36 protein-coding genes and 1 pseudogene (1 of these 37 cut by a window edge) are annotated in these 40,802 nt (G+C 60.5%); 19 read left to right on the top strand and 18 right to left on the bottom strand.

Going from position 1 to position 40,802, the window contains the following annotated elements:
• Both ED655_RS14965 and epmA read right to left on the bottom strand, forming a co-directional pair.
• Positions 1–255, bottom strand: a pseudogene (locus ED655_RS14965) (hypothetical protein); the annotation flags it as partial.
• A 116-nt stretch (positions 256–371) separates the two neighbouring features.
• Positions 372–1,355 carry an EF-P lysine aminoacylase EpmA gene (gene epmA, locus ED655_RS14960; RefSeq protein ID WP_122050875.1) on the bottom strand — a complete coding sequence of 328 codons (984 nt, stop codon included), beginning with the start codon at positions 1,353–1,355 and terminating at the stop codon, positions 372–374.
• Between the two features lie 52 nt (positions 1,356–1,407).
• On the opposite strand from epmA, the gene ED655_RS14955 reads away from it, so the two are divergent.
• The gene (locus tag ED655_RS14955) at positions 1,408–2,496 is read left to right on the top strand and encodes a lysine-2,3-aminomutase-like protein (RefSeq protein ID WP_122050874.1); all 1,089 of its coding nucleotides are present in this window, start codon (positions 1,408–1,410) and stop codon (positions 2,494–2,496) included.
• Here the strand turns inward: ED655_RS14955 and ED655_RS14950 are convergent.
• Positions 2,482–3,414, bottom strand: a complete 933-nt coding sequence (locus tag ED655_RS14950) for a DNA/RNA non-specific endonuclease (RefSeq protein ID WP_122050872.1) — start codon at positions 3,412–3,414, stop codon at positions 2,482–2,484. The two genes, ED655_RS14955 and ED655_RS14950, sit on opposite strands and share 15 nt — an antisense overlap.
• A 185-nt stretch (positions 3,415–3,599) precedes the next feature.
• On the opposite strand from ED655_RS14950, the gene efp reads away from it, so the two are divergent.
• From efp to ED655_RS14895, 11 genes are all read left to right on the top strand, one after another.
• Entirely contained in the window at positions 3,600–4,166 is a 567-nt protein-coding gene (efp, locus tag ED655_RS14945; RefSeq protein ID WP_023979275.1) for an elongation factor P, read from the top strand.
• A gap of 119 nt (positions 4,167–4,285) precedes the next feature.
• Complete coding sequence (locus ED655_RS14940; RefSeq protein ID WP_122050871.1) at positions 4,286–5,116, top strand: inositol monophosphatase family protein; 831 nt, start codon at positions 4,286–4,288, stop codon at positions 5,114–5,116.
• Positions 5,117–5,264: 148 nt separating this feature from the next.
• Positions 5,265–6,128 carry an OmpA family protein gene (locus ED655_RS14935; RefSeq protein WP_122050869.1) on the top strand — a complete coding sequence of 288 codons (864 nt, stop codon included), beginning with the start codon at positions 5,265–5,267 and terminating at the stop codon, positions 6,126–6,128.
• Positions 6,125–7,297, top strand: coding sequence for a DNA recombination RmuC family protein (locus ED655_RS14930; protein WP_122050867.1), 1,173 nt, complete (start codon positions 6,125–6,127; stop codon positions 7,295–7,297). Before ED655_RS14935 ends, ED655_RS14930 begins: the two co-directional genes overlap by 4 nt.
• A gap of 15 nt (positions 7,298–7,312) precedes the next feature.
• Positions 7,313–8,320, top strand: a complete 1,008-nt coding sequence (locus ED655_RS14925; protein WP_122050866.1) for a peptidoglycan -binding protein — start codon at positions 7,313–7,315, stop codon at positions 8,318–8,320.
• 106 nt (positions 8,321–8,426) lie between these two features.
• On the top strand, positions 8,427–10,229 hold the full coding sequence (lepA, locus tag ED655_RS14920; RefSeq protein ID WP_023979824.1) for a translation elongation factor 4: 1,803 nt from the start codon (positions 8,427–8,429) through the stop codon (positions 10,227–10,229).
• Positions 10,230–10,289: 60 nt separating this feature from the next.
• Positions 10,290–11,804, top strand: coding sequence for a glycosyltransferase family 2 protein (locus ED655_RS14915; protein ID WP_122050864.1), 1,515 nt, complete (start codon positions 10,290–10,292; stop codon positions 11,802–11,804).
• Positions 11,805–12,082: 278 nt separating this feature from the next.
• On the top strand, positions 12,083–14,140 hold the full coding sequence (locus ED655_RS14910; RefSeq protein WP_240993703.1) for an AsmA family protein: 2,058 nt from the start codon (positions 12,083–12,085) through the stop codon (positions 14,138–14,140).
• A gap of 75 nt (positions 14,141–14,215) precedes the next feature.
• Complete coding sequence (locus tag ED655_RS14905) at positions 14,216–15,457, top strand: alkaline phosphatase family protein (RefSeq protein ID WP_122050903.1); 1,242 nt, start codon at positions 14,216–14,218, stop codon at positions 15,455–15,457.
• A 201-nt stretch (positions 15,458–15,658) separates the two neighbouring features.
• On the top strand, positions 15,659–17,017 hold the full coding sequence (locus ED655_RS14900; RefSeq protein ID WP_122050862.1) for an NCS2 family permease: 1,359 nt from the start codon (positions 15,659–15,661) through the stop codon (positions 17,015–17,017).
• A 231-nt stretch (positions 17,018–17,248) separates the two neighbouring features.
• Entirely contained in the window at positions 17,249–18,427 is a 1,179-nt protein-coding gene (locus ED655_RS14895; protein WP_205836058.1) for a M20 aminoacylase family protein, read from the top strand.
• Positions 18,428–18,453: 26 nt separating this feature from the next.
• Here ED655_RS14895 and ED655_RS14890 read toward each other — a convergent pair whose 3' ends face one another.
• From ED655_RS14890 to hpnD, 5 genes are all read right to left on the bottom strand, one after another.
• Positions 18,454–19,617: an iron-containing alcohol dehydrogenase gene (locus ED655_RS14890; protein WP_122050859.1), complete on the bottom strand. Its 1,164-nt coding sequence runs from the start codon at positions 19,615–19,617 to the stop codon at positions 18,454–18,456.
• 791 nt (positions 19,618–20,408) lie between these two features.
• Positions 20,409–21,038 carry a nucleoside phosphorylase-I family protein gene (locus tag ED655_RS14885; protein WP_122050858.1) on the bottom strand — a complete coding sequence of 210 codons (630 nt, stop codon included), beginning with the start codon at positions 21,036–21,038 and terminating at the stop codon, positions 20,409–20,411.
• 1 nt (position 21,039) lies between these two features.
• Positions 21,040–22,962 (bottom strand): squalene--hopene cyclase, encoded by a 1,923-nt coding sequence (gene shc / locus ED655_RS14880; protein WP_240993704.1) that lies wholly within the window; start codon positions 22,960–22,962, stop codon positions 21,040–21,042.
• A 163-nt stretch (positions 22,963–23,125) separates the two neighbouring features.
• Positions 23,126–24,406 (bottom strand): hydroxysqualene dehydroxylase HpnE, encoded by a 1,281-nt coding sequence (hpnE, locus tag ED655_RS14875; RefSeq protein WP_122050855.1) that lies wholly within the window; start codon positions 24,404–24,406, stop codon positions 23,126–23,128.
• A 3-nt stretch (positions 24,407–24,409) separates the two neighbouring features.
• On the bottom strand, positions 24,410–25,279 hold the full coding sequence (gene hpnD, locus ED655_RS14870; RefSeq protein WP_240993702.1) for a presqualene diphosphate synthase HpnD: 870 nt from the start codon (positions 25,277–25,279) through the stop codon (positions 24,410–24,412).
• Positions 25,280–25,403: 124 nt separating this feature from the next.
• On the opposite strand from hpnD, the gene ED655_RS14865 reads away from it, so the two are divergent.
• Complete coding sequence (locus ED655_RS14865) at positions 25,404–25,889, top strand: cupin domain-containing protein (RefSeq protein WP_408735687.1); 486 nt, start codon at positions 25,404–25,406, stop codon at positions 25,887–25,889.
• Positions 25,890–25,981: 92 nt separating this feature from the next.
• Entirely contained in the window at positions 25,982–27,163 is a 1,182-nt protein-coding gene (locus ED655_RS14860; protein WP_122050900.1) for a pyridoxal phosphate-dependent aminotransferase, read from the top strand.
• A 252-nt stretch (positions 27,164–27,415) separates the two neighbouring features.
• Here the strand turns inward: ED655_RS14860 and hpnC are convergent, their stop codons facing one another.
• The 3 genes from hpnC to hpnA are packed head-to-tail and all read right to left on the bottom strand — an operon-like array spanning position 27,416 to position 30,458.
• Complete coding sequence (gene hpnC / locus ED655_RS14855) at positions 27,416–28,291, bottom strand: squalene synthase HpnC (protein ID WP_122050853.1); 876 nt, start codon at positions 28,289–28,291, stop codon at positions 27,416–27,418.
• Positions 28,291–29,460, bottom strand: coding sequence for a glycosyltransferase (locus tag ED655_RS14850; RefSeq protein ID WP_122050851.1), 1,170 nt, complete (start codon positions 29,458–29,460; stop codon positions 28,291–28,293). The genes hpnC and ED655_RS14850 overlap by 1 nt, the downstream gene beginning before the upstream one ends.
• Positions 29,457–30,458: a hopanoid-associated sugar epimerase gene (hpnA, locus tag ED655_RS14845; protein ID WP_023979839.1), complete on the bottom strand. Its 1,002-nt coding sequence runs from the start codon at positions 30,456–30,458 to the stop codon at positions 29,457–29,459. The genes ED655_RS14850 and hpnA overlap by 4 nt, the downstream gene beginning before the upstream one ends.
• A gap of 270 nt (positions 30,459–30,728) precedes the next feature.
• Here hpnA and ED655_RS14840 point away from each other — a divergent pair, with 270 nt between their 5' ends.
• Positions 30,729–31,787 (top strand): lysylphosphatidylglycerol synthase domain-containing protein, encoded by a 1,059-nt coding sequence (locus ED655_RS14840; protein WP_240993701.1) that lies wholly within the window; start codon positions 30,729–30,731, stop codon positions 31,785–31,787.
• Positions 31,784–32,671 carry a prephenate dehydrogenase/arogenate dehydrogenase family protein gene (locus ED655_RS14835; protein WP_122050849.1) on the top strand — a complete coding sequence of 296 codons (888 nt, stop codon included), beginning with the start codon at positions 31,784–31,786 and terminating at the stop codon, positions 32,669–32,671. Before ED655_RS14840 ends, ED655_RS14835 begins: the two co-directional genes overlap by 4 nt.
• A gap of 309 nt (positions 32,672–32,980) precedes the next feature.
• On the opposite strand, the gene pyk is transcribed toward ED655_RS14835, so the two are convergent.
• From pyk to ED655_RS14815, 4 genes are read right to left on the bottom strand one after another with little or no spacing between them, the layout of a single operon-like run.
• Positions 32,981–34,453 carry a pyruvate kinase gene (pyk, locus tag ED655_RS14830; protein ID WP_122050897.1) on the bottom strand — a complete coding sequence of 491 codons (1,473 nt, stop codon included), beginning with the start codon at positions 34,451–34,453 and terminating at the stop codon, positions 32,981–32,983.
• Positions 34,454–34,495: 42 nt separating this feature from the next.
• The gene (locus ED655_RS14825; RefSeq protein WP_122050848.1) at positions 34,496–35,500 is read right to left on the bottom strand and encodes an SH3 domain-containing protein; all 1,005 of its coding nucleotides are present in this window, start codon (positions 35,498–35,500) and stop codon (positions 34,496–34,498) included.
• Positions 35,501–35,549: 49 nt separating this feature from the next.
• Entirely contained in the window at positions 35,550–35,927 is a 378-nt protein-coding gene (locus tag ED655_RS14820; protein WP_122050846.1) for a DsrE family protein, read from the bottom strand.
• Complete coding sequence (locus ED655_RS14815; protein ID WP_408735686.1) at positions 35,924–36,727, bottom strand: HesA/MoeB/ThiF family protein; 804 nt, start codon at positions 36,725–36,727, stop codon at positions 35,924–35,926. Before ED655_RS14815 ends, ED655_RS14820 begins: the two co-directional genes overlap by 4 nt.
• Before the next feature lie 242 nt (positions 36,728–36,969).
• On the opposite strand from ED655_RS14815, the gene ED655_RS14810 reads away from it, so the two are divergent.
• Positions 36,970–37,527 carry a DUF2939 domain-containing protein gene (locus ED655_RS14810; protein WP_162993556.1) on the top strand — a complete coding sequence of 186 codons (558 nt, stop codon included), beginning with the start codon at positions 36,970–36,972 and terminating at the stop codon, positions 37,525–37,527.
• Positions 37,528–37,659: 132 nt separating this feature from the next.
• On the opposite strand, the gene ED655_RS14805 is transcribed toward ED655_RS14810, so the two are convergent.
• Entirely contained in the window at positions 37,660–38,709 is a 1,050-nt protein-coding gene (locus tag ED655_RS14805) for a glycosyltransferase family 2 protein (protein WP_122050895.1), read from the bottom strand.
• A gap of 397 nt (positions 38,710–39,106) precedes the next feature.
• A complete protein-coding gene (locus tag ED655_RS14800; RefSeq protein WP_023979848.1) occupies positions 39,107–39,331 on the bottom strand; it encodes a DUF3126 family protein in 225 nt (74 codons plus the stop codon).
• 171 nt (positions 39,332–39,502) lie between these two features.
• Here ED655_RS14800 and ED655_RS14795 point away from each other — a divergent pair, with 171 nt between their 5' ends.
• Both ED655_RS14795 and ED655_RS14790 read left to right on the top strand, forming a co-directional pair.
• On the top strand, positions 39,503–39,988 hold the full coding sequence (locus ED655_RS14795) for a hypothetical protein (RefSeq protein ID WP_122050844.1): 486 nt from the start codon (positions 39,503–39,505) through the stop codon (positions 39,986–39,988).
• A gap of 104 nt (positions 39,989–40,092) precedes the next feature.
• The gene (locus ED655_RS14790; protein WP_062165442.1) at positions 40,093–40,683 is read left to right on the top strand and encodes a hypothetical protein; all 591 of its coding nucleotides are present in this window, start codon (positions 40,093–40,095) and stop codon (positions 40,681–40,683) included.
• On the opposite strand, the gene ED655_RS14785 is transcribed toward ED655_RS14790, so the two are convergent.
• Positions 40,664–40,802 carry the 3' portion of a pyridoxine 5'-phosphate synthase gene (locus tag ED655_RS14785; protein ID WP_122050843.1) on the bottom strand. Its footprint extends 593 nt past the window's final position, so the window shows 139 of its 732 coding nt (coding positions 594–732); its start codon lies beyond the right edge, outside the window; the stop codon is at positions 40,664–40,666. The two genes, ED655_RS14790 and ED655_RS14785, sit on opposite strands and share 20 nt — an antisense overlap.

Genomic DNA, 40,802 nt, shown 5'->3' with positions numbered 1-40,802 from the left:
GCCCCACGGGCCGCCACCCCAGCCCCAGCCCCAGCCACCGGTGCCCGGTGAGTAGTTGGTCTCGTTATCGATATAGGCCAGGAAGTCATGGCCGCTGGCCTGATAGGTGCGCGTGGGCACGCCGAAAGTCCGCAACACATCCACATCGCTCTTGCCGATCATGGAATCCAGCACCTTGCGTTGCTGGACGGTCGGAACATCGCATGCCGACAGGGTCAGCAGCGCAGCAAACGACAGAAAAACTGTTTTCTTCATCATCCTGATACCCTTTCCGAAGCTGAAGCCGCCTGCCGGATCAGTTCGAAGCTGGCGCCACTCTAGGCCATGAGAACGATTTTGCCCCTCAAAAAGGTGCATTGCTATCATAAGGTTTAAGAAAACCACACAATGTCACACAAGCGCGGTGCACCGGTTGCCAGCATCACAAGCCGGTCAAACCCCAGCGCAATGCCACTACACGGCGGAAGATCCGCCAGATCAGCCAGAAAAGCCTCGTCGAGCGGCCAGTCCTGATCCGGTGCCAGAGCGATCCGCCGCTCCCTGTCCGCCACAAAGCGCGCACGCTGTTCCACCGGATCGGTCAACTCCTCGAAGGCATTGGCCAACTCGATTCCTGCGGCATAGAGCTCAAAACGCAGCGCCACACGCGGATCTTCCGGGTCACGTCGCGAAAGCGCTGCCTGCGCCGCAGGCCAATGCGTCAGGAAAGTCGGTCGATCACGCCCGATATGCGGCTCGATACGCTCCAGCAGCAGCCGGAAGAAAAGATCCTCCCATGTCTCGCCGGCGCGCAAGACCGTACCAGCCTCCTGCGCCAGACGGGCGGCATCATTGCCAATACCCAGCAGATCGACCCCGACATAGCGCCTGAACGCCTCGGCCATCGTCAGTCGCTCGAAAGGCGCGTCAATTCTGAGCGCGGTATCGCCGCAGGTCAGGGTGGGCGGCAATAAATGCTGCAACAGCGCCTCAGTTTCATCCATCAGGGCGCTGAGCCCCGCCCCGGGCCTGTACCATTCCAGCATGGTGAATTCAGGCGCATGCAAGGCACTTTGCTCGCCATTGCGCCAGACACGCGCGAGCTGGAAAACCGCGAGCCCGGTAGCCGCCACAATGCGCTTCATCGCAAATTCGGGACTGGTGTGCAGGTAGCGCGGCTCCTTAGTGCCATCGGGTCGCTCGAGCTCGGTGCGGAAGCAGCGCAGATGCACCTCCTCACCCGGCACAAGCACCGCGCATGGTGTCTCCACCTCCAGATAATGACGGGCGTCGAAAAAGGCACGCACACCACGTTGCAGCAGGGCACGACGCTGCAAAAGCGGCAGCCTGTCTGAAATTGCGTTTCGTCCCGCCATGATATGCGCTCTCCGGTTGCGAAAACAGTTGTGCCTGAAGTACAGCCCCCTGATGCCAGAAAAGGTCAATCCCCCCGCTGAACCGCGTCATACCGGGCCACGCCCTGTTGTGCGCACGCCATCGCAACTGATTGCGCTTGGACTTGTTCCGCCGGATCAGGCGGTGGCGCTTGAGGCTCTCTCCAGCCAGTTCGCCACAGCCATCCCGCCGGCCTTTCTGGCTCTGATCAACCATCCGGATGATCCGATCGGGCGGCAGGTTGTCCCGACCCCTGCCGAACTTCAGACCGCCCCGTGGGAATTGCATGACCCGATTGGCGATGACGCCCTTTCTCCCGTGCCGGGTATCGTTCATCGCTATGCCGATCGCGCGCTGCTCAAGCCTTTGCTGGTCTGCCCGCTCTATTGCCGGTTCTGTTTCAGGCGCGAGCATGTGGGGCCGGACGGCGGACTCCTCTCAGACGAGGCCCTGAACACGGCACTGAACTGGATTGCCGATCACCCCGCCATCAGCGAGATCATCCTGACGGGTGGGGACCCGCTCATGCTGAGCCCGCGTCGACTGCGCCATATCATCGAGGCGCTGTCGGCCATGCCCCATATCCAGACCATCCGTATCCATAGCCGCGTGCCTGTGGCCGACCCCGCACGGATTACATCGGCCATGCTGGATGCTCTCGAAACCGACCGCGCCCTGTGGATCGTGCTCCATGCCAACCATGCAAGCGAGATGACCCGTGAGGCTCGCGCCGCCATACGGCAGATACAGAGTCGCGCGATACCGGTGCTCAGCCAGTCGGTCCTGCTGCGCGGTGTCAATGACACCGAGGAAGCGCTGGAGGCCCTGCTTCGTGCGTTCGTTACCGCCCGCATCAAGCCCTATTACCTGCATCAGCTCGACCCTGCCCCCGGCACCTCTCATTTCCATGTGCCAATCGATGAGGGACGTGCGCTGCTGGCCCGCCTGCGCGGCCGCGTGACAGGTCTTGCCTGGCCAACCTACGTGCTCGATATCCCGGGCGGTGCGGGCAAGGTGCCGCTGGGGCCAGATTATTACCACCCTGAGACGCAGCCCGGCGCCGTGCAGGACCCGGCGGGCAACACGCACACGCTCCCCGCCATCCCGTCAGAGCGGGGATGAGCCAGAGAACATCTCGCCTATCAGCCCCTTGAGCACCCGCATTGTCAGACGACGAAGTGCGGGAGAGACACGATAGGGCTGCGTCTCGGGATCGGCCATGCGGGTGATCGTTTCTCGCATCGAGGCTGGCAGGGTCGGAAACGGGTCGACCCCTGTCACCCTGACCAGCGTCGCGACAGGAACCTGCGTGCAGGATGGCGAGAGAGTGTTCTTGCACACATAAACCGTCACCACCTGACGGGACGGCAGATAGACCGCCTTCCATGTCGAGGTCGGCACGGGCAGTTCACCGGGTCCGATATGGGCAGGGGTCTGCGTACGATAGGCTGGCCCCGTCACGACATAGGCCTCACCCTCTGAAAGCACGAGCTCGCGCACTTTCTTCTCGACCCCGGCCCAGAGGCCGCGATTGAGGTCAGGTGTCTGCGGCACCATGTTCGCGAGCGAGAATGTCTCCTGCTGTGACGCCCGGCTCGGGGCATCACCGCTCGGCATCATGTGCCCACGGTCGAACCCGGACCGCTGGTAATCGACCAGATGGGCCCTGTCCGCCTCTGGCTGGCGCGTCTCCTCATGGAACTTGCCCTCGCGCAATTGATGCTGGGCATGGCGTATCTCGTCACGCGTAAGGTGCTCTGCCACCCAGACAGGCTCATGCGTGACCCCGGACACGAGAACAGCGAAATCCGTGTTGCACAGGAACGTATTGCGCGTTGTGGGGGCGGGTGCCGTCAGGGTCGGCGCGATTCCACCGGAGAAATCTGCCGCACACGCAACCGTGCCTGGCGTCTGTCCAGCCGAAACCGGAGCCTCGGCATAGGCGCGTGACAGGCCCGCAAAGCCCGAGGCGCCGGAACTACCCCAGAAAACAAGACCCAGCCCGGAGAAGGCAAACACGCTAGAAGATCGAAACCGCATGGCTGCGCTCTAGCTGCCACTTGGCAAATACACAACCAGATCGCACACAGCGCCTCCAGCGCGGCATCCCGGAGGGCAGACCATGCATCTTGCTTGCTCTTGAGCGCCCGCTTCGTTAGAACCCCGCCTTTCACGGCGGCACAGACCCGTCGTATCCACATCACGATTCCCGGGATCTTTCTTCCATGAAGCAGCAGGCAAACCTGATTCGCGCCGGACAGGTTATTGAGCATGACGGTCGTCGCTGGACGGTTCTCAAGCAGCAGATCATCACGCCGGGCAAGGGTGGCGCTTTCATCCAGGTCGAAATGCGCGACCTGAACACAGGCAACAAGACCAATGAGCGCTGGCGCACCGCCGACACCGTCGAGCGCCTGATGACGGAAGACAAGGACTACACCTATTCCTACACGGATGGTGACAACATCGTCCTGATGGACCCGGAAACCTTCGAGCAGGTAATGCTGCACAAGGACATCTTCGGCGACCAGCTGCCCTTCCTGCAGGACAACATGGAACTGAACGTAAAGCTGGTCGAAGGCGACCCGGTTGGCGTTTCCCTGCCGCCGCACGTCACGCTCGAAATCACCGAGGCCGATCCTGTGGTCAAGGGCCAGACGGCCAGCTCGTCCTACAAGCCCGCCATGCTGTCCAATGGCGTCAAGACCATGGTGCCGCCCTTCATCGAAGCCGGCGAGCGCGTGGTTGTCCGCACGGACGACGCCTCCTACGTCGAACGCGCCAAGGCCTGATCACCCTCTGAAACGGGGGCGCAGCCACGCTGCACCCCCGCAAGGCCAAGCCCGCCTTCCGGGCTTGGCCTCAATACGACTACCCTGCTCTTTCACAGTTTCTCATCAGGATTATTGCCATGCGTCTCTCGCCGCATATGACCGTCATGCAGAATGCTGCGCAAAAAGCAGCCAAGCGTCTCCTTCGCGATTTCGCCGAAGTCGAGCAGCTTCAGGTCAGCATCAAGGGCCCCGGTGACTTCGTCTCGCAGGCCGATCTGCGTGCCGAGCAGACAATCCGTGAGGAACTTGCCCGTGCTCGCCCCGGCTATGCCTTCCTGATGGAAGAGAGCGGCAATTCGGGTGGCGAGAACTGGACATGGCGCTGGATCGTCGATCCGCTCGATGGCACATCGAACTTCCTGCATGGCATTCCGCAATGGGCCATTTCCATCGCCCTTCAGCGTCGCCACCCCGATGGCTCGACCGAAATCGCTGCTGCCATGGTCTATAACCCTGCCGCCAATGAGATGTTCTGGGCAGAGAAGGGCATTGGTGCGTTCCTGAACGAGCGTCGTATTCGCGTTTCGGCACGTCGTGACCTGTCCGAATCGCTCATCGCCACCGGCATCCCCTTCGCCAAGACACCGGCCGATCGCCGTCTGCCTTTCGGTCGCACACTGGCGGCACTTATGCCCCATGTCGCAGGTTTCCGTCGCTTCGGTGCCGCAGCGCTCGACCTCGCCTGGGTTGCTGCCGGTCGTTACGAAGCCTTCTGGGAAATCGGCCTCAAGCCCTGGGATTGCGCGGCCGGTCTGCTGATCGTGCGCGAGGCTGGCGGTTACGTGACCGACCCGGAAGGTCTGGAAATCACCGATCTCGACAATGACGTGACGCTGATCGCCGGTAACGGCCACCTGCATGGGCCAATCCGCAAGATCGTGCTCGACGCCCTGACCCGCAAGGCTTGAGTCCTCAACCTGCCCGCGCTCCGGCGCGGGCAGGATACGAAAACCGGTTATTCCGCAAATAAAACCGGATAGCGTGGGAACCATCGGGATAACGAGATCTCATTCCCCATTGCTAGCGCGGGGGGAGCGCGATTAGGATCATCCGGTCATGAAACGGCCGATCCTCCTCTCCCTCCTGTTTTCGGCCGGTCTTCCGGCTGCCCTGCTGACCGCGATGCCTGTACAGGCGCAGGTCACCTCCAATGATGATGCCATCCCCGCGGCCAGGCCTGCGGCGAAATCAGCACCTCAGAAGAACCCCCAGAAAGCCTCCAAAGGCAAGGCCGAGAAGGCAGGCCATAAGGGCGGGCATAAAGCGGATACAAGCTCCGCCACCAAGGGCAAATCTGCCTCGTCCCATCCAGCCACCTCCTCTGCCACCAGCTCGGCACCCAACAGCAATCTGCCCGGCAAGAGTGCACCGGCCACAACACCCCGCGCCCCTGCAGCACAGCGCGTCGGCGCACCACCGGACGTTCCCGCCCAGCCCCCGCGCCCCGTTGTCATCCCGCCGCCAGGCGTGACCGTACCGACCCACCCCCCTGTCCCGCCGGAGGAGGTCAAGCCCGACCCGGCATCGAAGGGCAAGGTCGAGAAGCAGGCAAATGGCCTGCGTGTACTGTTCGATACCAATAGCAGCGGCATGAGTCAGGCCATGATCGATGCCGTGCGCGATGAAGCCAGGGTGCTGGCAGGCAAGCCCACCCTGCGTGTCACGCTCTGGGCCTCGGCCAGCGGCACAAATGAGGATCTCTCTACCCCGCGCCGTATTGCGCTTGCCCGCGCACTTGTCGTGCGCTCCATCCTGATACGCGAAGGCGTGGCCACCACACGCATCTATCCGCGTGCCACCGGTCTGGCGCAGCCCGGCACGGCACCGGCAGACCGTCTCGACATCGTCGCCGAGGGTGCCGTACCGGCCCCGATTTCTGAAGCCCAGTTCGGAACCGCATCAAGGACCCCCACGCCATGACCCGCCCGACCCTTTACCTCCTGCGCATGGGGATCTTTCTGGTCCTCGTCGCTGCCGTGGCCGCCCTGCTCAGCAAGACGCTCTATGCCGCCTTCTTTGCCAATCCGGCGCTGGATGGACTGATTCTCGGTGTGCTGGTCATTGGCATCCTGTGGAATCTGCGCACGGTGCTGCGTCTGATGCCCGAGGTGAAATGGGTCGATCAGCTGCGTGTGAACCGCACCGGCCTCGCCCAGCCCCAGCCCCCTCGCCTGCTTGGCGCGCTGGCGCGTAATCTCGCGGCCCGCACGGCAACAGGTCGGCTGAGCCTGTCGCACCAGTCGGCTCAGGCCACGCTCGACAGTCTTTCGGGCCGCCTTGACGAATCCCGCGATATCTCGCGCTACATGACCAGCCTGCTCATCTATCTGGGCCTGCTTGGCACGTTCTACGGCCTGCTGCTCACGGTCAGCTCCATTGCCGGGGTGATTGGCAGCATGAGTGTGGGCGATGGCAATCTCGACGCCATGTTTGGCCAGCTCAAAACCGGCCTTGCCGAACCTCTCAAGGGCATGTCCACCGCCTTCTCGGGCTCGATGTTCGGTCTCGCCGGAGCGCTCATCCTGGGCTTCCTCGATCTCAATGCCGGTCAGGCCCAGAACCGGTTCTTCAATGAAGTCGAGGAATGGCTGGTCGGTATCACCAAGCAGGGCGGCACCCTGATCGAAGGGGGCGATGCCTCCGTGCCCGCCTATGTGCAGGCTTTGCTGGAACAGACAGCCGAGAATCTCGAAACCCTGCAGAATGTCGTCTCGCGCAGCGAGGAAAGCCGCATGCAGCAACTTCAGGTCATGGACGGGCTGCAGGAGCGCCTCAAGGCCATGACGGACCTGCTCCAGTCGAACCAGAAGATGATGAACCGTGTGGCGGAAGGGCAAGCCCTCCTCGGTCCGTTCCTCAAGCATGTCGGCGAGGCCGCAACACCTGGCACGACAGCCTTTAACGATGCGAAGGACAGCCGCGAGCAATTCAGCCGAATCGAGGGCCATATCGTACGCCTGATCGACGAGCTTCACAGCGGCCGTGCCCAGATGGCTGGCGAGATCCGCAACGATCTTCGCGTTCTGGCGCGCACCATCGCCGCCACCAGCCCCGGCGGATCAACGGTCGTTCCCCCTTCGGCGCAATAAGGCGAGGCGGCTCTCATGGCACGACGCTCAAGACGCAGCTCCCACGGCGGAGAACTCAATGCCTGGCCCGGCTATGTGGACGCCCTCTCCACGCTGCTCATGGTGGTCACCTTCGTTTTGCTGGTTTTTGTGCTGGGCCAGCAATTCCTGTCCGTGGCCCTGAGCAAACGCACCCACTCGCTCGATGCCCTGCGCCAGCAACTCGCTGCCCTGCAACAGACATTGTCGATGACAGAGGCCAAGAACACGCAGCTTAGCTCGATGGTGGCGAGCCTCACGACCGATCGCGACAGTGCCAAGCGTCAGGCTGATGTGCTCACGCAGCAGCTTGCCACGCTGAATGGCACCATCGCCGAAAAGGAGCAGGCGCTCGCCGCTGCCGGTCAGGCCACGCAATCCGATCAGGCCACTATTGCCGAACTCAAATCACAGCTCGAACAGCTCAACCAGCAATTGCTCGCCATTGGCCAGGCGCTAGATATCGCCAAGAAAGATGTCACGGCACGCGACCAGCAGATCACGGATCTAGGCAACAAGCTCAACGTGGCGCTGGCCGACAAGGTCAATCAGCTCAAGCGCTACCGCTCGGAGTTTTTCGGTCGTCTTCGGGACGTCCTGAAAAACCAGAAAGGCGTCGAGATCGTTGGTGACCGTTTTGTTTTCCAGAGCTCCATTCTCTTTCCGCAGGGTAGCGCCGATCTAACGCCAGAGGGTGAAAAGGAAATTGCAGCGCTGGCCCATACCTTCAAGCAGGTCTCAAGCCAGATCCCGGCCGATATCCCCTGGATTCTGCGCGTGGATGGCCATGCCGACAAGCAGCCCATTCATACCGCCTTCCCCAGCAACTGGGAGCTGTCGAGCGCACGTGCGATCACCGTGGTCAAGGTGCTCATCCGCGAGGGCGTGGACCCGCATCATCTCGCAGCGACCGGCTTTTCGGATTATCAGCCGCTCGACCAAGGCAATACGGCAGCCGCCTATACCCGTAACCGCCGCATCGAATTCCGCCTGACGGATCGCTGAAGCCCTCAAAACAGCCCTGAACAGGCAATGAAACGTCAGGGAGAAATCGTATGGCGGCGGTTTCTCCCCAATGACAAGAACGGCGCAATCGCTTATGTATCGCGCCATGACCGGCACGCCCCTCTCCCAGATCCGCAATTTCTCGATCATCGCCCATATCGATCACGGCAAGTCCACGCTGGCTGACCGTTTGATCCAGGCCTGCGGTGCGCTTACGGCACGAGAAATGAAGGAGCAGGTGCTCGACAATATGGAGCTCGAGCAGGAGCGCGGCATCACCATCAAGGCGCAGACCGTGCGCCTGACCTACCCGGCCAAGGATGGCAAGACCTACATCCTGAACCTCATGGACACGCCGGGCCATGTCGATTTTGCCTATGAGGTCAGCCGCTCCCTTGCCGCCTGCGAAGGCTCCATTCTGGTGGTCGATGCCTCGCAGGGCGTCGAGGCCCAGACACTGGCCAATGTCTATCAGGCGATTGACGCCAATCACGAGATCGTCCCTGTTCTGAACAAGGTCGATCTGCCTGCCGCCGATGTCGAGCGCGTGCGCGCCCAGATCGAGGAAGTGGTCGGCATCCCCGCCGATGACGCTGTCGAGGTGTCGGCCAAGACCGGCCTCAACATTGAAGGCGTGCTCGAAGCCCTCGTGACACGTCTGCCCCCACCGAAGGGCGATGCCAGCAAGCCGCTCCAGGCTCTGCTGGTCGATAGCTGGTATGACCCGTATCTCGGCGTCATCATTCTCGTGCGCATCATGGAAGGCACGCTCAAGCGTGGCGACAAGATCCGCATGATGCAGGCTGGCTCGACCTATCACGTCGATCAGGTGGGCGTGTTCCTGCCCAAGATGACCGCAGTCGAAACCCTTGGCCCGGGCGAGATGGGCTATATCAATGCCGCCATCAAGACGGTGGCCGATGTGGCGGTGGGTGATACCGTCACCCTTGATCGTACCCCTGCCGACAAGCCCCTGGCCGGGTTCAAGCCTTCTATCCCTGTGGTGTGGTGCGGTCTCTTCCCCATCGACGCCGATGATTTCGAGAAGCTGCGCGACTCGCTCGCCAAGCTGCGCCTGAACGACGCCTCGTTCCATTTCGAGGCTGAGACTTCGGCGGCCCTTGGCTTCGGCTTCCGCTGTGGCTTCCTTGGTCTGCTGCATCTGGAGATCATCCAGGAGCGCCTGTCGCGCGAGTTCAATCTCGACCTGATCGCAACCGCGCCGTCCGTGGTCTACAAGATGCACCTGACCAACGGGACGCAGGAAGATCTGCATAACCCGGCAGACATGCCTGACCCCGGCAAGATCGAGAAGATCGAGGAGCCGTGGATCAAGGCCACCATTCTGGTGCAGGACGAATATCTCGGCAGCGTGCTCACGCTTTGCAGCGAACGTCGCGGCATCCAGATGGATCTGACCTATGTCGGCAACCGCGCCATGGCTGTCTATCGCCTGCCGCTCAACGAAGTGGTGTTCGATTTCTATGACCGCCTCAAGTCACTGACGCGCGGCTATGCCAGCTTCGACTATCAGATCGATGGCTATGAGGAGAGTGATCTTGTGCGCATCTCCATTCTGGTCAATCAGGAACCCGTCGATGCCCTCGCCTTCGTTGCCCATCGCAGCGTTGCTGAAACGCGTGGCCGTGCCATCTGCGGTAAGCTCAAGGATCTGATCCCCCGCCAGCTCTTCAAGATCGCTATTCAGGCCTCCATCGGCTCACGCATCATCGCGCGTGAGACACTGGGTGCCTTGTCCAAGGACGTGACGGCCAAGTGCTATGGCGGCGATATCTCGCGCAAGCGCAAGCTTCTGGAGAAGCAGAAGGAAGGCAAGAAGCGCATGCGTCAGTTCGGCAAGGTGGAAATCCCGCAGAGCGCCTTCCTCGCCGCGCTGAAAATGGATTGAGACTTCCCTGACCCTTCCCAGGGTTGCCGCAGGAATAACAAGAAAAGAAGGATTTCCCCGATGGCCTCCACTGCTGCGATCGTTTTCGTCAAGAATGATGTTGACGATATCGGCTGGTGGATGGCCCATCATCTGGCGGTCGGCTTCGATGCGCTGATCGTGATTGACGATCATTCCACCGATGGCACATGGGATGTCATTCAGAGCGCAGCGTCTATTTTGCCCGTCGAGCCGCAGCGCACTCGCCCTGATGACAAATCCTCTTACGCCGAGCGTCGATCTGATGCTTACGGCCTTGCCATCGAGTCCTGCCGGAACCGGTTCGACTGGGTGATCTGCCTCGAGAGCGACGAATACGTCTCTCCTGAATCCGCTCCCGATATGAGCAGCTTTCTGTCCCGCTTCGATCAGGCCGACGGCATCTTTCTCAACTGGTCCATTTTCGGCTCCAACGGCCATGTTACCCGCCCGACCGAGTCGCCGACCTCTGCCTATACGCGACGTGCGCCGCTGGAATTCGCAGATCATCGTCCAGGCAAGACATTCATTCGCCCTGACTGCTTCACCGGGCAGTTCATCGATGGTTGTCACTGGGCTATTGCGTCGGAGCGTTATTACCGGGCCGATGGCACCCTGTTCGACCCCGAGGCCCCGGTAAACTGGCAGGGTGCGCGTATCCTGCATTACCTGACGCGCAATCTGACACACTACACCAGCCGCCTTGCCCGACTCCCCGCTTCAGGTCAGGCAACACCCGATTTGTGGTCGCATTTCAACCGCAACGAGGTCGAGGATCTCGAACCCCGGCGTTTCCTGGCAGCTACCCGTGAGTACGCGGCCCGCCTCGGGCGGGTCATGCTCGATACGTTCTATTGGCGCATGCGCAAGGATATTCAGGAGAACAGCCTGAGCTTCATGCCTGACACCTCGCTGAGCATACGCAGCCATCAGAGCATGACCTCGCCACGTCCCTTGCGTTTTGCCTCACTCGTCACATCGGCCGGTGAGACACTGGCTTATGATCCCCTCTCGCATCGCCTGACCTTCCTTCCGGCTGTTGACGTCACGAGTGAGGGGCAGCAGGTCCTGCTCGTCATGGAGCATGTCGAGGCCCGTCAGGATGACGATCTGTCTCAGCCGAATGGCTTCCTTCTTCTGCCCTCCGCCATCGACACAGCCCCTACCGCGCCGGGTGCGTTCCTCACCCACTGGGTGCCCGTCCATTCAGACGCATGCGATGATGACGCGCAGGCAATGACCCTCTTCCTCCCTGCCAGTGCGCAATGGCTCTCGCGTGACGAAACCGGCGCCATAGCGCTCGAGCCGACGGCATCGCTCAGGCTCACCCCCCAGCCCGTGACACCCTCGCAATCTATCCTGTCGCGCATCCGCCCCTTCCTTGCCCTGCGCAGTTATGGCGACACGCTGCATGATTTCTGCCTCGGGCTCGATCTGCTGCGGGCGCCTCAGGCCGATGCCATCGCCTGTGCCATTGCCCACCTGCCCACCTCCAAGCGGGGGCTGCTCCAGACCCGTTATCCCGGCCTGATTCCGCCGTGGCTAGCCCAGGCCTGAGACCGAAACGCGAATCCCGGGCGACCGACCAGCCGGTTTTTTCATCTACCTAACAAAGCCGCCATAAGGCTTCTCAGGAACTCCTTTCTGCCAATCTCGTAATCAACGGATCACCCGGGACAGGGGCGACGTGTGGATTGTTTCATTGCGGGTGCCGGAAAAACGGCCCCTGCAATACGCCCCACTCTCCTCTGTCCCCATTGGCGTCCAGAGGCAGCAGAAAGGCACAGACCGTGGCAGAAACCGGAAACCCCCCGAACCCGCCACGGCGACGCCCTGTGCGCAGAGCGCTTGCCATCATATCGGGCGCACTTGCAGTCATCCTCGTGCTGCTCATTCTGTTGTGGAACTGGGACTGGTTCGTACCCTTGGTCAACCGGCGTGCCAGCGCAGCCCTGCACCGTCCCGTCACCATTGCTCACCTGCATGTCCGACTTGGCCTGACGACAACAGTCGCGGTTGATGACCTTCAGATCCATCAGCCCGAAGGTTTCGAGTCAGAGAAAGAGCTGTTTGCCAGCGCCAAAAAAGCGACGGTAGCCGTCAATGTCTGGCATTACATCACCCATAAAGGGCTTGAGGTGCCTCTGATCGCGCTCGACACGCCCAAGGGCGATATCGTCGCTCTGGCCAACGGGCGCAACAACTATACGTTCACCGATCCGAACGCCAAGCCCGAGCCCGCATCGCCGCAGCAATCCACCCCTCTGCCCAAAATCGGCACGGTAACGATCACCGATGGCGATATCCGCGTCGCCATGGCCAAGTTGAAGACGGATATGCATGTCCTGCTTCATACGACGCCGGCCAAGGGCGATCAGGATGGTACCATCGTCGTCGATCTGAAGGGGCGCTACGCGCAGGCACCGATCTCAGGCCATATCGTGGGTGGCTCGCTCCTGACGCTCACCAATTCCACCCGTCCCTATCCGATCGATGCCCGACTGGAAAACGGACCCACCTACGTCACGCTTCGTGGCTCGGTTGATGACCCCCTGCATTTCAAGGGCACGAAACTCGTCCTGCATTTCGCAGGTCCTGACATGTCGCTGCTTTACGCCCTGACGGGAATTCCCATCCCACAGACGCCGTCTTACAGCATCTCGGGTAATCTCGATTACACGGCAGCCCATATCCGCTTCACCAATTTTGCCGGCAAGATGGGTTCATCGGATATCGGCGGCACGATTGCTGTCGATCCTCAGACCAAGCCCATCACGGTCGATACCAACCTGCATTCGCACAATGTGGATCTGAAGGATCTCGGCGGGTTCATTGGAGCCAAGCCCGGTCATGAAGAGGGCAAGAGGGCTTCGACAAGCGACCGTATCCTTCCCTCGACACCCATCAATGTCCCGAAGCTGAACTCGGTCAATGCGCATCTCGTCTATAAGGGTGACCATATCGAAAACAAGGATATGCCGCTTGACGATATCCTGGCCGATATCGTTGTGCAGGACGGTGCGATCACGATCAACAAGCTCAATTTCGCCGTGGGCAACGGTACATTGGGCCTGTCCGGTGCGCTCGATCCCGCCCCGAATGGCCAGTTCAAGACCCATTTCAAGGTCGACGTATCACGCCTGTCGATCCAGCGTTTGATGAAGGCTACAGAAACCTTCAAGGGTGAGGGCACGCTTGGTGGCCATATCACCCTTGCCGCAACCGGCAACTCCATTGCCTCCCTCCTGGGCCATGGTGATGGTGGCGTCACGCTGGTGGTCGATCATGGTGGTGATGTCTCTGCGCTTCTACCCGACCTCATGGGGCTCAAGGTGGGCAGTGCTATCCTTTCGGCACTCGGCATCCCCCAGCGCTCCGACCTGAAATGTTTCATTGCTGACATGCCGCTGCGTCAGGGTATCCTGAGCACCAACTCCCTGCTGCTCATGACAAACAATACCCGCACGCTGGGTGGCGGAACCGTCAATCTGCGCAACGAGACGCTGGACTATCACGTCACGACCCGCTCGACCTCGTTCAACATCCTCTCGTTCCCCGGACGCGTGAATATCAGCGGCCAGCTCAAGAGCCCCACCATCATGCCGGGGGCCGAAATCATCGGTCGTGCTGCTGCCACGGCTGGGCTGGCCATCGCCTTCCCTCCGGCTGCCCTCCTGCCCACCATCCAGTTCGGTGTCGGCAAGGGCAGTGCGTGTGAGGATGCGCTGGGTCAGGCCAACGCCAACCCGGCTGCCGGGATCAAGCCGGGGAGCACGACTGGCGCTGGCGCCGCAACTGTCCAGCCCAATGCCCCCGCGTCGCAGCCCCAAGGCAAGAAGCTGAGCCGCAAGCAGATCCATTCTGTCTGGAAGGAACGCCTGAAGCAGAACTGAGACAGGAGCGTGATATCGGGCGTCACCCGCATCATCACGATTGATCAACAAGCGCCATCCTGCCAGTCTGCATGGATGGCGCGCAAATCCCTGTTCCTCACCGCTCTGTTATGTCTGGCTGGCTGCGAGGCTCCTGCCACACCTGCCAAGACAGACACCCAGAGCGGCTTGCCACCTGTTATCCTGGTCTCAATCGACGGCTTCAGGCCCGATTATCTTCACCATGCTGACACGCCGGTGCTGGACAGTCTGACGGATGAGGGGGTGTTCGCGCCCATGCGCCCCTCCTTCCCGTCAATCACCTTCCCCAATCACTATACGCTGGCAACTGGATTGCGCCCGGACCATCACGGCGTGGTTGGCAACACCATGACCGACCCGGATATTCCCGGCGAGACCTTCAGTGTGGGGCATCATACCGGCGTCGATGATCCACGCTGGTGGAATAACGGCACACCGGCCTGGGTTACCGCCCAGATGCACGGTCTGATGAGTGCCTCTGTTTTCTGGCCGGGATCGGATGTCCCCATACTCAACACGCGCCCCGAAATCTGGTATCATTTCGACCCCAAGATCACACCGGCAAAACGCGTCGAGACAGTCCTTTCATGGTTCGACCGCCCCGCTGAAAAGCGCCCGGCCCTGTCTTTGCTCTATTTCGATGGGGTCGATCATCACGGCCATGTAGATGGACCCTCTGCGCCCGAAACGAGACAGGCCGTTCATGAAGTCGATAACGCGCTCGGAGTCCTGATCGCTGGCCTGAAACAGCGTCACGTCCAGGCCAATCTCATTATCGTTTCCGATCACGGCATGACGGCGCTCAGCCCCCAACGCGTCATTTCCCTTACCTCTCTTGCGCCGGCACAGGCCATGAACGTGGTGACGGCAGGCCCTTATGCCGGCATCAATCCTGTACCGGGGCATGAACGCGAGCTTGCCCGCGCCCTGTCCGCCCCCCATGAGCATGCAACCTGCTGGCCCAAGGCCCAGATTCCGCCCAGGCTGCATTACGGCACCAATCCACGCGTACCTGCATGGCTCTGCCTGGCTGAAAACGGCTGGACGCTTGCCCGCGATGCCCATGATCATATCTCAAAGGGCGGGCACGGCTACGACAATCAGGCGCCGGACATGCTGGCCACTTTCATCGCAGCAGGCCCGGCCTTCGTTCCGCACAAGACCCTGCCCACCATCGACAATGTCGATGTCTATCCACTGATCATGATGCTTCTTGGCCTGCTGCCCGAAAACAACGACGGCACGCTCACTCCCCTGCAGAGTGGCCTGAGGGACAGTTATCGCGCCATTCAATAACGCCGCCCATCAAACCGCTTTGCGGGTGAGCTTACGGTCTGATGGCCTATCTGTCTGGATGGCATCCCGGCCGTGCGATGAAACAGGACGCGCGGGTTGTGATGCAGGGACCGGTGAGAGACGCCTCATACCCCTTGTCGTCACGCCCTCTGCCCACCTAGAAGAACGCGACGCCCCTTTCCTGCCCGGAGCCCGCCCTACGTGTCTGCCTCTCCCTTTTCCTCCTGGCTGGAACGTCGCTTCAGTATCGGCCAGCGCGGCTCGACCATTCAGCGCGAAGTGCTGGCTGGTCTCACGACATTCGGTGCCATGGCCTATATCATGGCGGTCAACCCTGCCATCATGGCCAATGCCGGGCTTGCCCAGCATGACATGATCATGACCACCATTGCCGCAGCCATCTGCGGCACGCTGCTCATGGCCCTGTTTGCCAATATGCCCATTGCGCTGGCCCCCGCCATGAGCAGCAATGCGATCTTTGCCCAGATCGTTGTCAGACAGATGCATGTCGATGTGCGCACGGCGTTCACCATCGTGCTGCTCGGAGGCGTGGCCTTTACCGCGCTATCCGTCACGAAGCTCCGGCATCGCATTATCCAGGCCTTTCCCGAACCGATCGTGCTCGGCATTCAGGTCGCTATCGGGATCTTCATTGCCCGTCTTGGCATGGTGACAGGTGGGCTTGCCGTCCCGGCAGGCGATGGATTTCATTTTGGTGCCCTCAGCGACCCTTCGGTGCTGCTGACGCTTTTCGGCGTGTTTCTGGCGGGTGTCTTCATGGTAATGCGCGTCCCCGCCGGGATGCTCATCACCATTCTGGCCGTCACCCTTGTCAGCCTGTTCGTGCACAAGAACGGCCATCCTATGGCAAGCCTGCCAGGCCAGGTGGTCGAGTGGCCCCATTATCCCACCCACCTGCTTTTCCCGTTCAACTTCGGAGATTTCTTCTCCCATCTCGAATTGCTGCTGCCCATCACGCTCTATTTCCTGATCAGTGATTTCTTCGATGCGACAGGCACCATGTACAGTGTCGCCAACAGGGCACGTCTGACAAAGCCTGATGGCACCACCCTGCTGGGGCGCGCAGCTTTTGCAGCTGACGGCTCTGCCAGCATCATCGGTTCGGCACTCGGCACCAGCACAGTCTCGGCCTATGTGGAGAGCCTTGTGGGGGTCGAGGCTGGCGGTCGTACAGGGCTGACGGCGCTGGTCGTGGCACTGCTTTTCGCTGCCTCTTCTGTGCTTTGGCCGCTCATCGTCATGATTCCCCCCGAGGCTACCGCACCGGTGCTCATCCTCGTCGGCCTCTCAATGCTTTCTGCTCTGGGGCAGGCCGCCAACCATTCGCAGGAGGCCTTGCTGACGCCGGCCTTCATGCTACTCATTGCCGTGCTCACCGGTAATTTCATGATCAGCCTTGCGCTCGGGCTGCTGTTCTACTCCCTCATGCTCGTCGTCACGCGTCAGTTTGTCCGCCTCACCCCAATGGTGCTCGGGCTCGATGCCGTATTCCTGTTCTATCTCATCCTGATCAGCCGAACGGGACTCGGTCAGGGCTAAATACCAGACCTGATCAGCCATTGGCCTTCAGTCATCACACAGCCCACCCACAGGATGTGCTGTGTGTGCCGTGCTCCTCGCCTTCCCGTCGGCACGGCAAACCGGCGCTGACTTGCGGATCGACATCTTGTGATACCCCGCCAGCGCCAACCACTCCGCCTCGATAATCGTTGACTCAGTCAAGCAGGGCCCCATTGCCAGAGGCCCGCATGAATGAAAGAGGCTGCCACCGTGTCTACCCTTCTCAAGGATCTTGCGTCGTTCAAGGATGAGTTCGTTGCCCTGAGGCATGATCTGCATACTCATCCTGAGCTCGGTTTCGATGAAAAACGCACCAGCGATATCGTTGCTGAAAAGCTCCAGTCATGGGGCTATACGATCGAACGTGGCTTTGCCGGTACTGGTCTTGTCGCCACGATGCGCCATGGAACCAGCAACAAGGTTATCGGGCTGCGTGCCGAGATGGATGCGCTCCCCATTCTCGAAAAGACCGGTCTGCCCTGGCAGAGCGCCCAGTCAGGCGTTTCTCATATGTGCGGCCATGATGGCCACACCACGATGCTGCTTTGCGCCGCACGCTATCTTGCCGAAAAAAAGCCCTTCGATGGTATTTTGCATCTGATATTCCAGCCTGCCGAAGAACTTTTATGTGGCGGAAGCCGCATGATCGATGACGGGCTGTTCAAGAAATACCCCTGCGATATCCTGTTTGCCCAGCACAACATGCCCGGCTTCCCCAGCGGTAATTTCTATTTCCATAAAAATGCCAGCATGGCGTCCTCGGATACCGTTCGCATCACGCTCAAGGGAACGGGCGGTCATGGTGCCTTCCCCCAGAAGTCGCATGACCCGATCGTCGCCTCTGCCCAGCTGGTACTGGCCCTGCAAAGTATCGTCTCGCGCAATGTCGATCCCTTTGCGCCTGCCGTGGTCACGATTGGTGCGCTCAATTCCGGCAGTGCGGCCAATGTCATCCCTGACAAGGCCGAGCTGCTCCTGAGCATCCGCACCATGACCGATGAAGTCCGCCAGCTGGTTCTTAAACGCGTTACGGACATCGCCACCAATACGGCAGCCGCCAATGACTGCGCAGCCGTGGTCGAGCATCTGAATGGCAGCCCTGTGCTGGTCAATGACGGCAAGGCCATCGACTTTGCCCGCAGCACCGCCGCCGCGTTGTTCGGAGCAGATCATTGCCATGACAGCCCGCCCTTCATGGGGAGCGAGGATTTTGCCTTCATGCTGCAGGCGCATCCCAATGGCTGCTACTGGTTCATCGGCAACGGTACCGAGGGCTGCAACGGCACCCCGCTCCATAATGGCGGGTTCGACTTCAACGACGACAACATCCTCCCCGGCGCAGCACTCTTCATCAGCCTCGTGGAACGTTATCTCGCTCCGGCCGCCTGAGGCACAGAGCAAGATTTCTGCGCTTTTCAGAACGCCTGACGATACAGCCCGATCATCTCATTCTCGGTGATCGGGACAGGGTTGTTCACGAGAACACGGGTCTGGGTTATCGCATCCGCTGCCAGAGAGGGCAGCGACTCCTCGGTGACCCCGACATCGCGCAGACGACGCGGCAGACCACTTTCATCCATCAGATTTTCCATGAAGCGAATGAATGTCTCTGCCTTTTCGGCGGGCGTACCGCCCTGCGTCACGCCAAGATCATCGCCAAGTTCAGCGTAGAGCCCGGCCGCTTCATGCATGTTGAACCGAAGCACATGAGCAAGCATCAGTGCGTTGGACAAACCATGCGGCACATGGAAATACCCGCCAAGCGGATAAGCCATGCCATGAACAAGACCAACCGGTGAATTGGCAAAGGCCTGCCCGGCCAACATGGCGCCGAGCAACATCGCCTCGCGCGCAGGGCGATTATCGGGTTCCCGGCAGGCTGTAACCAGATTCCTGCCCAGCAAACGCAGGGCCGATCGGGCGAGGTGATCCGACACAGGATTTTTGCGTCGTTTGCCTGTATAGGCCTCAATGGCGTGGACCATCGCATCCAGCCCGGTCGCCGCCGTCTGGAGAGGCGGCAAACCGCGTGTCAGTTCGGCATCGAGCAGCACATAATCGGCAAAAAGCTGCGAGGCGACCACACCGCTCTTTCTCGTTCCATCAAGGGTGATGACTGCCACATTCGTGACCTCTGACCCTGTCCCGGAAGTAGTGGGCACCTGCACGAGAGGCAACCGCCTGCCCTCGACACGATCCACACCATACATGTCTGCAAGAGGCTGATGGGTCGTGCCGAGCAGCACCGCCGCCATCTTGGCAACGTCGAGCGATGACCCGCCGCCCAACCCCAGCACCAGTTCCACGGCGGCCTTCCGCCCGACGGCCACACATTCCAGCAATATGGACTCGGGGGGATCAGCAACGACGCCATCGAACAGCGTGATCTTCAGACCGGCAGCAGAAAGAGAAGCGATAACAGGCTCCAGCAAGCCTGAACGGGCCAGACCGCAATCCGTCACCAGAAGCACGGAGGTGACAGAAAACCGGCCTTTGAGATCCTGCCCGAGGCCAGAGATCCCTCCCCATTCCATCCTGATTGTGGGTACGGTCTGAAAGCAGAAAGCGGGCATATTCATCAGGAATTTCTCCCTCTTGAAAGCGGCCCTGAACTGTCCCCACTGTTTTGCTCGACGCGCTTGACAGCCTTCCCGAGAAGCAATCGGCCTTAGCCGGTGCTCAGGGACATTACATTGCCTGACCTTCATCGGCATGTTGGGTCATAGGCCCGGATGACCTGTGACGTTCCAGCAGCCGCGGGACAACCCGATCATGTCCGGCCCGGACGCCGGATCATCCCTTCATTAGAGAACCATGGCACAGGTGACGAACGGGGGGCCAGACGAAACAGCCATATCTCATAAATTTGTTATCTATAACATTACCGCTTCTAACGAGACCTGGTGAACGTCGAGAATGCAACAGGTGACCCAAGAGAGACCATCGGCCTGGCCTGCTAACGCTAGCGCCCAAGACGCATCTTCGAACTTCCCCTGAGCAGCAGAGAAAGACGATACAGAGGCATCAATAGTCTGAACGCTGTTTTCTGACCGACATTATCACATCCTGAATTTCTTCAAGATGAAGCGCGCCAATGAAACGGTACCAAAAAACCTGGAAAAAAGACGCTTTTACAAATCAGCGCCTATTTTCGGCCATAGTATTATCGTTCATAAGGGTGGCGATACCGGGAGCGTGATGCAAAACTTCCCCGGTATCGCCACCCTTAACGTTTGTTTCCATTTATTTCACACTCGGAAACTATATAATTATTTATTGCAGGGGCGCATCCCATACCTTGGGCCCTGATGACTCATAGCGAGTAATCCAATATTCCATGCAGATCGCACTGTCTGGCGACGAAATCTGCTCAGGATAGGCCGGATAGGAAGCCTGCCATGGCTCGCCGTGCTTTCGCCGCGTCACGACCGAGCGCCATCAAGGCCGGTATCTGCCCGGGCTGTCGGCCCAGACTGGCGAGCAGTCGCATGGGAGAGATACGCCCTCCATCAAGCACATCCAGCGCTGCAGGCGGCAGATCACGCCGGGAGTCATCACAGATCACGCGCAGCACGGCAAAAGGCAGGCCGGTGCGCGCCACAAGACCGCTCTCCATATCAACGGCCAGGCAACCTGTCTGGGCATGGTAGCTGTTTTTCTCGGTCGCCGTCGCAACAATCGTGTCGCTGTGCAGGATACCGCCATGCAGCACCCCGTCTCGCCCTACGCCAAATTGCCGTGAGAGCCCGGAATTAGTTCTGAGGCGCTGCCCGTCGACCATTACCCATTGCGGGATGATAATCGCTCCCGGCATCAGATCGGGCGCCAGACCCGCCGCGCAACCAAAAGACAGCAATTCCGTCGCCCCTGCGGCCAGCAGCCGCTCGATCCCGCGCAGAGCGCCATCACGCGTTGCCCCGCTGAGCGCAACGGGTGACTGCGGCACATGGGGCCTGATCAGGCGTGCTTCAGCCTCCAACCCGGCCAACACACCCAGCATGTCAGAAACCGTACTCGACGCGGCCTGAATTGCTCAGACCGAGATTACGGAAACGCGAAAGCGCCATGAGCGGGAAGAACTGCTTGTACCCGTGGTAACGCAGATAGAACACCTTGGGGAAACCAACCGCATTATAGGGCTGCTCTTCCCACTCACCCTGACCGTTCTGCTGGGCAACAAGATAGGAAATCCCGCGCTTGACCGCCGGTGTCTCACGACGTCCGACGGCCATGAGCCCCAGAATGGCCCAGGCTGTCTGGGTCGGCAGGCTCTTGTCATACTCTCCCGGTGTCGCACCCTCGTATGAGGCGCAATCCTCACCCCAGCCGCCATCCTCACGCTGCACGCTCTCAAGCCAGGCCACGGCGCGTTCGACCGCAGGGTCGTCATGCGGCACACCTGCAATATTGAACGCACACAGGGTCGACCATGTGCCGTAGATGTAATTCGTGCCCCAGCGGCCAAACCAGCAACCCTCCGGTTCCTGCTCGCGACGCAGATAGGCCAGACCCCGCTCGATCACGGGCCGGTCTTCCGGGAAACCCAGTTCACAGAGGAATGAAACGCATCGCGCCGAGACATCCGCTGTCGGGGGGTCGAGCAGGGCCCCATGATCGGCAAAGGGAATATGGTTGAGCGCATCGAGATCATTGTCGATGTCGAATGCACCCCACCCCCCATTGGTGCTCTGCATACCCACGATCCACTCGCGGGCGCGTGCGATGGCCTCCTGGTTTCCCTCGGGGTCCTCGCGGTTCAGCAGCATGCCGACAACGGCTGTGTCATCCACATCGGGATAATAGTCGTTTTCGTACTGAAACGCCCAGCCTCCGGGGCGCACATCCGGGCAGTTGATGGCCCAGTCACCCTTGACGTTCAGAATTTGGCGCTTGCGGAGCCAGTCCATGCTGCGCCGGAGGGCTTCACGCGTTTCCTTGGGGCGTGTCGCATCGGGACCCGATGATGCCTCGGCCAGCGCAAGACCCGACAGCCCTGTATCCCACACAGGAGAGACGCAGGGCTGGCAATAGGTCTCGTCACCATTGCTGACCAGCAATTCCTGGATACCCTTCCAGGCCAGTTCCACGCGCGGGTCATTATCCGGCACGCCCATGCCACGATACATCATCACCACATTGGCCATGGCCGGGTAGATTGCGCCCAGACCACCCTCGCCGAGACGGGGCTCGATAAAGTCGAGCGCAACCTTGATGGCCTTCTTGCGCAAGGCCGCAGGAAAACGGGGCTCGATCGGTCGGAGCATGGTGTCCACTTTCTTGAACACATGCCCCCAGATCGAGCGGTAAGGCCCACGGATCCAGTCCTTCACCTCTTCGGGCGGGGTGATGAAAAGCTCCTGGATGTGGATATTGCGCGGGTTGATCGCACGCGGCTCGAGCGTGCGCAGAACGAGCATGGGCGCCACCACGCTGCGCGACCAGTACGACATGTTCCACATCGAGAAGAGTGCCGCCTTGGGCATCAGCATCAGCTCGACCGGCATGACCGGCGTGGCGCGCCAGGGCACTTCACCGAACAGCGCCATCTGGATACGGGTAAACACATTGGCGCGCGCAGCGCCGCCCCGGTCGAGAATGGCTTCGCGGGCGCGCTTCATGTGCGGCGCCTCGATATCATCACCAACCGCCTTGAGGGCAAAATAGGCTTTCACGGAAGCAGAGAGGTCAAATCCGCCATCGTGATAAAGCGCCCAGCCACCATGTGAGCCCTGAGTGCGCCGCAGGTAATTGCCGATACGAGCCTGCTTCTCATCATCGATACGATCTAGATAATGTTCGAGCAGCACATATTCAGCCGGGATCGTGGCGTCGGCTTCCAGCTCGAACACCCAGTGGCCATCATCATTCTGCCGATTTGACAGAGCGGCATGGGCTGAATCGATAGCCTGACGCACCTGGCCCATATCCGCCTCGGCCGGAATTTCGGCTTCGTGACGCTCCAGAACGTCGGAATAGATCAACATTGTCCGCCCTTGTCCTTTTCCCAGCTTGAATGTGTCGTTGATATGACAGATGCCCGTATCACAGTTTTCTGCGCAACAGACAGCATTGTCTGCATACAGGTTATCAGAGATCCAGAACCCTGATCGCCTCGACGCCTGAACGGATCGCCCCTTCAATGGTCGAAGGGAACCCTGTCTGTGTCCAGTCTCCGGCCAGAGCCAAATTGCCCAGTGCAGTACGGGCGACCGGCCGCATGCGGTCCTGCGCCGGTGTTGCGGCAAAAGTCGCCCGCTTCTCACAGACCAGCCGCACAGGCGGCACGGCCTCGGGTAGTCCACCCGCCACTACGGGCCCGACAGACTGGCGGATCTCCGACCAGATCGTCGCAATCAGCGCCTCATTATCATGGGTCGCATAGCGATTCGCGGCACTTACGGTGACGGAAAGTATCTCGCCCTTGAGATAGATCCACTCCGCAATACCACCTACCAGCCCGACGAAACCGACCTTGCCCAGCATCCCTCGTGCCTGAACAGGCGCAGGCAGACGGTAATGCACGTTGATGATGCTTTCATAGGCATCGGGCGCTGTGAAACCGGGCAGATGCGGCCCGAGCAGGGTGCGTGCGACGGGTGAAGGGGCCGCAAAGACCACCTTGTCTTCCGGCCCGAGTGCTACCGTCTCGCTACCGATACGCAGCGCGGTGACACGGCCCTGTGCCACGTCGAGGCCAGAAACACGCGTACCACACCGAACCTCGCCCTGCAGGCGGGTCAGATGGGCGATGGCAGGATCAACAAAACTCTCCGAGAGCCCCTCGGCCGGATACCAGGGGCAACAGGCCTCGCCACCAAGAGCGAGCGTTTCGCGCACGATCGCGGCCAGCAGCGATGCGCTGGCGGTCTCCAGAGGTGTGTTCAGGGCCGAAATGGCGAAGGGCTCGACAAGCCGATGGGTCAGCATACCCGTGCCCATGAAGGCACTGACCGTCTCATCCGGACCCGCCTTGAGAATACGGGCCAGCATGGACAGTTCGCTAAGCTTCATGCCCGGCACCCGACGCGCCCTGGACAGCGCCCAGAACGGAAACCGGCCACGCGACAGGCGCAGCGTCCAGCCAAGACCCGCCTCGAGGTCAAACCACGGGAATATCGGGGCTCGGGGTCCGGTAAGGGTCTTTTCCGCCCCGATCAGCCCGAGATACCGAAAACTCGCCTTGTTGGCGGACAGCAGCAGATGATTGCCATTATCGATACGCGCATCGAGCGCCTTGTCATAATAAGAGCGCGCCCGCCCGCCACAGGCTGGCCCCGCCTCGTATACCGTCACGCCGGCACGACCGATCACATCGACTGCGGCAGAGAGACCGGCAAGCCCGCCACCGATGATATGCACATGCGTCATGGGTCAGCGATAATAGGCAATGAGGGAGCGCAGGATACGGGCTGCCTTGCTGATTTTCACGGGCTGGTCCGGATGACGCCACCCGCGACGCAGCAGGGCTGTCAGAATGGGGCGATAAGAGGCAGCCATGATGCGCGCGGGGCGCATGGCGACACCATCACATCGCTTCATCGCGCGTGTTGCTTCCCGGAAATGATCCTTGGCGCGCACGGCCAGGATACGGGCCAGCGGGTCGAGCCCGACGGCATACACCGCTTCCTGCGGGTCGGTCGGCACGTTGTAACGCACGAGCAGCTCGCGCGGCAGGTAAAGGCGACCGCGATCGGCATCTTCCTGAATATCACGCAGGATATTCGTCAGCTGCAGGGCACGCCCCAGATGATGCGCCACGCGATCCGCCTCAGGCGATGAATCACCAAAGACCCGAACGGACAAACGCCCGACGGCAGAGGCAACACGATCGCAATAAAGGTCGAGGGTTGCCTCATCGGGGGCGACGATCGGGCCTGCAGCATCCATGGCCATGCCATCGATTACCGCAGCAAAATCTTCCTTGCGCAGACCAAAGCGGGTGATTGTCGCAACCAGGGCCCTGTCCAGGGCATCGCGCGTCTCGCCCTCATACAGGCGATCAATACGGGCATGCCATTCCTTCAGGGCCAAGGCACGATCAGGCACCTGCACATCGCCATCGGCAATGTCATCAACCTCGCGGCAGAAGGCATAGACCGTGAACATGCCAAAACGCCTCTCGGCAGGCAGGATCTTCATGCCCTTGGCAAAAGATGTGCCAGCCCGGGTTACAATGGCACGGACGTGCTCAAGATCGGCCGTGGAACAGCCCAGCACCGCTTCCTGTTGAAACCCGCTCACCGCTTCATCCCTGTATCATCCAAGTGCAGCGCCTTTTACCTGCAAAAGGTCAAACAGCAAAATCCATGCCGTCTGGCAAACGTTCAGTTCGCGTCACTTATCCCATCCTCCGGAGCCCTGACCCATGTCCTTCTCCATCGCCAGACTACCTATCCACCGCAGCGCACACGCCATGCTCGGTCTCACTCTCGTCGTCTCGACCTCACTGTTCGTGGCGGGTCAGTCCCATGCGCAGGAAACAGCCTCGGCCCACGCCGATCACCTGCTCAAGGCCGACCGCTCATGGAACGGCAAGCCCTACACAGCCTATCCCCCCGGTGCGCCAACGCTGAGCATGATACGCCTGACCATACCGCCCCACACGGCTCTGCCCTGGCACACTCATCCGGTGCCCAATGCAGGCTATGTGCTGCAGGGCCAGCTCACGATTCAGGACAAGGCCAGCGGCGCGAGCCATGTATTCCATCAGGGCGAGGCTTTTGCGGAAAGCGTTAACGATGCCCATCGTGGAGTCTCGGGCGACACACCAACAATCTTGATCCTCACCTACGCGGGCGGCAATAATCTTCCGACTTCAATCCCTCTCAAGGGGGAAAAGAACGAATACTGACAGGCCAGACGCAATTCCGTGTCGAAAATGATTTGACAAGCGAAACGAATAGCCGTCACCTTGCCGGTATCGAAGCCACCGGAGACACGCTCATGACCGCGCCCCTCACTCAGGAAGCCAAGGAAGATTTGCTCGAACGTGGATATTCACGTCGTCATTTTGGCCGCCTGACAAGCCTGCTCGGCATGAGCGCCGCCCTGACCCAGTTCGGCTCATCCGCCTTCGCCGCCATCAAGGCACCGGGTGATGACCCGTTTGTGGGCCACCCCGACATGATCCGCATCGGGAGCAATGAGTGCTGGACCGGCCCGTTCCCGACCGCCGTTACCGCCGGTCAGGCCCAGGTGCCTTTCGGCAACCGCTATGAGCCCGATCACCTGCGCTCCACTCTGCTGCGCACCGCCTCCTCCGTCGAGAACATTTCTGAAGAGCACATCCTGCCCTGGCCGGGGTCAAGCGATCCGCTCTGTCGATCGGTCGTGACCTTCTGCTCACCCGAACGTGGACTGGTCACGGCCAACCCGACCTATGAAGCTGCCTGGCGTACAGCCGACTGGATGAAGATCAAGCTGACGCGCGTGCCGCTCTCGGCCCATAACGGCTATGCCACCGATGTCCGCGCCATGCTCAAGGCTGACCCCAACGCAGGCGCCTATTACATCTGCTCGCCCAACAACCCGACCGGCACTGTCACCCCGCTGGAAGACATCGCCTGGCTGGCCGATAACAAGCCTGCTGGCTCCGTTATCATTGTCGACGAGGCCTATATCCATTTCTCGGGTGCGCCGAGCGCAATTTCTCTGGTGAAGCAGGGCAAGGACGTGATCGTTCTGCGCACCTTCTCCAAGATGTTCGCCATGGCCGGCCTGCGTCTTGGTCTCTCCTTCGCCCGTCCGGACCTGCACAAGCGCATGATGCGCTATGACGGCCCGAACATGATCTCCATGCTGAACATCGTGGCCCTCGCCGCTGGCGCTGTCAGCCTGACCCAGGCTGATGCCATCAAGGCGCGACGCGATGAAATGATCGCTGCCCGCAGCATGACCTTCGATCATCTGGCCAAGCGCAATATCCGTATCGTGCCCGGCAGCCAGGCCAACATGTTCCTCGTGGACTGGAAGAAGCCTGCTTCTCAGATGAAGACGGCCTTCGCCGCCAAGAAGGTCGAAATTGGCCGTAACTGGGACATCTGGCCCACCATGTCGCGCGTCAGTGTCGGCTCCATGAAGGACATGGAAGCATTCTGCGCCGCGCTCGACCAGATTCTGGCCTGATCCGTTTCCTCATCGGGCCCTGCCCCATGAGGGTTTAGGGAATTATGCCCCAGAAGCGCCCGGTCGAAAGACCGGGATGCAGGGGCAAGTCCCCTTCCGGGAAGCGGGGCAAAGCCCCGCCTCACCGCAGAAGAGGCTTCCTCCTCATAAGCTGCACCCCTGTCCCCTTTGAAGGACAGGCGTCATGTGCAACGCTGCCTGGCAAGGCCAGAGCGACTCACTCCCCAGCAAGCCGCACTGGCATGATACCGTCTAGCGTATCAGGGCCAGCACCCCACGCAAAAGCGCCTGCAGGGCATCAACACGTCCCAGCTTGACGCGTCCTGCGACCGGATCTTCCCGGCGCAGACGTGCAGCGAGACGATGCGAGAGCGTGACCACTACAGCGCAATAAGCCCGCATGCGACGATCGCGCACCAGACCCGGCAGAGCCGCTGCCTGTCGATTGAGATGATCGACCTCGTCCAGCAGATGATCGAACACACGACGCAGCCCCGGCTTGCTGCGCGCCAGCAGAACATCCTCCACCTTGGCACCCTCCGCCGTCAGCATGTCCTGCGGCAGATAGGAGCGATCGAGCGTCTTCAGATCTGCCGTTACATCCTGCAGATGATTGATTACCTGAAGGGCGCTGCACAGCGCATCGGACAAAGGCAGCGTTTCCGCGCGCTCACCATGCAGCAGCAGCAGAAAACGCCCCACCGGATTGGCCGAGAACCGGCAATAACCGAGCAGCTCATCCCAATTCTGATAGCGGTTCTTCACAGCATCCTGACAGAATGCCGTGATCAGGTCTGTGGCTGTCTCCAGCGGCACATTTGTCTGAAGCAGATGACGGCGCAGAATGACGGCCGTCTGGGCATCTGCCCGCTGGGGTGCCTCACGCTCACCACGGACGACTTCTTCCATGCCACGCAAGCGAGCGATCTTGGCTTCGGAAGAGAGCTGCTCGTTATCGACCATATCGTCGATAACCCGTGCGAAATTATAGTAGGCCGTGACATGCGCCCTGTTGCCCTTGGCAAACAGCAATGACCCGACAGGAAAATTTTCGTCAGCCGCGCCCTTGGCCGAAGTCACATCGGCTTCACCCCAGACGGGATCAACCTGTTTGCCGATCGCATTCATCAGGCATGTGTCTCCTCGGTATAGAAACGACTTTTCCATTGCACGCCCCGACCACGGTGATGGTCAAGGGCCGATCCCAGGGTCGCAGCCATGTAAAAGGCAGCAACGACCGGCAAGGCCAGTGCACGGACCGGCGAGAGCTTGAAGCGCGACAATGTGGGCAGGAAGGAGATCACGGCCAGAAAGAGCGACGCGCCTCCCATGACCCTGACTCGCCCGCGGCCAAACAGGGCAAAATAAACAGGCGCCAGCCAGACCAGCGTCATTCCCAGCACAGTGCAAAGCAGAATGATCGGGGAATAGCGCAGCTGCACATAAGCCGTGCGCGCAATCATGCGCCAGATGTCACCAGCCCCCCGATAGGGGCGGATCGACCATGCCAGCATGCTGTGACCCAGATACAGCTTGCCGCCTGCCTTCTTGATATCGGCAGCCAGTGAGCAGTCATCGATCAGTGCGCCCCGCACCGACTCGACTCCTCCAATGCGCTCAAGCATGGACCGACGGACGAGTATCGTCCCGCCTGCAGCCCCCGCCACCGGCGAGGCCGGGTCGTTCACCTTCTCGAACGGGTAGAGCATCGCAAAGAAATAGACGAAGGCTGGCACAAGCAGTCGTTCTGCTGCGCTTTCACAGTTCAGCACGACCATTTCAGACACCATGTCGAGTCCGTCACGCTCCGCCTTTTCCACCAGCGTCTCGAGATGAAGGGCGGAATGAAGGATATCGGCGTCGGTCAGCAGCACGAACCCATTGGCATCGATTTTTTCTCGCGCCAGACATTCCCCCTGATGCACGGCCCAAAGCTTCCCGCTCCATCCCTCAGGACGTGCCTTGCCTGTAAGTACGGTAAGACGTTCATGAGGATCAGCGACCTGACGCGCCAGCTCGCCCGTACCATCGGTACTGCCGTCATCCACGACAATCACGCTCAGCTTGCCGCGGTAATCCTGCTGCACCAGCGTCGCCACACAGGCCTGGATCGATTCAGCCTCATCGCGAGCAGGTACGACAATGGCGACATCGGGCCAGATTTTCTCATCGGATTTCAGCGCCGTTGTTCCGGCCCCCGGCGCAAGACGCTCGCCGGTACGCCAGAAACGCCCGTGCCCGAAAAGCAATTTACCCCATGCTGCCAGAGCCGAGGCCGCCATGAAATGTCTGATCATTTCGTGGCAATCCGTCCGTGTTCACGAAACCAGGTGACGGCATCGGCCACCGCTTCTCGCGCCGGACGTGGCGCATAGCCAAGCGTCTCCTGAGCCTTGAGCGAGGTGAAGAACATCATCTTCTTCGACATGGCCAGGGTCTCCCGTGTCACACGGGGTTCGATACCAAAACCTCGCGCCATCCATTCGGATACGACAGCAACCGGCTGCAGCCATGACTGCTTGAGCTTGATCCGGGGCGGTTTAACACAGGCGACCTCGCCAATCAGAGCGAAAAGATCGCCCAGCATGTAGTTTTCGCCGCCGAGGATATATTTCTCGCCAATCACGCCCTTTTCGAGCGCCAGCGCATGACCCTCCGCCACGTCATCCACGTGCACGATATTCAGGCCACTATCGACATAGGCCGGCATGTTGCCCGACGCGACATCCACGATCATCTGTCCGGTGGGCGTGGGCTTGATGTCACGCGGTCCAACAGGGGTGGAAGGGTTCACGATCACGGCAGGCAGACCGCGCTCGCGCACAAGCTTCAGCACTTCCTGCTCGGCGCGATATTTGGAGAGCTTGTACACGCCAATCACATCGTGCTCGGTCACCGGCGTCAGTTCATTGGCCGGGCTGCCATCCTTCGTGAGCCCCAGCGCCGCCACGGATGAGCAATAGACTACCCGCTCGATCCCGGCATCGAGTGCCGCCATCATGAGCCGCCTTGTGCCCTCGACATTGGCCCGCATCATCACAGCCGGATCCGGCACCCAAAGGCGATAGTCCGCCGCTACATGAAAGAGATAGCGGCAGTTTTCCAGCGCCGGTCCGAAGCTCTCGGGGGCCGTCAGGTCGCCAATCACCAGATCGGCATCGAGCCCCTCAAGGTTGGAAAGATCGGCCCCGGCACGGACCATCAATCTGATGCGATGGCCCCGTTGCTTGAGAATACGCGCCACTGCCGAGCCAACAAAGCCGGTCGCGCCGGTAATCAGCGTGTATTCACCCATGATAGGCCCTGATGCTCTCATTTATTGCAAATCGATACCGCACCATACCGCTCGCGCAAGGACAAGCAACCTGCGCCTGATGGCTTTTTCGTCATATTGAGCCGCGCAGTAGCGAAAACTGACTGTCTGGTGTAGACAGCCGCGAGCACGCGACAGCGCACATACTCGCAAATTGCCGCAGGAGCTTTGTCCAACCTCCCGCATTGCCGGGCCTGTTCCTGGCCAGACAATGCGCCTCCGCAACCCTGCGACGTTCGGAACCGACTGGCCTTGAAAACACTCACCCTTGTTCTCGCCCTCATGGGCCTTGCCCTTCTTACGGGAATCATGGCCTGGCTTGGCATCGGTCATGTTTTCAGCGCCATGCAGCGTATCGGCATAGGGGGCTTTGCGTCCATCGTCGGTGGTCAGGCGCTGGTTGATATCGGTCTCGGCATTGCCTGGTTCAGTGCCTGTCCCGAACTCGGGCTCTTTCGGGCCATTGCCTCACGCGCCGTGCGTGACGCCGCCGGGAACTGCCTGCCCTTCTCCCAGCTTGGCGGCATGGTGATTGGCATACGCGCCACATGCAGCATCCCTACCCTCACCCGCAGACTCGGCCCGCTCCAGTGGCCTGCGGCTGTCGCCACCAACATCGTGGATATCACAACCGAGGTGCTGGGTCAGATCGTGTTCGTGATCATCGCCCTCGCCTGCCTGTTCGACCATGCGGGCACCAACAGGTTCACCTGGCCTGTTCTGGGCGGCATGGCGCTTCTTGCGCTTGGCATCGCTGGTTTCATCTGGACGCAGCAGCGTGGCGGGGCTGCTATCCATTATGCCGCCCGCTTTCTGGGCCGTCATATTGCCGATGGCTGGCGCACCTCGCTGATCGACAACATGGATAATTTCCAGGCCGAACTCGATCAACTCTGGTCACGCCCCGGTCGCATCGCTCTGGGAGCCACCATCCACCTTCTTTGCTGGCTCGGCGGCGCCGCCATTACCTGGCTCTCACTCGAATTGCTGGGTGCCCATATCGGTGTTGTCGGCGCCATCGCCATTGAAGGTGTCGTTTGCGGCCTCATGTCCGCCTCGTTCCTTGTGCCAGCCGCTCTGGGCGTTCAGGAAGCCGCCTATGTCGCGCTCGGCTATTTCTTCGGCGTCGATGCCGAAATCTCACTGGGCCTGTCGCTGCTGCGTCGTGGCCGTGACATCGCCATCGGTATCCCCGTCATGGCCTTGTGGCAGCTTTCCGAAATGCGCCGCCTGCGTCAGCCCAAGCGCCCGACATCCGCCGATACGACCCTCGATTACGCTGACACATCCTCACGGAGCGAAGCCTCATGACCACGCCCTTGTTCGAGACGCTCTGCGTCATCGGTCCCGGTCTGATCGGCTCCTCCGTCCTGCGCCGGTTGCGCGAGCGTCCCGGTCTGGTCAATCACCTCGTCGTCGCCGATCGTGACCCCGCGGTACTCGATCGGGTGCGCGCCCTCGATCTGGGCGACGAGATCACAGCCGATCTCGCCAAGGCTGTCGCCGATGCTGATTGCGTCATGCTCTGCGTACCCGTCGGGGCTATCGCCCCGGTGGCCGAGGCCATCATGCCCCACCTCAAGGCGGGCGCGATCCTGACCGATGTCGGCTCGACGCGCCGTAGCGTGGTTGACGCCCTCACACCCCATCTGCGCGACGATATTGCCTATATCCCGGCCCACCCCATGGCCGGTACCGAACATTCAGGCCCGGATGCCGGCTTTGCCAGCCTGTTCGAGGATCGCTGGTGCCTCCTGACGCCGGACCCCCACGCCCCGCAGACCGACATCGACCGTCTTGCGGCTTTCTGGAGAGAAATGGGGGCCCGTATCCGGATCATGGATGTCGATCATCACGACACGATCTGCGCGATGGTGAGCCACCTGCCTCATCTGATCGCCTTCACCATCTGCGGCACCGCCGATACGCTTGCAGAAGACATGCGTGCCGAAGTGCTGGATTTTGCCGCCTCGGGCTTTCGCGATTTCACCCGTATCGCCGCCTCAGACCCGACCATGTGGCGTGACATCTTCCTGAACAACAGCGACGCCCTGCTCAGCGTGCTGGACCGTTTCAGCCAGGACGCCGCCGCCATGGCCAAGGCCATTCGCGAGGGCGACGAGAAAACCATTGTCGATACGATCTCGCGCGGTCGACGCATCCGTCGTTCCCTGCTCGAAAATCGTCAGGCCTGAGCCTCTGCCTGCTGGCAAGTGTAGAGGATGGTGGGTCGTCGTCGTGGGGCGTTGCCCCATATCCCACCAAAGGACGGTCGTCCTTTGGAAACCTGTTTGAATAAATCAGGTGTTGAGGGAAGTGGCTCTTGTCGAAATGCGGGACAATGTCACCGCAGGAATGTTGGGCTCGCACATTTGGCAGTCCTGGGGCTTAGCCCCACACGCCACCGAAGGACACTCGTCCTTCGGGAGTCTACCTGTGCCAATCGGGATACAGGGACTGCGCCCTGTCCCGGGCGCGGGGCAGAGCCCCGCACCTGACCCTGATCAGATCGTGACAACACGCAGGGTGTTGGTCGAACCCTGCTGCCCGAAGGGAAGGCCGACGAGCAGAACCAGCTTGTCACCCTTCTCGGCATAGCCTTCGGAAACGGCCAGACCGACCGCCTGATCGACCACGCCTTCAACACCGTAAACCGGCGTTTCCTGACCCACGGACATGGCGCGTACGCCCCAGACCATGTTCAGACGACGAGCGGTTTCATCATCCGGCGTCAGCGCCAGAACCGGGCAATCAGCGCGCTCACGGGCAATCTGCAGGGCGCCACGGCCGCTCTGCGTATAAACCACGATCACGGCAGCCGAGACCGACTGGGCAACATGCCAGGCGGCTTCGGCAATAGCGCCACCGGTCGTGCCGTCGCTGTCAGGGCGAAGAGCCTCTTCCTGCATGCGCCACTCGAGATCGTTCTCGACGCGACGCGTCACGCGGGCCATCACCTCGACGGCTTCGCACGGATACTTGCCCGCAGCGCTCTCGGCCGAAAGCATTACGGCATCGGTGCCGTCGAATACGGCGTTCGAGACGTCAGATACCTCAGCGCGCGTCGGCGTGGGCGAGGTGATCATGCTTTCCAGCATCTGCGTGGCCACGATCACCGGCTTGCCCTGAAAGCGCGCTTCACGAATGGCACGCTTCTGCTCGATCGGCACTTCCTCGGCAGGGAGTTCGACACCAAGGTCGCCACGCGCCACCATCACAGCGTCAGAAAGCGCGATGATGTCGCTCAGACGCTCCATGGCCTGCGGCTTTTCGAGCTTGGTCATGATCCAGGCGCGACCCTTGGCAATGTCCTTGGCTTCCTGCACGTCCTCGGGGCGCTGCACGAAAGAAAGGGCCACGTATTCGACACCAAGGTCGAGCGCGAAAGTGAAGTCCTTGTGGTCCTTCTCGGTCAGGGCCGGGATGGGCAACACAACGTCAGGCACATTCACGCCCTTGCGCTCTGACAGCCAGCCACCGACTTCAACTTCGGTCTCCATATGCGTTTCGTCGCAGGAGATCACACGCAGACGCATCTTGCCGTCATCGAGCAGCAGGCGGCTGCCGGGCTCGGCAGCGCGCATGATCTCGGGGTGCGGCAGACAGGCGCGACGGGCATCACCCGGCGTACGATCCAGATCCAGACGGAAGCGTGCGCCTTCAATCAGTTCCACCTTGCCATCGGCAAAGGTGCCAACGCGCAGCTTGGGGCCCTGCATGTCGGCCAGAATGGCCAGCGGGCGACCAAGTTCGGCTTCAACATCACGGATGGTGGCGTGACGCTTGGCATGGTCTTCATGCGAACCATGCGAGAAGTTCAGGCGAAACACGTCAGCCCCGGCCAGCGCCAGGGTACGGATCATCTCATGCGTGGAGGAGGCCGGGCCGAGGGTCGCAACGATCTTCGTGCGGCGCTGTTCGGCCTCTTTCTTCACTCCCGTACCCTGAGCCGAAGCTGCTTGAGGTGAGGACGTCATACTGATCTCCGATCCATTTGCTGCACGTTGCATATCATAGCTTCAGCTAGGCTGAAGCGTCTCTCCTGGCAACAGCCCCCAGAACACACGTCTGGGAAGCCATCCCGTATAGCCCTTGACCACCACCTTGCACCATGTTGACCCCTGGGGGCACAGCTTGAGCGTGCCCACTGTCCCGGGTTGCAACACAGCCACGACAGCGCTGTTTTCATCCGATTGGCTGTAGAGCAGCGTATCGCCTTGGCGCTGTCGTGCCTCGGTCTCGTTCGGCACATAGCCCAGCACGCGGGCATCGGCCTTGCCAATCACGTCGCCTGATTTGGCCGAGGCCTCACCCACTGCAGCAGCATGACCCTCGGGTGGTTGCCCCGGAATCACGAAAGTGCGCTGTCCGACGAGCGTCGCCTGATGGACCCAGCCCTTCATACCGTCCGAATCCTCGATCAGACGCCAGACATCAAACTCGCGCTCGACCTCAACCGGCAGACCACGGCGATGATAGACCCATTCGATCGGATAGCGCTGACCCGGCCCCTTGCGCATGAACACCTTGTCGGCACGCATTGCGGCAAAGCGTGGCAAGGGCAGACCCGTGTTGGTTCCCTTGTCCTGCGGCGGTGCATCAGGTGCGGCGGCAGCCGCTGCGGCAGCATCGTCACTGGCAGGTGGCGTGGCAGGCTGGGCGGCAGCTGTCGCCGCACCCGCTACAGCGGCACCGGCAGCGACACCTGCGGCCGTGCGCACATGATGCTTGCCCGCATGATGCGCATGAGCCGCCCGGGCTTCCTCCGCCGCACGTGCGGCCTTGCGCTTTTTGCGGCTACCCGCGGTCGTCCCGTCTGTCGCCTTTGCCGCGGTCGCTTTCGTTTTACCGTGATGGGCAGAAGCACCGTGTGCTGAGCTCTTGCCACTGGCAGACGCCGCCGCCGTGCCATGTTTGTGATGGTGAGTCGCGTGTTTGGTCGTCTGGGGCGCGGCTTCTGCCTGTGCGCCAAGCGGCAGCAGAATCGCCAGCCCGATGCCGTAGACGATGCGGAATGTCTTCATGGGTGCATGGGTGCCAAGTTGTGGCGTTCGGGGCAAGAGGGGGGCCGCTTCACAGGCTCAGAATCTGGGCATCGATCGTGCGTTCCAGAAACGTCGTCACCCCACAGATACGCACGCCGGGGCACAGATCGGCCTGCGTCAGACCTGAGGCCTTCATACCGGCTTCGCAGGCCAGCACCTCGCCGTCCAGCTCGAAAATGGCAGAACGCAGCGTTTCGAAGCCAGCAACGCCACGCGACTGAAACATCTGATCGAGCCCCACGTCGTCGAGCGAGGACCAGTCCCGGCATAACGCCGCAACACTCAGCCCCCCACCGAATAGGACGACTTCACGCCCCAGAGCCAGAGCCCCTGCTGCGAGCACAAAAGCGTGATGAGCCCGTTCGAACGAGCGATCTGCAAGCGTAATGCCCATGACACGCATCATACGCCCTCACTCCCGCTCCCGGACCCTGCCCCTCGGCCACAGCACGGACAGTCGGGATCGGCTGGGAGATCGAAACTACGGAAACTCGCCTCCAGCGCATGCCAGATGAGAACACGACCGCTCATGCTTCGCCCGAGACCCAAGATTTCCTTCAGGGCCTCAGTCGCCATCAGCGTACCAATCACCCCCGTAACCGCGCCGAAAATGCCCGCCTGACCGCAGCTCAGCGCCGCGTTTTCATCGGCATCGGGATAAAGACAGCGATAGCAGGGGCCACCACGTTGGGGAGCAAAGGTGGAAAGGCTCCCCTCAAAACGCTGTACAGCGCCCGAAACGAGCGTTTTGCCCAAGGCATGACAGCAATCAGCCACCGCGTATCGGGTTGTGAAGTTGTCACTGCCGTCGCAAACAAGGTCGTACTGGCTGACAAGTGAGGGCAGATTATCGGCATCCACCCGCAGGTCATGCGGTATGACCTCGATACCCGGATTGAGTCCGCCGAGCCTTTCCGCCGCCTGCTCGGCCTTCCCGCCCCCGATATCCTGCGTGGAAAACAGGATCTGCCGTTGCAGATTGCTCAGCTCCACCCTGTCATCATCCACCAGCCCGATGCGACCGACACCCGCCGCGGCGAGATAAAGGGACAGCGGGCTTCCGAGTCCCCCTGCACCGATCACGAGCACTGACGAGTCGCGCAGCTTTGCCTGCCCTGATGCACCCACTTCGGGCAGCAGGATATGGCGTGAATAGCGGTGCAGTTCCTCGTCGGTGAAGGTCAGATCAGACAAGATGGACGACATTGCGAAGAGGGAATCCGGGCTGGAAAGAAAACTTCATCGGCTTTCAGGATTTAGATGACAAAAGCCTGCGTGATCCCATAGCATAGTGATGTTCAGTGAAGAAAACAGAGGCATCTGCCATTCGGAACCAGGCTTGTTACCGGCTTGATCGATAAAGGCACGCATAGGCTGCGTGTTCACGTCCCTTTCGCCAGTTGCAGAGAAAAGAAATGAGAGACCCCGCAGGATTGCCCCCGGCAGGAATGCCCGTAGAACTCGCAACGTTCCCGGACAGGCTGTCATGGCCATCCAGCAGGAAGCTGCCTCATATTGCTGGCGCCCTGATGGTTGCCGTTGTCTGCATCTATGCGCTCTCGCCTTATCTGGCGCTTTGGTCGCTCTCCTCTGCCCTGCGCACGCATGACACGACGACCCTTGCCCAGCATATCGACTGGAGTGCGCTGACGACCAGCCTGAAAACCGAGGCGATCGATGCGCTGATCGGACCACCGCCAGCTTCTGACGATCTGCCGGATTTCGGCTCATCCTTCGCCACCAGTGCTGTCTCGCATGCGATTGATACACGTCTGACGCCTGAGTTGCTCATGACCTTCGCCTCCCAAATGGTCACAGGACACCAGCCTGCGGCTTCCCTGAGCATGAGCGAACTTTACAGCAGACTTTCGGCTCATTTCGTGTCGCCTCTGCGCTTTGAAGCCGGACTCGTCACGACGCCTGGTCAGAAACCGGCCATTGTGCATATGAAATTCGAGCAGTGGCACTGGAAGATCACCCAGTTGGATCTTCCCAAGGCAGCCTGACGCCCTCTGCGCTGCCGCGGTTTTACCGGCGGCAAGTAAGGGTGCGCTGTGCCTGACACCGCCGAGTGGCCGTCTTATCGCGCTCAGCACGCCACCAAACCCAAAATGGCGACTTCCCATACGTCAGCGGGATCACCGCCTAGCGCGAAAACCCAGACCGAGACGGCGCAGAACACGGGCAATCGTATAGGGCACGACCAGCATACGGCGCGACCTTTGTCTCAGGCACAGCAGATAGAGCCGCAGCTTGAGACGGTCCTCAAGGCGCAGCCGCGTATTGGCTGCCACCAGGGATGCGAAGGTATCGAGCATCCCCACCAGTTCGTCACTATACTGCGCCATGCGCTTTTCGTGCTCGTAGCGCGAAAAATAGATCGACTTGAAAGCCTCTCCGGCGATCAGATTGCAAAAGCGCGGAAAGATCAGATCACGCACATACACGCTGCGTCGCTCAGGATCGGAGTCGAACATCCCGCAGAGCTTGCTGATATAGCGCATACGGCTGCGGCTCATGCGGATGCTGTAAGAGGTGCTGTTCTTGTTGATGCACCAGACGGTCACAGCTTGCGGGAAGAAGTAGTTTGTATAGCCCTTGCGGAAAATCCGCAGGAAAAGATCGTCATCCTCATAACCCATGAACTGAGGATCAAAGCCGCCCACGGCCTCGAACGCGGCACGGCTGATGATCGAGGCTGAAGGCAGGACATGCATGTCACGCTCAAGCAGATCCTCGATCGAGATCTTGGGGTGCTTGCTGTAGCGCGCGGCGATCGAGGTGGCGACAATATGCCCCTCCTCATCGGCCTCCATCAATTCACCATAGGCCCAGCCAAAATGGGGGTCTTTCGTCCTGACCTGTTCGAGCAGCAGTTCGATATGGTTTTTCAGGAAAAAGTCGTCCTGATCGAGAAAGCAGATATAGGCCGACTGTGTGAGCGATACGCCCAGATTGCGTGCACTTCCCTGCCCGCCATTCTCCTTGCGATGCACCGTGACACCGGATTTCGCAGCGATTTCAGCCAGGGCGATGCGCTCCGACTCGCTTGATCCATCATCGATGATCAGAAACTCATCGGCGGGAATGGTCTGTGACAGAACGCTTTGTATCGCCCGATCAATGTATTTCGAGCCATTATAGAAAGGAATAATAACGGCGACAGAGTTCAGCCTTGCATCGGCCATGGACAAACGATCCTTGATTTTCCAGGCTCGTACATTGCTACGCAAGCGCATGACGGCATAGCGCCCGGCTCCGTAATCTGGATGCACATACGCTACCCCAATCCGCGTTTCTCATGCACACAGATCGTGAAGGCGCTGCCCTCGCCGGGAACCCTGCTCCCGATGATTCCAACATTGTGCATAATGTGAATGGGGACAGAGGCCAAACTGAGGCAGGGAGATGTCGGCCGTCACCACCCTCTGAGCATCGCCCTCATACGCTCCGGGAGTGATCCAGCATCTTTCGGAAGGGGCGTGGCCTCGCGTCTGCCTGCATGTCAGGAGAGGTCGTGCCCGGCCTGTCTTTCATGCGTAATCTTGCAGAAAGACAGGTAGATGCCCGGCGCAACGTCTTCCGTCAGGCCGGAGGGAGATCTTCCTCAAGGACGGTGATGTGAATGGCATAGGAGACCTCGCCTTCGTCATCATCCCGGTGCACGGTGCCGATCACCTCGCCATTGACGGCCAGCTCAACCGTATGGCCAGCGCGTGCCGGGGCATTGATCGTCAGTTGCTGGGAACCGAGCAGACGACGCAGGGTCGTTTGCAGACGGGACAGCTCCGAAGCAGAAATAGCAGCCATGATAACTCCTGGAATTTGGCAGGTTGTGCGATCTGTAGAACATCCCGCCCCCCTGTGAAACCACCTTTAACGTCTATCCAAAGTTACGGATTGGGCCACGATGCTGCCATGATTCATCGGCACGCTTCACGCCTTCGTCATTGATCTGGGATTTCCAAGACAGGGAGAACCATGCGTCGCATCCTCTTTGCCTTTGCGCTTCTCGTGTTTGCTCCGGCCGGGTCGAGCCTCGCTGCCGGCGTGCCGCCTCATTTCGGATCAGCGCTGTCACGGCAGATTTCCAGTGACGGCCCCCGTGCTGCGGCGTGGTCGCTCACGCTCAATCACGACTGGGCCAAGGTGGAACAGAATGTCGCGACGAATGATCCAGCGCTGAGCTCGGCGACGCTGCGCGCGCTTCTTGATTACACACCCCGGTTCGAGCGATCCGCCATGCAGCATGCCCTACGGGCAAGATTGCAGAATGACGCTCTTTCCGGACTTGCTGTGCTATCACCGGTGTCTCACAGCCCTTATTCGGGGCACGCCATATGCGGGGGTGGTGAGGCACGTTGGAAGCATCAGGTTGCACCCATGGTTACCGCGACTCATGACATCGTTTATGCCTTGCAACGCGAGTCTTGTTTAAATGCGTTAAGGTTACATTCCAGGCATTGAAACGCATGGCTTGAGCAGGCACACAGAACTTCTTCCCTCAAGTTCTGTTGTCATAACGAAACCCTCATGGGTTCCCTGCTCCCTTTTCGCATCGAGGAAAATCTTTGACTTCCACCCTGCGTCTCGCCCTCGGCGTTCTACCGCTCGTGGGCCTCACTGGCTGCGGCTATTTCGACTCACGCGAAGCCCACAGGGCACAGCTTGCCATGATCGGCATGACATCGAACGATCTTCAGGCCTGTGCGGGCATTCCGGCATCAACCAAGACCCTGAACGACACCACGCAGATCTACCAGTATACTGCGACCATGAATTTGCCCACGGCAAGCGATTCAACCATCATCCCGGTTCAACAGCTCTTGAACATGACGCAGGTTACGCTAGGCGGGGCTGGCACGACGTGCAAGGCGATCATACGCCTCGACCATGACCGGGTCTCCGAGGTCCATTATGCTGGTGATGATGACGAGATCATCGGCTCCGACGGTATCTGCTCGATCATTACCCGTGGGTGCGCCAGACAACCCGAGGCCAGCATGCGCAAGGTCAGCGGGGGTCCGTTTGGACCTGTCTCCGCGTTCCATTCGCCTGCAGCGCCCAATCAGAGCACGACCGCGACCTACAACAAGCAGTCCGGCGAGACCGTGCCGAACTATACCGACAAATCGAAGCCGGTTATCGTACCACGGCCCTGAACAGCGCACCGGTTGCGATTTCCTGCTTCATGCGGGCAATCGCGGCGGGCAAGCCGCTGAAGATTGCCTCGCCAATCAGGAAATGTCCGATGTTGAGCTCTTTCAGCCCGGGCAGACCC

The organism is Asaia bogorensis, from assembly GCF_900465345.1.
Lineage (GTDB): Bacteria > Pseudomonadota > Alphaproteobacteria > Acetobacterales > Acetobacteraceae > Asaia > Asaia bogorensis_A.
Note: the sequence above shows the minus strand (reverse complement) of the source record. Positions and strands in the feature narration are given on the sequence as shown.

Excerpts from the sequence above, each read along its gene's own strand:
- epmA (WP_122050875.1), bottom strand. The coding sequence starts at position 1,355 with ATGGCGGGACGAAACGCAATTTCAGACAGGCTGCCGCTTTTGCAGCGT.
- ED655_RS14955 (WP_122050874.1), top strand. The coding sequence starts at position 1,408 with ATGCCAGAAAAGGTCAATCCCCCCGCTGAACCGCGTCATACCGGGCCA.
- ED655_RS14950 (WP_122050872.1), bottom strand. The coding sequence starts at position 3,414 with ATGCGGTTTCGATCTTCTAGCGTGTTTGCCTTCTCCGGGCTGGGTCTT.
- efp (WP_023979275.1), top strand. The coding sequence starts at position 3,600 with ATGAAGCAGCAGGCAAACCTGATTCGCGCCGGACAGGTTATTGAGCAT.
- ED655_RS14940 (WP_122050871.1), top strand. The coding sequence starts at position 4,286 with ATGCGTCTCTCGCCGCATATGACCGTCATGCAGAATGCTGCGCAAAAA.
- ED655_RS14935 (WP_122050869.1), top strand. The coding sequence starts at position 5,265 with ATGAAACGGCCGATCCTCCTCTCCCTCCTGTTTTCGGCCGGTCTTCCG.
- ED655_RS14930 (WP_122050867.1), top strand. The coding sequence starts at position 6,125 with ATGACCCGCCCGACCCTTTACCTCCTGCGCATGGGGATCTTTCTGGTC.
- ED655_RS14925 (WP_122050866.1), top strand. The coding sequence starts at position 7,313 with ATGGCACGACGCTCAAGACGCAGCTCCCACGGCGGAGAACTCAATGCC.
- lepA (WP_023979824.1), top strand. The coding sequence starts at position 8,427 with ATGACCGGCACGCCCCTCTCCCAGATCCGCAATTTCTCGATCATCGCC.
- ED655_RS14915 (WP_122050864.1), top strand. The coding sequence starts at position 10,290 with ATGGCCTCCACTGCTGCGATCGTTTTCGTCAAGAATGATGTTGACGAT.
- ED655_RS14905 (WP_122050903.1), top strand. The coding sequence starts at position 14,216 with ATGGCGCGCAAATCCCTGTTCCTCACCGCTCTGTTATGTCTGGCTGGC.
- ED655_RS14890 (WP_122050859.1), bottom strand. The coding sequence starts at position 19,617 with ATGAATATGCCCGCTTTCTGCTTTCAGACCGTACCCACAATCAGGATG.
- ED655_RS14885 (WP_122050858.1), bottom strand. The coding sequence starts at position 21,038 with ATGCTGGGTGTGTTGGCCGGGTTGGAGGCTGAAGCACGCCTGATCAGG.
- shc (WP_240993704.1), bottom strand. The coding sequence starts at position 22,962 with ATGGGCCAGGTGCGTCAGGCTATCGATTCAGCCCATGCCGCTCTGTCA.
- hpnE (WP_122050855.1), bottom strand. The coding sequence starts at position 24,406 with ATGACGCATGTGCATATCATCGGTGGCGGGCTTGCCGGTCTCTCTGCC.
- ED655_RS14865 (WP_408735687.1), top strand. The coding sequence starts at position 25,404 with ATGTCCTTCTCCATCGCCAGACTACCTATCCACCGCAGCGCACACGCC.
- ED655_RS14860 (WP_122050900.1), top strand. The coding sequence starts at position 25,982 with ATGACCGCGCCCCTCACTCAGGAAGCCAAGGAAGATTTGCTCGAACGT.
- hpnC (WP_122050853.1), bottom strand. The coding sequence starts at position 28,291 with ATGAATGCGATCGGCAAACAGGTTGATCCCGTCTGGGGTGAAGCCGAT.
- ED655_RS14850 (WP_122050851.1), bottom strand. The coding sequence starts at position 29,460 with ATGATCAGACATTTCATGGCGGCCTCGGCTCTGGCAGCATGGGGTAAA.
- hpnA (WP_023979839.1), bottom strand. The coding sequence starts at position 30,458 with ATGGGTGAATACACGCTGATTACCGGCGCGACCGGCTTTGTTGGCTCG.
- ED655_RS14835 (WP_122050849.1), top strand. The coding sequence starts at position 31,784 with ATGACCACGCCCTTGTTCGAGACGCTCTGCGTCATCGGTCCCGGTCTG.
- pyk (WP_122050897.1), bottom strand. The coding sequence starts at position 34,453 with ATGACGTCCTCACCTCAAGCAGCTTCGGCTCAGGGTACGGGAGTGAAG.
- ED655_RS14825 (WP_122050848.1), bottom strand. The coding sequence starts at position 35,500 with ATGAAGACATTCCGCATCGTCTACGGCATCGGGCTGGCGATTCTGCTG.
- ED655_RS14820 (WP_122050846.1), bottom strand. The coding sequence starts at position 35,927 with ATGATGCGTGTCATGGGCATTACGCTTGCAGATCGCTCGTTCGAACGG.
- ED655_RS14815 (WP_408735686.1), bottom strand. The coding sequence starts at position 36,727 with ATGTCGTCCATCTTGTCTGATCTGACCTTCACCGACGAGGAACTGCAC.
- ED655_RS14810 (WP_162993556.1), top strand. The coding sequence starts at position 36,970 with ATGCCCGTAGAACTCGCAACGTTCCCGGACAGGCTGTCATGGCCATCC.
- ED655_RS14805 (WP_122050895.1), bottom strand. The coding sequence starts at position 38,709 with ATGGCCGATGCAAGGCTGAACTCTGTCGCCGTTATTATTCCTTTCTAT.
- ED655_RS14800 (WP_023979848.1), bottom strand. The coding sequence starts at position 39,331 with ATGGCTGCTATTTCTGCTTCGGAGCTGTCCCGTCTGCAAACGACCCTG.
- ED655_RS14795 (WP_122050844.1), top strand. The coding sequence starts at position 39,503 with ATGCGTCGCATCCTCTTTGCCTTTGCGCTTCTCGTGTTTGCTCCGGCC.